Raw genomic sequence first — 56,858 nt, 5'->3', positions numbered from 1 at the left:
TGTTGCTGATGACGACGTTCAAAGCACCCTAAGCGCCATCGCTGCGGCTCCGCAAGCACCATCGCCTGTTACGGCGCTTACCCGCATCTTGACTCGCGAGGAAGCTACGCAACAGTTTGATGACGATTTACTGACCATTGACGAACGGGTTTTCCCTGCTCTGACAGCGCTCGCATTTGTCGAAGCGGTGCTTCATGGCGGCGGTCGCGTAGGGATCAGGCAGTTAACCCCGCTGATATGCAGACGTACCCTAGCTTTCGCGTGGGGTAGGACCCTTGCTTCGCGTGCCGGCGGAGAGGCATTCCTCGAGCTTCCGGCCCGCTGGCTTGATGTCTATTCATTGCTGAACTCGCCTTCAACCCATGACACAGCGCAGTATGCAATTGATCCCATAGTCAGCGTACTCGGTTTGTTAACACAGATTGCGCTCGGACGCCGTCCAGAAACGACTACAGGAGCTTTAGCCTACGAAATTCTCAATGGAACTCAAGCTAGTCAAGAGCTTGCTTGGGAGCAACTCGCTGCTCAGCTATCGCGCCAGATCAGAATCGATGCTCTACAGTCCCTGACTAGGGAGGAGCGAGGCAGCTATCTCCAGGAGGCTCTTCGGCAAATGTCCTCTTCCGGCAGTTACCGCGAGCAGGGAGATATGGCGGCGGCATGCGCGTTCCTTGCTACACGCCTTGCACCTGGCTCTCTTGAACACCTTGAGATCCTCAAGGGAGAAGGGCGACCGGATTTACTCGCGTGGTATGGGCTTTTTGCTGCACTTCAAAGTCCAAAGGAAATACTGTCCTTGTACGGCGGTCTTGGCTTCAGGTCATCGCGCGACATGCTTCGTGTCGAAGATAAACTGGCATCGCCTTCAGCCGATATTTCCTACTCTGAGCTGAAAATACTGGCGCGCGGAGGTCTAGAGCTATTGTCTAGTCGTATTGGGCATTCGAGTGAACTGCAAGTCGAGCTTGTTCCATACGTCTCGACCTCATTCACATTCCAGCTTAAAAATAGAGCCCGGCCAAAAGACGCACAACAGTTTTTTAATATGGAAGCGTCTGAGCCAGAATTATCCTCACGTGCGCGCTTGGCGAGAATTGCGGTAGAGCTTTCAAATCTCGCTCGAGAGCTCCCAGATTTTTCAGAAGAAAGCTACTCAGCTAAAAGATCGCGTAGAAAACTTTAATACTGATTAGTGCCGATTGGTTGACCGTACGATGGTGGATCGGTCGGCCTAAAGCGGTTATCTGTGGAGAATGCTTTCAAGGACTTTTTCTTGCCTATGCTGCGGGAAAAATCAGCAGCACTGGCGCAACCTATGAAAACAGGAAAACCGACCTTTCCGATAGATCTCGCATCGACAATCTCACAGGCGAGAAAGGGTAACCTGCAACCTAGCTCTTGAGCAACTGCAGCACGGCTTGCGGAATCTGGTTAGCTTGCGCCACCATGGTCACGCCTCCCTGCTGCAGGATTTGCGCACGACTGAGGTTGGCCGTTTCCACTGCATAGTTGGCATCCACAATACGGCCACGCGTGGCCGCAGTATTTTCCTCAACGATGCCGAGGTTAGTCACCACCGATTCAAAGCGCGACTGCATTGCACCGACATCAGCGCGTGCACGACTCACTTCCTTGATCGCCCAGCGCCCGACTCGCCGCAGCTGGCGTGGTGGGCTTGGCAACCGGCAGCCTGGCGGTGTGCCTTGAACTGCACCAGGACACGGCTCCACTTGGTTGTCGACCTGGTCATAGTAGCCCCATTCACACTGAATTCATCTTCCCGAAATGAGTGTGAGCGTTCCATTCGCCAGTACGTTATTTGGACCACGAAAGGCTCTGTTGTCATCGGTTCCTGCCGTATTCGCAAAGGCACTAAACGCTTTCGTTTTGCGCAACAGGTACTGCCATGCCACGCAAAACTAGGTCTCCTGCTGGAAGACCGTTATCGCCACGAGTAGTCTAAAGAAGACGATTGATCTTCTCAATGTGAGGGACACCGCGGAGTCATTTTGACTTTTCATGCAGGTTTTGCCGGAGAAGCTGATGACTCAAATCTGCGCCAACTGCGGACTACACTTTCAACCCCGTCCGCAAGTCCCCAATCAAGCCTATTGCTCAACCCCTGAATGTCAGCGGGCTCGCAAACTGCGCTGGCAGCAAGACAAGCTGCGCAACGATCCAGACTACCGAGAAAGCCAGCGCGATGCTCAGCGGGCCTGGTTTGACCGAAACCCCGGCTATTGGGCTAATTACCGCGCACGCCAATCCCTAGCGCAAAAATTCGGCAGAAATACAGTTGTGAAGGACACGTCCTGCGGCTCCGCAAAATTGGATGTGTCGCCACTGCCTGCCGGGTTGTACCGATTGCGACAAATCGCAGTTTCGCGCTCAGCAACACCTGGAGGATGGCTGGTTGAGCTCACGCCAGTCTGCCTTGACTGTCCATGCAAAAAGGATGCATGCAAAGAGAAGACTTGATCGACGGCCTTGTATTCGCTCCCTATCGTCATCTCTAAATGTTTTCTCGGCCAGCACGCATGGCAATGAATGCAGCGATCCACATGGCCTTTTGGAGGCTAAGCCTCGTCAGAAAAAGCAGGGCTGCACCGAGAAATCCAACTGTATTGACGAAGGCGACAACGCACCATGACAGCGAGCATTGTTTCAGCTGATCCAGATTCACCACCACTGCGCGCGGCACAGTACGTGCGCATGTCTACGGATCATCAGCAGTATTCGACAGAAAACCAGGCAGACAAGATTCGAGAATACGCCGCCAGGCGCAATATCGAGATCGTTAGAACCTATGCCGACGAAGGCAAGAGCGGCCTGCGCATTGATGGGCGCAAAGCGCTGCAAGCGTTGATCAAGGATGTTCAGTCCGGCAAAGCTGATTTTCAGATCATTCTGGTCTATGACGTGAGCCGCTGGGGCCGGTTTCAGGACCCCGATGAGGGAGCATATTACGAGTACATCTGCCGTGATGCAGGGATTCAGGTCGCTTACTGCGCAGAGCAATTCGAGAACGATGGATCGCCTATGGCGGCCCTTGTCAAGACAGTCAAGCGCAACATGGCTGGTGAACTCAGCCGGGAATTGTCGGTCAAGGTATTCGCGGGCCAGTGCCGCCTGATTGAGCTGGGCTTCCGCCAAGGCGGTCCTGCAGGATATGGCTTGCGCCGCGCGCTGATTGACCAAACGGGGGTACTCAAGAGCGAACTGGCACGTGGAGAGCACAAGAGCCTTCAAACGGATCGTGTCATTCTCCAACCGGGACCTGACACTGAAGTGGCCATCGTTAACCAAATCTACCACTGGTTTGTCAATGACAACCAGTCTGAATCTGAGATTGCCGAGCGGCTCAATACGCAGGGAACGCTCACCGATTTCGGGCGTGGCTGGACGCGCGCGTCCGTACGCGAGGTGCTGTCCAACGAGAAGTACATTGGCAACAACATCTTCAACCGCCGCTCCTTCAAACTTAAGCAACTTCGCATCATCAACCAGCCGGAGCAATGGGTGCGAAAAGACGGAGCTTTCGAGGGAATCGTGCCGCAGGCTCTGTTCTATACCGCGCAAGGTATCCTGCGTGCACGGGCGCACCGATACACCAACGAAGAGTTGATCGACAAGCTGCGTGGTCTTTATGAGCGGCACGGTTATCTGTCGGGGCTGATCATTGACGAAGCCGAAGGCGTGCCATCAGCAGCAGCCTACGCGCACCGCTTCGGTAACCTGATTCGTGCTTACCAAACAGTCGGTTTCACGCCGGATCGGGATTACCAGTACCTAGAGGTCAATCAGTTTCTGCGTCGGCTGCACCCGGAAGTTGTTGGTGAGACCGAACGGATGATTACCGAGATCGGTGGCACGGTTGAACGCGATCCCGCCTCCGACCTGTTGACGGTCAATCGTGAATTCACTGTCTCACTGGTGCTAGCCCGCTGCCAGCAGCTTGAAAGCGGACGACGACGGTGGAAAGTGCGCTTTGACACTACCCTCGCGCCGGACATCACTGTGGCAGTGCGCCTGAACGACAGCAACCAGGCTGCACTGGACTACTACCTGCTGCCGCGGCTGGATTTTGGCCAACCGCGAATCCACCTGGCAGAACACAACAGCATTGAATTCGAGTGCTATCGCTTCGACAGCTTGGACTATCTGTATGGGATGACCCGGCGTATGCGCATCAGGAGAGTTGCATGAACCAAGACAAAGAGTACCGCAAGGCGGAGCTTCAGATGATCCCTCTGGACCGGATCGAAGTGCTCAATCCCCGAGAGCGCAACAGCCGCGTTTTTGATCAGATCGTCGGCAACATTCAGAGTATCGGCTTGAAGAAGCCAATCATCGTGACACCTCGTCCCAGCAGCCATAGCGAGAACTACCTGCTCATTTGTGGCGAAGGGCGGTTCAAAGCCTTCAAGGCCCTAGGCCAGCAGGAAATCCCAGCCATGGTGATGCAGGTCGATGATGAATCAGCCTTCATCATGAGCCTGACGGAAAATATTGCTCGCCGTAAATTCAGCCCGCTAGAACTAATGGCGGGGATCGGGCAGTTGCGAGAGCAAGGCTACGACAGGCAAACCATCGCCAAGAAAACCGGCCTGAGTGCGGAATATGTCAAAGACATCTTGTATCTGCTCCAGCACGGTGAAGAGCGGCTTCTCATGGCCGTAGGCAGCGGGCGAATCCCACTTAATGCAGCCATGGCCATTGCCAGCGCAGGCGATGACAAAGCAGTTCAGACAGCTTTGCAGGAAGCCTATGAGTCGGGTCAACTACGTGGCAACCACTTGATCCAAGCACGGCGCGTGAACGAGCGCCGCCGAGTTCAAGGGAAAGCAGCCGTCGGCCCAGGTACCGGCTCTGCGCCACGCAAATCCATTGAAGGCGTTACCACGTCGAGTCTGGTACGCAACTACCAACGCGAAGTTGAACGCCAGAAACAAATGGTCAGAAAAGCGGAAGCCGCACAGCACAGCTTGCTGTTCATCGCAGGCGCCTTGCGACAGTTGCTGGGCGATGAAAATTTCGTGAATTTGCTGCGCGCCGAAGGCTTGAGCACCTTACCGCAATACCTGGCCGATCGCGTCTGGAAGAAAGGCAAGGGAGCATGAGCAAGAAACCTCCTTTAGGCTTCATTCCCGAGCCACTCCTTCTGCCGCTGTCCGCCATCCTGCCATTGCGCAAGAGTCCAGCAGGACTACAAACCTCTCGCAAATTCAAGCAGATCATCGCCTCCATTGAGACCGTTGGCCTGATTGAGCCGCTGTCTGTCGGCAAGCCCAACAGGGCAGGACAGTACATCCTTCTAGATGGACATACGCGGCTGGTGGCCCTGATGCAACTGGGCTTCGACAAAGCTCCATGCTTGGTAGCCATTGATGACGAGAGCTATACCTACAACAACCAACTCAATCGACTCTCCTCCATTCAGGAGCACGTCATGATCCGACGCGCTGTCGAGCGCGGCGTGTCACGTGAAAAACTGGCCAAGGCGTTAGACGTGGACATTAGCCACATCATCAAAAAGCTGAACTTGCTGGATGGTATCTGTCCCGAAGTGGTCGAGTTGCTACGCGATCAACATTTCTCGCCCAATTTGGGAGCGGTTCTCCGTAAGCTCAAACCCACTCGGCAAATCGAATGTGTGGAATTGATGATTAGCGCCAACAACATCACGGTCGCCTACGCCCAAGCCCTGGTAGCAGCAACCCCCAGCAACATGCTAGTCGGCGAAATAAAGACCAGAAAAGTGACCGGAGTCAGTTCCGAGCAGATGGCGAAAATGGAGTGGGAAATGGGCAATCTTCAAGAGCAATTCAAGCTCGCGGAGCAGTCATATAGTCAAGACGTCCTCAATCTGGTACTGGCCAAGGGCTACCTCGCCAAGCTCATGGGCAATGAGGCCGTCCTGCGGTATTTGACCAAAAACAACCGAGACATGTTCCACGAATTCGACCGCATCGTGCGCATGACGAATCTGGACAAGTGACCAGCCATACCTTCGGTGATCTGCGCCTGACTACATCTGAACATTGCCTTCCATTGCAGCTTGCCTGGGTAGCGTGGACCATCAATTCAGTGGCAGCGCCTTCGGCTCGCAGGCGGCAATACTGCGCTTGTTATTGTTGGCAATGATATTCATGGCTCCAGGCCAGCCGACGTTCTTACCTTTAAAGTCCATCCAACCTTGCTGCCACAGTGCTTGAAAAAGCTTGCTGGCCTCATCGTGCCGCGCCCCCGCCTTTGGGTTCATGATTGGGTGCATAAAAACCAACTGTAATTTGGACATGTCTAGTATCAGCCAAGCGATGTTGGCGTCGATGGGCGAGGCGTAGCGCTGCTCCAGCTCTTTATGTAGTTGCTGCAAGCTGTCGTGGGAAACGTTCGTAAACAGACGCTCCATCGTGCTGACTTTGAAGTCACCGTCGCTATCGGTCTGAACCGCGACCGTTGTTGAGTAGCCGGATTTACTCTTGTAATGGCCTTCGAGGCGGAATACGCCGCACAGGACGGGCTTGGTTTTAGCCATCAACTTGGGCAAGCCCTGGTCAAAGTACAGGCTTTTGCCTGTCGCGAACAACATGGGATAAGTCTTGATGTTCATTGTTTGATGGAGCCCGTTTTTACGATTCTCAGGCTGGGGTACAAAGTACATGGCAAGGTCTGCGGTATCTGTATTGCGCTTTCCTCCCAATGCTTGTTCCGCCAGTTCGTATGCCTGGACCAGATGGAAGAGGTTTCTACGCAATTGATCGCGCTCATAGCCAGGGCTAGACCAGGTTGCAGCCTCCTTCTCAAGACCGTCTTTGTCACCCTTGCGGTACAAAGCCTCCATGCGCTTGAAGCTATCTTCGGCATTGGGAGGCAGCTTGCTATTTGCAGTGAGGCCGGACCGCAATTGCTCACCTAAAGTCATCACCGGCACAAAAGGCGCGTTCAAGGTCTGGATGGATGCACCTAGACAGATGCCATCCATGCATGGAAGCTGCGCAGCAGCTGCTTTGATGCCGGTGTTTTTCACACCGGGCTGTTCAACGGATGTTTCCTCAGCCTTGGGGGGCGATGCCGAATATGATGGTTTAGGGGACCCTGCTTGCCCTGTCCGCGCTACGTTGCTAGATGCAGCTGGTTCGGATGATTTTTCGCCACGTGCTGTCGGTGCCGAACTGGACCGTAATGTATTGTTCACAACCGTTGTGGCCGGTGTGAGTAGGGTGGGTTGCTGCACTGCAGGAAGTTGCGTTGAAGTGGCGACTGGTGCTGACTTGCGTGCGGCACGGACCAAAGCAGCCTTGTCATAAATCAGCTTCAGATGAATTGCATGTACGTCTCCGACGTTGGACGCTACACGTAGCACCTTCACGGCGCTCTTGGCTGGTTGGAACTTGCGCAAATCCACCACCCAGTGTGCCCCTAGGTCATCAAAGGGAATGTCGGGCGTGAGCACCGTGTACATGTACAGCGACGGCTCAGGGCTTTTAACGGAGCACAATTCCGCGTCTGGGTTGTGGCATTCCGCATAGTAGTCATGCACCTCTGATGCCAGTTGAGTACCTTCACGAGCGCCGACAGACTGTGTCCAAGCGCTCACAGCAAGCCCCAACACGCCCAGCGCTGTATACCAGCGCATTCCCTCTCTTAACACCATGCTTAGTCCTTCTTATTGAACTGGGCAGCAGCTTCGTGCCCCAGCATAACTACGTAATTCGTAGTATCGAGAATAAAGCATAACTACGACTCTCGTAGCCTTTTGAAGGTGCGAGATGTCTGACGCGGATGAGCAATGGGGCGCGAGGCTCAAACAGGCCCGCTTGGCTGCGGGGCTGTCGCAAAAGATGCTGGGAATTGAGGCGGGAATTGATGCGTTCGTGGCGAGCACACGCATCAATCGCTATGAGCTTGGCATCCACAAGCCAGACTTGCTGACGGTGCGCAAGTTGGCCGAGGTGCTGAAGGTGCCTGTAGCGTTTTTCTACGCCGACACGGACGATGAAATTGCCGAACTGCTGTTCCAGTATGGCAAGGCTGGTGAAGAAGTTCGCCTGAGGATTCAAGCGCTTCTTGCTGAGCAGCCTACGCGAGACATGTAGTCGTTACGTTTGCGCCGAGCACGGGCTATATACGCCCTGCATGACTGCCTTGTACAAAATGATTTACTGAGTTGTAACCAGGCTGGCCGATTGAACGTCGCACACCACATCGGTTTCCCGAGGCTAGCAGGCGACTTATGCAGCAAAATCTGTCAGTGGTAAGCACTTGCGCCACTACCGCCCGAAGTCGTGAAGATATGCGTAAACACTGCATCCACCTTCATGCTGATTTCATCGTCGACGTATCCCTGATCGGGTAAGTGAGTCCACAGGTGTCTGATGATTTCGGCCCGTACTTGCGCTTGGGCTGCAGCCTTCTCGCGCCAATGGTCAATTTGCAGCTTGCCGTTATTCAGCAGGTCTAACAGGTCCTTGGCCACCTTCTTGATCTTTTCACGATCGCCTTTGGTAGGCTGGTCTTTTTGAAGCAAGTCGAACACGGCCAGCTGCGCATCGTTGTCCAGTCCTTCGCGCAGGTAACGCTTCTCTTCTTCGTTGAGCTTGTCATTTAGAGCGAAAAGATCATCCATGACCTTCTGAACCTCGATGGCGTCCTTGTCACGGTTGTATTCGGCAATGATTTTTTGATAGCGTTCGTACAGATCAACCCGCGTCGGGTTGGCGGCAAGCATCGCTGCCAGACGCTGTTCCAGTTGCTCCTGTAGGTTTAGCACCGCCACGGCCTTATGCCGTGTTTTCGCAAATTCGGCCTTCAGCCTATCGAAGTTGATCTTCGACAGGTCATAGTGTTTCGGTGGCTGATTCGCCATAAATGCAGGAGGCAGGCCATCGGTAGTCAATGTGGTGTCCACTACCTCGTACAGCGATTGCAGCAGAGCACCGATGTCGGGGGTGGTACGAGCGTCTTGCAGCTTGTTGTAGATCGCCGCCAAGGCACCTTCTTCTGCGTCGTACTCAAAAAGACCGGGGTTAGGGAACAAAGCCCGATACCGCGCTTGAATATCGTCGACGAAAACCTCGTAGGTCTTTCGTCGCTCAATGTTGGCGGCCAGCTTGTCAACGGCATCCAGCAGCAGCCCTTGTTTAGCAAAACCCTTGGCTTCGATCACAGCATCCAGATCCACGCCCAAGCCTTCTAGGTAGCGCCTTGCTTGTAGCAAGCTATTCGCGTACTCGGCCAACGCCACGCTGTCATCGCGCACCGTATCTTCTTCCTCATCACCTTTGCCTGTGCCCTTGCGATCGCCTTGAGCAAAGGTAGCCAGCGCCTTACGCAGGCTTTTGAGCATGCCGTTGTAGTCAATGACCAGACCATGCTTTTTGCCACCACCCACGCGATTCACGCGAGCAATAGCTTGCATAAGGGTATGGCCCTGCATGGGCTTGTCCAAATACATCGTAGCCAAGCATTTCACGTCGAAGCCGGTCAGCCACATGGCGCAAACAATGGCCACGCGAAAAGGGTTTTCGGGCTTCTTGAATTCTTCTTCCAAGTTGCGCTTGACCATCTTCTCGCGGTGAGAGGTGATATCCAAAGCTTCGTCCCGATGGTTCTTCCACTTTTTGAACTCCGCAACTTCGCCCTGTTCCTGCGACACCACCACACAAATTTCAGTCGCCCGCATCCAATCCACGTGTGCACGGCGCGTCTTTAGTGTTTCGTTCGGTGGTTTGCCCTTGGCTGCAAACAGCGCTTCTTCATAGGAGACTTTCGCATCCAGCTCATCCGCTTTAGCAGCCCACTTTTCCGCAATCAGGTCGTGCAGCTTCACGCAGGTGATTTTGTCTAGGCACACCACCAATGACTTGCTGGCACCCTTGGCCACCACCTGCCAGCGTTGGTGAAAATGCTCTACAAAATCCGCCGCTACCTTGTTCAATCGGGTGGGAGACGTCAGGATGGGGTATTCGCTGGCGAGGGCACGGTAAAGCTTGTCTTCTTTTTCTTCCGTCCACGGATCATCGACCGGTGCGCTGAGCTTGGCGGCTTCAATGTGCTCAACGATGCGCTCGCTCACTTTGGGGTCGATGATCTTCAGCTTCTCACCACGGTTCTCGTAAAACAGCGGCAGTGTGGCGCCATCAGCGACGGCACGCTTAAAGTCATAAATCGACACGTAGTCGCCGAATACCTGGCGGGTCAACTGCTTTTCAGCGTCATCAATCAATGGCGTGCCGGTGAAGCCCAGAAACTTCGCCTTCGGCAGCCCCTTGCGCATGTTCAGCGCCAAGCGTCCATACTGGCTGCGGTGTGCCTCGTCAGACAGCACGATGACGTCTTCGCGCTCGGAATAAGGCTCTGTCACTCGCTCGCGGTACTTTTGCACCAAGCCAAAGACATAACTTCGGTTTTGGTCACGCAGCATGCTTCGCAGCGCATTGCCACTCTTGGCTTGGTCAGCCTTGGCGCTGGCACGCCCTGTGGAGGTATAGATGCCAGCAATCTGGTCGTCCAACTCGGATCTATCGGTCACCACCACAAACGTGTAGCTGGCCGATATTTTGCGTCGTACCTTCTCGGTCAGGAACACCATCGAATACGACTTGCCCGACCCCTGCGTATGCCAAAACACGCCCAATTGGCCTGCAGCAACCTCGGCTTTCACCGTCGTGTCGTCGGACGTAAGGCGCTCAATCACCCGGTTTACGCCCAAATACTGGTGGTTGCGCGCTACGATCTTCTGCAGGCCGGCCTCCGAGGCATCGAACAGCACAAAGTTCTCCACAATGTCCAGCAGCCGTTGCTTGCCCAACATGCCTTGCAACAACAGGGGCAGCAGCGGCTGGGCTGTACCGGGCTCTGGGGCGTCCTCATCCAAACGCTTCCAGCGGTAGAAGTGGTCCTTGCTGGACGTGATGGAGCCGTATTGCGCATCATGTCCATTGCTGATCACCACCAACGCATTCCAGTGAAACAAGTGCGGGATGGTGTCCAGGTAATCGGCATAGTTCTTTTTGTAGGCGCTGTCTACGTGCACCTCAAAGCGTTTGAGCTCGATGAACACCAGAGGCAGGCCATTGACATAGCCAATCAGGTCTGGGCGACGCAGGTGCAGCGGGCCACGCACCCACAACTCACGCACAGCCAAAAAACGGTTCCGGTCAGGCTTGTCAAAGTCAATCAAGCGCAAGCGTTTTTCCACTAACTTTCCCGCAGCTTTGCCGGAGTTGTCGCGGAACTTCACCAACACACCATCGCGCAGCAGTTGGTATTTTTCTTGGTTCATCTGCACCAGCGACTTGGTGCTGTCGTTCTGCGTAACTGCTTCAAGGGCTTGGGCGTATGCGGTATCCGGCAGGCCGGGGTTCAGGCGCCGCAGTGCAGCCTCCACATCGCGCACCAGCACCACTTGGTTGTCTGCCGTGCGGCCCAGCAGGCCGTCTGCTACCAACGGCCCTTCATCCTGTGCCATCACGCTGTCCCAGCCCAGCTCCTCGCGCAGAAACTCAGCGGTGGGCGCTTGGATCAACACATCTTCCGAATACTCGCTCTTGCCCATAATCTCCCTCTATTCTTTGTCGTTTGGTGCTTTGGCTGTGCGCGCGTCAGGTGATCACTTCTTCGGCTTCGGGCAGCGGTATCTGGCTCACATCGAGTTGGCCGGACATGAGCTTGGGTAGCAGCAGGTCGCGGGCTCGGGCAGTGTGTTCGTTCTGCTTAAACAGCAAGTTGATTTCCTCGTACATAGGAGCCACTATCTGCTGGAATGAATCTCGAACCGCATCAGTCGGTAATAGCAGTGGCAGAGCATGTGCGTAATTCCGATTTAGCCCTGGCACTGCAGCGTCGCTGCTGATGAAGTTAAGTTGATGCAGAGCCAAGAATAGCCATAAAGACACCTGTTCAGGCGCTATATAGAAAACGGTATCAATGGGATAACAAGGTACCTGCGAGAGATACAAGCTACCGACGTTGCCTTTTCGCCCAACGACAATCGCTCCAGCTGGCACAAGCGCCTGATTGTGGGCTCCCACGATGCCACTTGATCCGTACACAGGAACATCGCCATCCTTGCGGTCTCCTGCCTTCAAGGCTTTGCCATAGTTCAGCGTAGCAATACTTCCTAGTGGGATAGGACTCCACCCTTCCGGCACTCCATCGCTCACTGTCACCGACTCATGTCCCGAAAACCGCAGGTGCGCAAACCACTCTCGGTACAGCAAGCGAGCTGTTTGTTCCAGCAGGGCAATGCGGCGCTGGTTAGTGGCGATTAGGTCGTCGTAGTTCTTGATAGCCGTAGCGACACGGCGCTGCACATTAATCGCAGGCATCTCGGGCATATCTAGCGCCCGAATGTCTTTCATATTTATATGGTGAACTGTCGCGCCGCCAGATTTCCCGAGCAACTGAGCTTGGAGGTTTGGTGTGAGAAGTAGGTAGCAAAGATAGTCCGAATCGACCACATTGGCTTTCGGGCGGATGAGGACGGTACGCTGACCCAAGCAAAACAACTCACCTTTTGGAATCACCGCCACATTACCGACAGGTGCCTCACGGGCCAAGATCAAGTCTCCGGCCGCAGGAATAGCCCGCTTCGTCCAAGCCTGATAAGTTGCTTCAGAGACACGATTTACGCCATCCAGCAAGAAGCGGCCTCGACCGATATTTGGCGTGCGAATGGAGGGGTAGCCCTCATCTTGGATTGGTGCTGTCTTGTGCTCGCAATCCGTGATTAACTCGCACAGTTCTGCCAACGTAGTCATGCCAGCAACTCCTTCAAGTTGCCAGCAATCTTCCCTGTCAGCTCCACGGCCTTGTCGTTCAACTCCAGTAGCTCTGTGTGAATTTCACGCAATTGCTCAGCAAACGCATCCTCGTCATCATCGTCCTGCACGGCCGCCATCCCCACATAGCGCCCCGGCGTCAGTGAGTAATCGTTGGCAGCAATTTCCTCACGCGTCACTGCCTTGCACAGGCCAGGTACATCGGCGTAGTAGCCTTCAGGAAAATAGCTGTGCAGTTTGTGCACTTGGTGTATGAAGTAGGCCGCTTGCTTGGGCGCCTCCAACACCACGTCGCGCACGGTGGGGGCTTCGTGCTTTTTGGCATCGGCTGCTTGCAGAGCACGGCGGGCTTCGCGGATGGCTTTCCCATGCCAAGCCTTGCTGTTACGCGCGCGCAAGGTTTTCTCTGCCGCATCGACCAAGCCCATGGCGCGCTTGTGCCGCGCTTCCAGCGTTTTGCTTGTCGCTTTCAAGATAGGAGTGAGGGCATCCAACGTGGCTTGCAGCGCCTTCTGGCCTGCGTGCGTGACCAAGTCAGCTTGCGCAATGGCTGTACGTGCATGTGCAGCCTGCTCCAGCATGGCTGCAAGCGCATTGGTCGCGGTGGTCTCGGCCAATGCTTGGGTCAGATCGGCATTCCAAACTTCTAGTGCAGCCTGCAACTCAACGCGCTGCTGGGTCAATTCAGCTTGCTGTTCTGCGGTTGGCTGTGGCTCGGCCTGTAATGGGGGGAGCAATTCCTCATTCACTTTGGCGTCGCGTGCAAAGCGCATGAGCTTGAGCGCCAACTTTCGCAGTGTGCGGGTGTCTGCGCGCAGGCGTTCAGGCAGCCCAGCCAGCCAATCGTCCACCTTGCGCTGGTAGCTTGCAACGAGCGCAACAAACTTCTCGTTCTCACCCCGGTACAACCAAGTGATGGCGGTCAGGTTCGCCAATTGCTCTTCCGTGAATACGTGCGAACGTGCCGACACCACGTGGTAAACGTTTCGGGCATCAATCATAAGCACTTGGTCTTGCAAGTCCTCGCCCTTGCCTTTGTCAAGGAACCACAAAGTGCATGGGAGGCTACGGGTGTAGAAGAACTTGGGGCCAATGGACATCATGACATCCACATGACCGGTCTTGACCAACTGCTCGCGGATGTCGCGGTCTTTGTTGCCCGCGTCCGATGCGCTGGAGGCCATGACAAAGCCAGCCCGGCCTGTGTCGTTGAGGTAGCTGTAGAAATACTGCACCCACAAGCTGTTGGCATTGCTGATGGCGCCGGTTTTAGCGTTGGTGCCGGGCAAGCCAAAGGGCAGCCGGTAAGGCCCCCCCTCAGCTTGCAATTTTTCTTCTTCAGTTTTTGGCGCAACCTGCTTGCTAACCTTTTTGATCTCCACACCGTCCACATTAAACGGTGGGTTGGCCATGACGAAGTCGCATTGGCCAATCAAGTGCTCGGCTTGGTCGTAGAAAGTATTGCCTTGCCGAATGTTGCTGGCATCTTGCCCGTGCACCACCAAGTTCATGCGTGCCAATTTGGTGTTGGTGTCGCTTTTTTCTTGGCCGTGGAAAGTCACGCTCTCTAACGCGCTGCTGCGGCGCACCTGTTCAATGAAGTGGCCGGTTTGCACAAACATACCGGCAGAGCCGCAGGCGGGGTCAAGCACGATGCCATGGTCTGGCTGAATCACATTGACGATCATGCGCACCAATGACGGGGGTGTGAAAAACTCACCGCCTTCTTGCGCACCAGTCATGGCGAATTTGTTGAGAAAGTATTCGTAGATGCGCCCGAACACGTCGCCGGTGGCCGTCTTCAGCGCCTCCCGGTCAAAAATCTTGACCAGGCGATCGAGTAGGTCAGGCTCGAAGGCGGAGTAGCCGCGTGGCAAGACTCCTTCCAAGACGGTGTATTCGGCTTCGATGGCGTCCATCGCAGCTTCAATGGCCTCGCCAACGTCAGCCCCTGTGGGCAAGCTGGCAATGGCATCGAATCGGGATGCTTCTGGCAAATAGATTGCCGACTTGCCTTGGAACTCCGTCTTGATCAGCTCTTCACGCTGAGCAGCAGGCATCGCGGCCGGAATGCTCGCCAAAATGTCTGGAAGGTAGGCTTTAAAGCGGTTGTCCGCATGGCGCAGAAAGATTAAACCTAGCACCGGCATCGCGTACTCAGCAGCAGTCAGCTTGGAATTGGCGCGCAACTGGTCAGCGGCTTCCCAGAGTTCGTTTTCTAGTTGTTGGACGTTCATATTTTTTGATTATCACTGAGCCCCACGAGCAGGGACCGTGCGGTGCAGAGCTATGGAATTCATATTTGAGATTGCTTCCATCCGATCAGTTCAAGCGGCCGCAGCCCAAACCGAACGGTGTTCCCTGCATGCAAGCCAGCTAGTTCCTTGAGCACGAGTTGTGTGAAGAGTTCGCGGTCTTCAGGCTGCACACTTCCAGGAAGGATGGCGTTGACGCTCGCCCCATTGATTGGCTGGCCGCTACGAACAACAGCTGCAATCACCTCACCGAGCACTTGCCGGTAGCGCAGACGCAAGATGTCAGGCGGCACCAAGCTTTGCTGCACAGCCACGTACTGCTGGCATGAACGCTCATAGGCCCACACGAAGACATCCCGCAGCAGGTCAACCTGGTTGAGCTCATACACACCGATCATCGCATCCACATAAGCTTGCTGCGGTACATCAATGAATGACAGCGGGCACAGATTGTGGCGTATGAAGGGGATGTTGGCGGCCAGGCGCGATACGCGCTTGTTTACATCCTCAAAGGGCTGCAAGTAAGGCAAGTGCACCATCAAGAAGAAGGCTTGCTCGAAAGGATCTTCGATCTCTGCGGACATGCCCACCACGATGCCGAACAGCTCTTCCAAGCGCTGAGGCAAAGCCACCGGCAGGTACACGCTACCACCAATTTCCACGGCACGACTGCGAATGCGGCCACACATGGCAGGGTCAGGCATCAAGCCATCAGAGAGCAAGGCATGCAAGGCCACGATAGTGTCTTGGGAGACCGCCGCCTGCTCAGGCGAGTGCACCAGAAATTCGATGGCCTGCTTGTGGTTCAGGATCATCTGCGTTTCAAACGCATCCTTACCCTCAGCCACCTGGCCAAACTCAATCAGCCGTGCTGTATCCAAACGGCTGTAGGTGTTGCCCTCCAGCTGGGAGGAAGCCCAGGAAAGGTCAATCAGCAAGCGGTTGAGAATGTCCCTGGCAAAGGTGCCAGCGGGTGTTTGCTCAGCAGGTGAACGCCCCAGGGCATGTAGCTGTTCACGCAGCTTCAAAGGCAGGTACGCGGAGTGGTTAGGGCGGTACTGCTCCAAAAACTCCGTGCGGTAGCCCACAGGCTTGCGCAGATGCCGGGGCTGGTGGACATACACTTTGATGGCTTCGCCTTCAGGGCTGACGGGAACATACGGCTCGATCTCAGCCTCTGTGCTTGAAGCATCCACCTCACTTGGGCTTTCATCTTGCAGAACTGGAAAGTAGCGCACGGCCCGCGCTTGCCCCTGCACGTGAATGCGCCCTTGTTCAACCAATACAGCCAATCTGCGCTGAAGGCTACGGCGTTGCAAGGCCAGCCCTGATTCCTGCAGCACTTCTTCAGCGTTCACCCCTTCTGGGTGACGCTCAATGATGTTGGCCAGCAAATCGAGTTCTTGCTGTGGTTTGACGCTATTCATGACGCGAATTATGACGCAATACTATAAATTGCGACATCTAAGTGTCGCGATAAGAAAGAATGACGACTCAGCATGAGGAAATCTACCCATGAAGGGGTGCTGCGATTAGGCCATCAACAACTTTAGGCAAACACAAAAACCAAAAGGGGCATTTAGCCCCTCTCTTAGATGCCGCCAATCAAGTCACCGCTCGGCCCGTCTTCATCTCGCCCAGGCTGGAAGCGTTCGCCATGTTCAGGAGTTTGCTTGTCGCGCTCCTGTTCAAGCTCCGACTTTGGCCCCTGCTGCTTGGCCAAGTTGAGCAACAGCACCTTCATAGCCTCCAGCTTTTGCCTAATGGTAGGACGAACAAACGAATAGGGTTCCAAGTGCTTCTGCGACTTCTTCAACTTGAACATGTCGGGGCAAAACAACCAATCAAGGGTAGGCATCGATTGCTGCTCCTCCCACGACATGTACAAGTCAACGTGGCAGTGCATTTGAATGGCACGCTTTACCTTGCTGCGGTACTTGGGATCCTCACTTTTGAAAGGCAAGTCATCAAAGGGTGTACCCCTATAGTGCTGTTCAAGAATTTCACGATGCTCATCGCTCAAGGACTGCATGAAATCCTGGCGATGACGGCGCTGGTTGAATTTTTCATTCAGGCGCAAAAGCTCGCGTGCTTCCTCAAAGACCTGCTCATACATTGCTTGTCCCGCCTTGCCCTTCCAACTGAATGGCGATGACCAAGAAGAAGACTTATCCGAGCCTTCGTCAGCACCCCAATTTGCATCAGCAGCCGTAAACCATGACTTTTTGAGCTGCACCTCAAAGCGTACATACTTTTTTGTGATTGTAAAAATCTGCTCAGCGACATCATTAGGCAAGCCACAAAAGCTATTTTTCGTCTTTCCAGACTTCACATAAGCAATCATCTCCGCCTTGTTGCCTTTGCGAATTTTGGTGTAGCTATTGCCATCTGACTCCCAATAATTCACGGCTGCTACGCGCTTGTTCTGCTTAATAACATTTCCATTAAACAAGGCCGAGCCACGTTGAGCAATCTGCTTGACGCACTCATTAGCGAAATCCCATTCTTTTTGTTTATTCAAATATGTGAGGTCAACGCTTTCAATTTTCACATGCTTCAAACCAATCTGCTTAACCACTTCAGCAGGAACACCGCGCTGCAGAAGCCAGTATTGAAGAAAAAATAAGGAAAAGAGGCATGAGTGATAAACATCATTCTCCATCAACCCATTGAAGCTTACGACGCTAGCTGGAACATTAAGACTAACTTTATAGGCTTTCACCTTATGGGTGCCATCTTCTTCTTTACACAAAGGTGTTATCTCAGAAATAGCACCCGTGAGTGGGGACTTGAATTTTGAGGTGATGCTGGCACGCTTGCCAATGACTCCATTCTCATCAGTACGCTGGTTGATATCCATTGGAAAGCTATCGTAATCAATATGCTCTACTGAGCAGGTTACAATGATTGAGTCTGCCATTTTGCTTCTCTAAAATTAGTGTTGATTTCTACTGGCTTGGCTACAGTGGTAAGTGACAATGAGGCAAGGGAAAAGAGCAAGTGATGGTTACGTTGTAGCGAGGGGCAGTGGTATTACTAGGAAAGTGAGCCTGATCACTCCCTCTCTTACAAGTGAAAAACAGCGTATTTGCCAAGCTAATAAGGTGTTTGCAGCTTCACCAACAGTGTTGCGGATTTCGTCTAAATCTTGCGGTTACAACAGTCGAAAATTAGCGATGAAAGTGCAGGTCGAAAGCATTTTCATCGCTATCGCCTGCCTCACATTCCTGCTTTAGGATTTGCTCTTCTCCAAGCACAGTGCGAAGTTACCAGTAATCAACATAGGTTGACCAGTTTCGGAACAAATCATCTTGTAAAGATCTTGATTGCCATTCAAATTGAAACCTGGGCTTACTTCCAGCAAGAACTTTTCCATTTTTTTCTTGCCTTGATAGTCAATCATCTCTTTCAAAACATAGATTGCACCATCAACCAAAAACTTTGTTTCAAAAGCCTTAACACGGAATTGTCCAGATCGATCGATGCCACAGAACTGAAAGCACTTTTTATCATCTCCCTTCACAGAACTTATGGCTTGCATAGAAAAAAATGTTTCTGTGTTGCTTGTCAGAGATTTGTTCTTCATGCTTTTTCTCCATTGCGTTGAGCAATGCATTTTTCGACATACGCGGAAATATCGCTAGCTGGCCAGCCTTTTAGGCGAGGGCCCATAGGAACACCGCCAGGAATTATTCCATCCTTTATGCGTTTGTAGAATGTGCTATTTGACAAACCAATAATACGAAGTACTTCATTTTTGCGCAGCAGGATTTCGCAGTTATTGCTTAATTGCATGTTCTCAGTACACTTTTTCATTCCGTTTTCCATCAAATGCAGTGTTAAAAGAATTTCGACGGAGGCGAGGCGTCCCTGCTTGAATCCATCTATATCGCGATGGATATAACTATGTCTGTGAATTGATTTTTTTAGAAAAACTTTCAAGCTTTTTAGAAAATTTCCAAAAAAAACATGAAAGTTTCCGAAAACAGGAGTCCACTTTCCAGCTCTCATTCAGAAACGGAGGCGCTCGCAAAAAAGTGGTGAAGCCATCTCGCCGACGCGAGATGGCTCAACAAGCAGTACAGCAGCGTGGCCTGTCTATCAAGATAGCTTGCCAAGTCTTCCAGGTCAGCCAAGCCTGCTACCGCTATGTGGTCCGCCGTGAGCGAAGATGATGAGATCGCCCAGTGGCTGCTGCGCTTGACCGATAACAACCGTAACTAGGGCTTTGGGCTTTGCTTTTTGTACATACGCAACGTGCGTGGCTTTACCTGGAACCACAAGCGCGTCTATCGCATCTACCGGGAATTGGAGCTGAACCTGCGCATCAAGCCCCGCAAGCGCTTGGTGCGCGAGAAGCCTGAGCCGCTCACGGTGCCAGAGCGCTGCAACGAAGTCTGGTCGATGGACTTCATGCATGACCAGTTGGAAGATGACCGCAGCATACGGCTGCTCAACGTGATCGATGACTTCAATCGTGAGGCACTGGGCATTGAGGTGGACTTCTCACTGCCTGCGCATCGTGTAATTCGAGTCCTGGGTCAGATCATGGCTTGGCGTGGAAAGCCACAGGCGATACGTTGCGACAACGGGCCGTAATACATCAGCGCTACGCTGCTGCACTGGGCCAGCGGGCAAGGAATTCGCATCGAACACATCCAGCCTGGCAAGCCCCAGCAGAATGCCTATGTGGAGCGTTTCAACAGAACGGTCCGCTACGAATGGCTGTCACAGTATTATTGGTCCGACCTTGACGAGGTTCGGGAGTACGCCACGCAGTGGATGTGGCGCTACAACCATGAACGCCCAAACATGGCATTGGGCGGCATCACCCCCAAACAGCGGCTGGCCATGGCCGCATAGCTCTACTTCTCAGAGCGGTGGTTTACGGGGGAATTACCAAATCTTCTATCAAATTCAATTGATGTAATTGACTGGATGAATATGGTTCTTTATCTTGGCTAGTTGGCAAAATATATGATAGCAAGAAAATTCCGCACTAGTCTCAAGAAATTTCTGATAATTTATTATTAAGAAAAGCAATTATTGTTTAATATTAAATAATAATTGCTTTTGTGGATATGGTTTTTAAATTATGCAGTGAAATATTTATAAGATAATTTTTCTCTTTAAATGATTTTTTGCTATTTTATCCATTTCGCCAATTTCTTTTGCATTTTTATCTTTGGAGAATCCATATATTATTTTTATATTGTTTTCGTTTGCCATACTAGCAATTATTTTCTCAACCGCATCACCTAGTTCTTGATTTGAAACACTAGATCTTTTAAATATATTTTTACGAAAATCAATAAACTCTTCTGGGCGGGAAATAAACATGCGAATTATTTCTACTAGTGCTGCATATCTTACCCTTGTATTCAAATCACCAGAACTTAAATCATCTTCATCATCAAAACTGTTAATATAATTTCCATCTATAGTTCTTATCAATCTGGGAGGTGATATTTTTTCCTGAAATTCTTTGCAATGCTCCCATTTGCACTCCACGGCAATTTTCGCAACACCAGGCAATGAGACAAGTTTATCTGAGGGATTCCCCAATAAATTCTTGATCGGTTTTATTATTGATCGTGTACTAGCCCGTCGCTTCAATACATTGAAACGTCTCAAGTATTCTTTGTGTAAATCTTGAAAACGCTGTAGTTTATATTTGTTTAAACGTGAAGGATGCAGCTTCAAGGACAACATTGCTGCTTGCCAATACTCAGCGTTACGCCCTTCGCGCCACATCTTCCATTGTGATTCAGTTAATCGCAAGCTCTCCAATTGAGTTGGCGTAGCTTTATCAGCATCAGCATCAGCATCAGCATCAGCATCAGCATCAGCATCAGCATTGAAATTATTTTCCATCATCTCACTATCAAGAGTGGAGGGGATGATTTTGATATAAGTTTCATTCATGAGGCAAAATTAATTGGCATTAATTAAAAACTTCAACAATGTTTAGCAGGGTTATTTTTGCATTTTTTACCACTTGCCCCACATCGCCTGAGTTAACACAGCAGTTCAATATGTCAGCCCATGCCTGTAGCATCACTTTTCTTTGAGAAGAGTACTCTGCTTTATTGTAAATACTGCGCACACTATTTTCTTCGTGAGCCAAACATTTTTCAATCCAGTCTCTATTGAAACCATATTCATTTAACAAAGATGATGCTGTCCTTCGTAAGTCATGAACGGTAAAATCATCTAATTCAAATCCATCGTCTTGTGCTTTTCTTACCGCCGCGTCAATAACTCTATTCAAAGTGGCATTGCTTAGCGGAAGGTTAGAGTCGTATCTGCCTGGGTGCAAGTATTTCGATGCAGAAAAGCATGCCTTAAAGCTAACTAATATATCCAAAGCTTGGCTGCTCAAATAAACTACATGCGGTCTTGAGGCTTTCATCCGCTCCTTTGGAATCGTCCAGGTTCCGTTTTCAAAGTCGACCTCATCCCAAGTCGCATTCAAAAACTCCCCCTTTCTCACCATTGTTAAAAGAAGAAACTTGATCGCTAATCGCAGGGTCGGTGTAGTCCCGATCTTTTCTAGACTTTCAAAAAATATCTTTATCTCACTTGGGCTGAGTGCACGATCCCGAGGTTTAAAGCTTGCGATATCACTTGGCCTGATATCAGCTGCAGGATTTTTGAGCTGAAGGTTTTTGTCTTTGGATAGTGCAAAGCGGTAGACAAGCAAAACAATTTCGCGAACTTGTACTGCGGGCGCTGGAGCACCATTCTTTTTAATTTTTTCACACAACTGCATCAGCAATGCAGGAGTGATTTCGTCCAGCTTCAGTTTCCCAAAAGCAGGGACCAGATGCCGCGTGTATACCGAGCGACGCATAGCCAGGGTGGAGTCCGCGAGCTTCGCCCCATTGTTTGGGTCTGCCTTGTCTTCAAAGTAGCGTTCAGCCCAAGAGCCAAAAGTCAAAGCATTTGCAGCTTCCAGCTTGATAACCGCCTTAGTTTTCGCAGGTGATTGCCCCCGTTCGACATACCGTCGCGCTACCGTCAGCAGCGACCTTGCTTCAGCTAACGATACCGTCATGCCAAATTCAAGCTGCTCTGGGCTTCTCGGGTGTTTAGCACCTGCAGCTCCGTCGTACTTACCAATGGTGAGGGTTTCGCGCCTACCGTTGAGGCGATAGTCATAGCGAAATGACTTGGTGCCAGCGGTTGTCACCATGACATACATGCCATCGCGATCCGTGACTTTGTAGGCTTTTTCTTGAGGGCGCAGTCTGCGCAGTTCGGTGTCAGTGATCATTTCAGGGTGGGCTTTCGTTGATACCGTCACTAGGGGTGTCGGTATGGGAAAGCAACGTTCCGAAATGTTACAGCTTTACCGTCAGGTATACCGCATGAATTTGCGGCTTGTGTGGCATGTTGTGGGTTGTCGCTGGACGGGCAACCCACGATTCTTTCAATAGAATCAATAGCTTCCAGAACGTTGCCATACGTTGCTGGAAACTTTAAATTATTCCCACTCGATGGTTGCTGGTGGCTTGGTGCTCACGTCATAGGTGACGCGGTTGATGCCGCGCACTTCGTTGATGATGCGGCCGGAGACGTTCTTGAGCAGGCCGTAGGGCAGCTCGGCCCAGTCGGCAGTCATGAAGTCGCTGGTGACCACGGCGCGCAGGGCCACGACATAGTCGTAGGTGCGGCCGTCGCCCATCACGCCCACGCTCTTGACGGGCAGGAATACGGTAAAGGCCTGGCTGGTCAGGTCGTACCAGCTCTTGCCGGTTTTTTCGTCGATCCAGTTGTTCAGCTCTTCGATGAAGATGGCATCTGCGCGGCGCAGCAGGTCGGCATATTCCTTCTTCACTTCGCCCAGAATGCGCACGCCCAGGCCGGGGCCGGGGAAGGGGTGGCGGTAGACCATGCCGCGGGGCAGGCCCAGGGCCACGCCCAGTTCGCGCACTTCGTCCTTGAACAGGTCGCGCAGGGGCTCCAGCAGCTTCAGGCCCAGTTGTTCGGGCAGGCCGCCGACGTTGTGGTGGCTCTTGATGGTGACGGCCTTCTTGCTCTTGGCGCCGCCGGACTCGATCACGTCGGGGTAGATGGTGCCCTGGGCCAGGAAGGTGGCGCCCTTGGAGCCGGCGTTGGCAGCCTTGAGCTTTTCGGCTTCGGCCTTGAAGACGTCCACGAACAGACGGCCGATGATCTTGCGCTTTTGCTCGGGCTCGGACACGCCGGCCAGCTCGCCCAGGAACAAGTCGGAAGCATCGACGCGCACGACCTTGGCGTGCAGCTTGCCTTCGAACATGTCCATGACCATATCGCCTTCGTTCAGGCGCAGCAGGCCGTGATCGACGAACACGCAGGTCAGCTGGTCGCCGATGGCGCGGTGGATCAGGGCTGCAGCCACGGAGGAGTCCACGCCGCCGGACAGGCCCAGGATCACTTCTTCGTCGCCCACCTGCTCGCGGATCTTGGCCACGGCTTCTTCGATGTAGTCGCCCATGATCCAGTCAGCTTGCGTGCCGCAGATGTCGAGCACAAAGCGGTTGAGCAGTGCCTGGCCCTGCACGGTGTGCGTGACTTCGGGGTGGAACTGCACGGCGTAGTAGCGACGTGCCTCGTCGGCCATGCCGGCGATGGGGCAGGAGGGTGTGGAGGCCATGACCTTGAAGCCCGCAGGCAGCTCGGTGACCTTGTCGCCGTGGCTCATCCAGACCTTGAGCATGCCGTGGCCTTCGGCCGTGGCGAAGTCTTCGATGCCTTCCAGCAGCTTTGTGTGGCCATGGGCGCGCACTTCGGCGTAACCGAATTCACGGGTGTTGGAGCCTTCGACCTTGCCGCCCAGTTGGGTGGCCATGGTCTGCATGCCGTAGCAAATGCCCAGCACGGGCAGGTTCAGCTCGAACACGGCGTCGGGAGCGCGGTCGTCCACTTCGTAGACGGAGGCATGGCTGCCCGACAGGATGATGCCCTTGAGCTTGCCGTCGGCGGCAAACTCGCGCACCCAGTCGCTGCTCACATCGCAGGGGTGGACTTCGCAGTAGACATTGGCTTCGCGCACGCGGCGAGCAATCAGCTGCGTGACCTGGGAGCCGAAGTCCAGAATAAGAATCTTGTCGTGTTGCATGGTGATCAAGGGCAAGAGGGTGGCAAAAAGGGATTAGAAATCTTCGGGAGCCCAGACGGTGACGCCGCTTTTGCGGGCGGCCGCAATCTGGGCTGCATCGAATGTGGCCAGCGGCAGGCGCAGCGATTGCGCCAGCCACAGGTATGCGGCATCGTAGGTGGGCAGGCCGGTGTCCAGCGCCACATCCAGCACCGCCTTGTGCTGTGCGGGAGCCAGGTCGTGCAGCTCCACCCGGTGACGAATGGCTTCCAGCACGCCCCACAGGCCTTCGACCGAGGTCTGCGGGATACGGCCATTATTCACGCCCGATGCAATCAGGTTGCCGCATTCCCACTGCCACAGGTTGGGGGCTTGCGGGTCCACTTCATCGCGGCGGATACGGGTGTAGAGGCGTCTGGTGTGCTCGCTGGCGTTGTCAGGCAGCAACCAGGCGGCGGTGACGGATGCATCGAGCACAAAAGCGGTGGCGCTCATGCCTGGCTCCGTCCTGTGTGGCGCAGGCCAGTGATGCTGTTCGCTGCGGTGTTGGTGGCTGCTTGAGCTTTCACTGTCTGCTGCAGGGCCGAAATCTGCTCCAGCTCACGGGCAATCTGTTCATCGGTGATCACGGGCTTGCGGCGCATGGGCAGCATGCGCACCACCTCTTTGCCATGACGCGTGATGCGAACTTCTTCGCCTTGTTCGACCATCTCGACCAGGGCGGAAAAGCGGGTTTTGGCTTCGTAGATACCGACGCAGTGCATGGAGGGTGAAAACAGAAAACGGATCTGATCAATGAATCAGACCCGATTTTAACATTCTGGTCAGAATGTGGTGAATTCTGACCAGAAACCAAAGGACATAGTGGCGAGAGAGGAGAGCGCTGCGTCAGTGCAAGGTAGTGCAGAGTACGTTCTCAAAAGTACGTAGTGACAGGTGATGGGCTTCGTTGTAAGTGTGTTGTGACACTGTGCGCTGCCCGCCGCGCTGCCAAGTAAGCCCCAGTATGTTTTCAACCCCCCGTTGCTCATTGGGGTCTTTGCACTCGCCCGCAGCGCTCAAAAAACTGCTTTAAATGTCGATTTGCCAGTTGGTCGCCTGAACCGCGACATTGACTTCACGAATCTTGCGCGAAAGATCATCGGCCTGTTTTTGCAGGCTGGCTACCTGAATCTGCGGCACCCATTTGATCTCACGCTGGCTGTAGCGATCCACATCCTTGTTGGTGGCGCTGATGGTGCTGATCAGCAGCGAATGCTGTGCAATCAGCGTGTCGCGCAGCGCCAGTACATCGGCAAGCAGGCGGCCATCGGGCAGCTTGGCGCTTTCGTTGGCGGCGTTGATGCGGCGCACCAACGATTGCTGCTCCTGCAGGGCAGAGCAGGCTTCGGCCAGCAGGTCTTCGACCTTTTCCTTGGGCGTTTCGCCTTCCTGCAGCAGGGCATTGCGGCCAATGCGTTCGCGCAGCGAGGCCAGCTTTTTCTTCAGATCGGCTCTGAGCAGCAGTGCTTCGGCAAGTTTCATGAAGACTCCTGAAATGAAAAAAGCAGGGCAGGCAATGCCCGTCCTGCTTTTGAGACTAGCGGGTCAATCAGTCAGCGCGGTAGTTGGGCGCTTCCTTGGTGATCTGCACGTCATGCACGTGAGATTCACGGATGCCGGCTGCGGTGATTTCCACAAACTCGGCCTTCTCGTTCATCTCGGAGATAGTGGCGCAACCGCAGTAGCCCATGGAGGCACGCACGCCGCCAGCCATCTGATAGACGATGGAGACCATGGAGCCCTTGTAGGGGACGCGGCCTTCGATGCCTTCGGGAACCAGCTTGTCGGCATTGGGGTTGCCGGTGGACGATTCCTGGAAGTAGCGGTCGGCCGAGCCTTGCTGCATGGCACCGATGGAGCCCATGCCGCGGTAGCTCTTGTACGAGCGGCCCTGGTACAGAATCACTTCGCCAGGAGCTTCTTCGGTGCCGGCAAACATGCCGCCCATCATGATGGTGGAGGCACCTGCGGCCAGAGCCTTGGAGATATCGCCGGAGAAGCGGATGCCGCCGTCGCCGATCAGGGGCACGCCCGTGCCCTTGAGGGCGTCGGCCACATTGGAGATGGCCATGATCTGGGGCACGCCAACACCAGCCACGATACGGGTGGTGCAGATGGAGCCGGGGCCGATACCGACCTTGACCGCGTCAGCGCCGGCTTCCACCAGAGCCAGGGCGGCAGCGCCGGTGGCAATATTGCCGCCGATGACGTCCACCTTGGGGTAGTTCTGCTTGACCCAGCGCACGCGATCGATCACGCCCTTGGAGTGGCCGTGAGCCGTGTCCACCACGATTGCGTCCACACCGGCCTTGACCAGCAGTTCCACGCGCTCTTCGGTGCCAGCGCCCACGCCGACAGCGGCAGCCACGCGAAGGCGGCCCGATGCGTCACGTGCGGCATTGGGGAAGGTGGTTTGCTTGGTGATGTCCTTGACGGTGATCAGGCCCTTGAGTTCAAAGGCGTCGTTGACCACCAGGATTCGTTCGAGCTTGTGCTTGTTCAGCAGTGCCTTGGCTTCGGCGGGGCTGGTGCCGTCTTTTTCATTGACGGTGATCAGCTTTTCGCGGGGCGTCATGATCTGGCTGACCTTGACGTCGTAGCGGGTCTCGAAGCGCAGATCGCGGCTGGTCACGATGCCGACCACCTTGCCGCCGTCGCACACGGGAAAGCCCGAAATGCCGCGTTCTTCCGACAACTGCAGCACTTGCAGCACGGTGTGTTCGGGGGTGATGACCACAGGGTCGTGGACCACACCGGATTCGTGGCGCTTGACCTTGGACACTTCAGCGGCTTGCTGCTCGGCTGTCATGTTCTTGTGGATCACGCCGATACCGCCTTCTTGCGCAATGGCGATGGCCAGACGCGCTTCTGTCACCGTGTCCATGGCGGCAGACACCAGGGGCAGGTTCAGGCGGATATTGCGAGTGAATTGGGTGGCGAGAGAAACGTCCTTGGGCAGGACTTCGGAGTAGGCGGGAACGAGCAGGACGTCGTCAAAGGTCAGTGCTTTTCCGAGAAGGCGCATGTGATGGCTCCAAAAGAAAGATTGTACCTGCGACTTGCCGCACAATGTGGGCTCGCGACCCAGAATCCCCAACGCCAGTCCAAGACTTATTGACTCCATGCACGCCATCAAGTTCGCTTTGTTTGCAGCCATTGCCTGCTGCACGGTCCCCGCAATTGCCCAGTGGCAATGGATTGACGGTCAGGGGCGCAAGGTGTTCAGCGACAGGGCTCCGCCGGCCGATATCCCCGCCAAGAATATTTTGAGCAGCCCCGGCGGTGCCAGGCCCGCAGCACCTTCGGCGGTGCCGGAGGTCAGCGCGGCCAAGCCCGTGGCGCAAGTTGGTGTGGACAAAGGCCTGGAAGAGCAAAAGCGCAAGCAGCAGGAGCAGGAAGCTGCCAAGGCCCAGGCCGACAGACTGCAAAAGGAAAAGCAGCGCCAGGACAACTGCAATCGTGCCAGGCAGGCCAAGGCAACCCTGGCGTCGGGCCGCTTGCTCTCTCATGTGGATGCCAAGGGCGAGCGTGGCTTCATGGATGAGGCCGCACGCGATGCCGAGATCAAGCGCGCCGATGGCGTGATCGCTTCCGATTGCGGACCTATGGCAGAGCCGGCGCAATAGGCGCGGGGGTCTTCGCAGGGATCTTCGCCGGAAACTTCGCCGAGCTCTTCGCCGGGATCTCGATAAAAAAAAGCGCCTGCTGAAGGCGCTTTTTTTGAGTCCTGTTGGGCTAATAACCCGCCTTGGCTCCGTCTCTTTGGCGTTTGAACAGTCCGGCGCTGCGCGCGCCCTGGCGGGCAAAGCGTTCGCGTCGGGCGACCTTGGGGTCTACGGTCAGCGGTCGATAGACCTCCAGGCGATCGCCATGCTTGAGCGCCTGGCCCGGATTCGCGACCTTGCCCCAGATTCCGACCATGCCGGCCGAGGCTTCGGGCAGTTGCACATCCGGCAAGGCTGTTGATGCGGTCACGGCGTGCAGCGCCTGCTGAACGGTGCTGCCTGCGGGAAGCTGCAGCAAGGCCTCCTGCACGGTGCCGGGGCAAGGCGAGATGCACACCGTGATGTCGATCAGCTGCGGCAGAGCATCAGCCATAGATCTGCTCGGCTCGCTTGATGAAGGCGTCGACCATGGAGCCAGCGATGCGGTCGAAGACCGGGCCGATGATGGCGGCGACGGCACCGTTGTCGAAGCCATAGTCCAGCTGCAGCTCGACCTTGCAGGCGCGCTGCGTGCCGTCGCCTACAGGATGAAAGCGCCAGTGGCCTTCAAGACGCGAGAAAGGTCCCTTGACCAGACGCATGCTGACCTGCTTGCCGCCGTTATCCATGCTACTGTTCGTGTTGCGCGTCACGAAAGACTTGCGCAGTCCGCTGAACGCAATACCCACCTCGGCTGTCATACCTGTGTCGTCCTGCTCCAGAATCTTGGCATGATCGCACCAGGGCAGAAAGTCGGCATAGTGGGCCACGTCCGTCACGAGGGCAAACATTTCTTCGGGGCTGTACCAGATGAGGACGGACTTGTTGACGTTTTTCATGAACAAAGAGCAATCAGCAGGGCGCAAGAGCAGGGAATTGGCCTAGGCCAATGCACCCAGAGGCGCGATGCGAAACTAAAATCATCGCTCAGAGGCGAGACGGCAATCCAGTATTGTAGGGAGAGCTTTCATCTCCGGTCCGCCTGCAACTAATATTCCATGGCCAAGAAACCAGAAACATCGTCGCGCATTGCCGACAATAAAAAAGCAGCTTTCAACTATTTCTTCGAGGAGCGCCACGAAGCCGGCATGGTGCTGCACGGCTGGGAGGTCAAGGCCCTGCGCAGCGGCAAGGTGCAGCTCACCGATGGCTATGTGCTGATCAAGGACGGCGAGCTGTTCCTGCTGGGCTGCCAGATCAACCCGCTCAAGACGGCTTCCACCCACGTCAATCCCGACTCGGCTCGTATCAAGAAGCTGCTCTTGAAAAAGGACGAGATCAAGCGCCTCGTCGGCAAGGTCGAGCAAAAGGGCTATACCCTGGTGCCCATCAATCTGCACTGGAAGAACGGTTACGTGAAATGCGAGATTGCCCTGGCCAAGGGCAAGGCCGAGCATGACAAGCGCGATGTGATCAAGGACCGCGAAGGCAAGCGCGAGGTGGAGCGCGCCATGAAAAATCGCAACCGTTGACCTGCCGCGCCTGGATCGACTGCCCGGACTGACACAGTTCTGACATCAAGGCCCGCTATGTTGGGCCTTGCTTTTCTGATTAACCGCAGCAAGGAGTTGGGTCATGGGCACTTGGTCGCACGGCAATTTCGATAACGACACCGCATTGGACTGGCTGGCCGATATCACGGGCCAGCTCATCGATGAAATTGCCGAGGCCCTGGACTCGCCCGAGGCCTTGCAGGCGGGGGAGACGGAGTCGGATCTGGTGCCTTGCCGCATTGAGCTGCTGTGCGCCATGGCCGAGGGCGGCATGCATCCGCTTTGGCCGGATCTGCAGACGGTGGAGCAATGGAAAGCCACTTATCTGCAGGCCTGGGACCAGAGCATCGACGAGCTGGAGCCCGAGGAGGGCTACAAGCAGGATCGCCGCATCGCGATCATCGAGACCTTCGATCGCATGATTGCGCTGGCTGCAGCAGACGAGGAAGAGGGCGCGGACGAAGACTGGGGCGAAGAATAAGTGCTGCAGTCATGCACGGCGCAGGCTTGTGGCTTGCGCCGCGGCAGCTGCCTTACGGGTTTTCGCCGTAGCGGGTCTTGAAATCGAACTCCAGGCGTTCGCAGTCCTGAGGGGTTTTGAACTCCTGGGTCTTGCGCTCGGCCTCGGGCTTGGCCGTCTGTTTCCAGCAGATCTTGATGGTTTCCGCTTCCGTCCAGCGCTGCTTGCTGAGCGGATCGTCCATGAACTGGCCGATGAGCATGAGCGCGCCAAAGATGATCACGGGCAGGGCGATGAGCCAGACCACCAGGCGGTTTTTGGCAGGGGCAGCGGGTTTGGAGGTCTCGGTTTGGGGTGTGTCGCTCATAGTGGTTGCCGATTATGCGCAAGCCGATGATCAAGACATTAATGCAACGCATGAAAATTCATGATCGCTGTTATCGGCACAAGGCCGCGCGGGTATGTAGCCGCAAACCTATAATGTTCGGCTGATTTGCCTGTCTGCGCAGCTCCTGAAAAAGCAGCGCCGGGCCGTACTGATCGCAGACGTCATGCAGGCGTCTTCATACCAAACACCATGAGTACACCCACTTTTTCCGTTGCGGACATCCGCAAGACGTTCCTGGATTTCTACGCTTCCAAGGGCCACACGGTTGTCGCGTCCAGCTCGCTGGTTCCCGGCAACGATCCGACGCTGATGTTCACCAACTCCGGCATGGTGCAGTTCAAGGACGTGTTCCTGGGCACGGACAAGCGCCCCTACAACCGCGCAACATCGGTGCAGGCCTGCCTGCGCGCCGGCGGCAAGCACAACGACCTGGAAAACGTGGGCTACACCGCGCGCCACCACACGTTCTTCGAAATGCTGGGCAACTGGTCCTTCGGCGACTACTTCAAGAAGGAGTCCATCGAGTGGGGCTGGGAGCTGCTGACCAAGGTCTTCGGCCTGCCCGCCGAGAAGCTGCTGGCCACGGTCTATCACGAAGACGACGAGGCCTATGACATCTGGAAGAACGTCATCGGCCTGCCTGCCGAGCGCATCATCCGCATCGGCGACAACAAGGGCGGCAAGTACAAGAGCGACAACTTCTGGATGATGGCCGACACTGGCCCCTGCGGCCCCTGCTCGGAAATCTTCTACGACCACGGCGAGCACATTGCCGGCGGCCCTCCCGGCAGCCCGGAAGAAGACGGCGACCGCTTCATCGAGATCTGGAACCACGTGTTCATGCAGTTCGACATGAAGGAAGACGGCTCCGTGGTCAAGCTGCCTGCACCTTGCGTGGATACCGGCATGGGTCTGGAGCGCCTGGCAGCCATCTTGCAGCATGTGCACAGCAACTACGAGATCGACCTGTTCCAGGCATTGATCAAGGCTGCCGGCCGCGAAACCCACATCGAAGATCTGAGCACTCCTTCGCTCAAGGTGATTGCCGACCATATCCGCGCGACTTCCTTCCTGGTGTCCGACGGCGTGATTCCTTCCAACGAAGGTCGTGGCTATGTGCAGCGCCGCATCATCCGCCGCGCCATCCGTCACGGCTACAAGCTGGGCCAGAAGACTCCCTTCTTCCACAAGCTGGTGGCCGATCTGGTGGTGCAGATGGGCGATGCCTACCCCAAGCTCAAGGAGCAGGAAGCGCATATCACCAGCGTGCTCAAGGCCGAGGAAGAGCGCTTCTTCGAGACCCTAGCCAACGGCATGGAAATTCTGGACAGCGCGCTGGCCGGTGACGTCAAGGTGCTGCCCGGCGATGTGGCCTTCAAGCTGCACGACACCTACGGCTTCCCGCTGGACCTGTCCAACGACGTGGCGCGCGAGCGCGGTGTGACGGTGGACGAGGCCGGCTTCAACGCCGCCATGCAGCACCAGAAGGAAACTGCCCGCGCAGCCGGCAAGTTCAAGATGGACCGTGCGCTGGAATACACGGGTGACGCCAATGTGTTCACCGGCTACGACAAGCTGGCCGAGGCTGCGAAGATCGTCGCGCTGTACGCCGATGGCGTGAGCGTGAACGAACTCCAGGCCGGCCAAAATGGTGTCGTGGTGCTGGATACGACCCCCTTCTACGCCGAATCCGGCGGCCAGGTCGGCGACCAGGGCGTGATTGTTGCGGGCGGCAACCGCTTTGCCGTGGAAGACACGCTCAAGATCAAGGCCGATGTATTCGGTCACCATGGCGTGCTGGAAGCCGGCAGCCTGAAGGTGGGCGATGCCGTTGAGGCGCAGGTGGATACCGCCGTGCGCGCCGCCACGATGCGCAACCACTCGGTCACCCACATCATGCACAAGGCCTTGCGCGAAGTGCTGGGCGGCCATGTGCAGCAAAAGGGCTCGCTGGTCAATGCCGAGCGCACCCGTTTCGACTTTGCGCACAACGCCCCCGTGACGGCCGAGCAGATCCGCGAGATCGAAGCCCGCGTCAATGCCGAGGTGCTGGCCAACACCGCCACCGATGCGCGCGTGATGGACATCGAGTCGGCCCAGAAGACCGGCGCCATGATGCTGTTCGGCGAGAAGTACGGTGAAACCGTGCGCGTGCTGGATATCGGCACAAGCCGCGAGCTCTGCGGTGGCACTCACGTCAGCCGTACCGGCGACATCGGCCTGTTCAAGGTGGTGGGCGAATCCGGCGTGGCCGCTGGCGTGCGCCGTATCGAAGGCATTACCGGCGAGAACGCGCTGGCCTATCTGCAGTCGCTGGAGTCCACCGTGGACCAGGCCGCAGCCGCTTTCAAGGCCCCTGCGGCCGAGCTGACCAACCGCATCGGCGGTGCGCTGGATCAGATCAAGGCACTGGAAAAGGAAATCGCTGCGCTCAAGGGCAAGCTGGCTTCCAGCCAGGGCGACGAGCTGGTCACGCAGGCTGCCGATGTCAATGGCGTGAAGGTGCTGGCCGCCAAGCTCGAAGGAGCGGACGCCAAGACCTTGCGCGACACCATGGACAAGCTCAAGGACAAGCTGGGTGCTGCCGTGATCGTGCTGGCCGCCGTGGACGGCGACAAGGTGCAGCTGGCTGCTGGCGTGACCAAGGCCGAGACCGCCAAGGTCAAGGCCGGCGAGCTGGTGAACTTTGTGGCCCAGCAAGTGGGCGGCAAGGGCGGTGGCAAGCCCGATATGGCCATGGCCGGCGGCACCGATGCCGCAGCCGTGCCCGCAGCGCTGGCCAGCGTGCAGGCCTGGGCGGCCGAGCGCCTCTGAGCCGAGCGCCTCTGAGCCGAGCGCCTGTAAGGCGAGCGTCAAAAGGCAGTCCAGGCTGCCTTGCCCCAAAACAAAACGCTCCTCAATGAGGAGCGTTTTTTATGGTTTGGAGCGAAACCCTTCCGACTGGCGCTGACCAAAATCCGAGATGCCGAGCAAGAGCCGCCTCGCGGCGAAGGCATCGTCCCCCTTCCATAGCGCGAAGCGCGTAGAGAAAGGGGGCGCCCGGCTAGGGGAAGGCGCAAAGCGCCTCAGGGGGTATTACTTTTTCCTGAACACCAGGTCCCAGACGCCATGACCGAGGCGAATGCCGCGGTTTTCGAATTTGGTCAGCGGGCGGTAGTCGGGCTTTTCGGCGTAGTTCTCGGCCGTGTTCTGCAGCATGGGTTCTGCATTCAGCACTTCCAGAATCTGCACCGCATAGGGTTCCCAGTCGGTGGCGCAGTGGATGTAGCCGCCGGGCTTGATGCGAGCGGCCAGCTTGGCGATCAGCGGGCTCTGGATCAGGCGGCGCTTGTTGTGCTTTTTCTTGTGCCAGGGGTCGGGAAAGAAGATGTGCACGCCGTCGATCGAGGCTTCGGGCAGCATGTTGTCGATGACTTCCACGGCATCGTGCTGCAGGATGCGAATGTTTTCGATCTCCTGCTCGCCAATGCGCTTGAGCAGCGCGCCCACGCCGGGCTCGTGCACTTCGCAGCACAGGAAATTATCGTCGGGGCGCACGCGGGCGATATGGGCGGTGGCTTCACCCATGCCGAAGCCGATCTCCAGAATCAGCTTGCCGTCGCGGCCGTAGGCGGCTGCGGCGTCCAAAGGAGCCTTCTGGTACTGCAGCAGGAAGCGCGGACCCAGTTCTTCAAAAGCCTTGGCCTGGCCCGTGGTGGTGCGGCCGGCGCGGCGCACATAGCTTTTGATGGTCTTGGGATAGGCCACGCCTTCGGGCGCCTGGCCTTGGGATGCTGCGGATGCGTCAGCGGCTGGCACGTTTTCGGCCATATCGGTGGTAGGTGTTGGATTAGAAGAAGTCACGGGGCGATATTGTAGGTTTGCTGCCAGCAGCGGACCCAGAAGTCCAGCGCCAAAGGCAAGGCGCTTGCGGGGCTTTCGTTGGCGCCGCATGGGGCGGCGGGCGCTTGTGGCAGGCCCAGCTGCTGCGCCGCGGCAGACAGCACGGCCAGCGGCTGGCTGACATCCACGGCGGGCGCGCCATGCTGCTTGGAGAGTTTTTCTCCGTTTTCCATGCAGACCAGCGGCGTGTGCAGATAGCGCGGCTGGGCCAGGTCCAGGGCGTGTTGCAGCAGGAGCTGGCGCGGGGTGTTGTCGGCCAGGTCTTCGCCGCGCACCACATCGGTGATGGCTTGCTCGGCATCGTCGACGACCACGGCCAGCTGGTAGGCCCAGAGCCCGTCCGCGCGGCGCAGCACAAAGTCGCCCACGCTGGTGATCAGGTTTTGCTGCTGCGCGCCCAGACGCCGGTCCTGCCAGTGCAGCACGGGGCGCTTGCTTTCGAGGCAAGAGTGCCCAATCGCTATGCTTTGCGTAGCTGCTGGCGCTTTTTGGTAGCGTGTTTCGGGTTGATTCTCTTGTAAGTCATGCACCTGCTGCTCAAGCGCAAAGCGCCAGGCTCTGGCAGGCTTGCCTTGCAGGCCATGACGGCAGGTGCCGGGGTAGGGCCGCTCCACATGGCGCTCGTGAGTCAGTCCCTGTGCCTGCCAGGCGGCTTCGATGTCTTTGCGCGTGCAGCCGCAGGGGTAGGCCATTTTTTGCGCCTGCAGCTGTTGCAGCGCCTTTTCATAGAGTGCATGGCGCTGCGACTGCCAGACCACGGGGGCATCGGAGTGCAGGCCGCAGGCGGCCAGCTGGCGCAGGATTTCCTGGTCGGCGCCAGCCTGGCAGCGTGGCGGATCGATGTCTTCGATGCGAATCAGCCAGCGTCCGTGGTGGGCGCGTGCATCCAGCCAGCTGGCCAGCGCCGCGACCAGAGAGCCGGCATGCAGCGCTCCGGTGGGAGAGGGCGCAAAGCGCCCGATATATGGCCCCGTGGCGGGAGCGCTGGAGGAGGGACGGGAGAGGGCCGCAGTCATGAGGGACGCCATCTTACGCCCCTTGACTGTGCGCAGTTGGCTCAGGCCAGGGCCAGGCCCATCTCCAGACCCGAGACAAAAGCGTCTTCCACCCGCATGCCTATGCACCAGTCTCCGCACAGGCCCAGGCCTGCCGAGGGGTCGTGGCTGAACGGTCTGCCCAGCGGCGCAAGTGTCTGGGCATGCTGCCAGAGGTAGACACTGGCATGGCGCGGCGCAACGCGGATGCCCGTAATCTCGCCGAAGGCCTTTTGCAGCTTGGCAAGCACGCGTGTGGCGTCGTCGTGACGGTGCTCGTTGGACCACAGCGGGTTGGCATGAATCGTCCAGCGCTCGGTCTGGGCGCGGCCGGGCTTGGAGGACTCACGGGCCACCCAGGCAACGCGCTCATGCGTGCTGCGTGCGGCATTCCACTGCGGGCCCAGTGTGGTCAGGCCGGCCTGCGCGGCCATGGGGTAGGACAGCGTCATGGCCCAGCAGGGGGCCATTTCCACGGGGGCCAGGGTCCTGGCCAGGGTTGCCCCCTGCGGCGCTGTCTGCAGCAGTTGCGCGGCCACGGGCGCCGGCACGGCCAGCACCACAGCATCGAAGTCGGCTGCAATTTGCGGGCCGTGGTCCTCGGTATCCAGCATCAGGGACCATTGGTGGCGGCTGTGGTGGCTGCCGCTGGCAATGTGGTGGCTCATGGCGCGCAGCGACTGGCCCAGATGCAGGCGTCCGGCATCCCATAGCGGCGCGGCCCAGGCCAGTGGCAGCGATTGCATGTCGGGCATGCCGACCCAGTGGGTCTCGCGCACCGGCGTGTGCTTGTCGACTCTGCGGCCCTGGGCGTTGCGGGTCTGCACGCTGTTCAGGCTCCAGGCGCGCAGATTGCCGGGCGTGGTGTCCAGCACCTGCTGAAAGCGCGGATCGCGTACGGTAAAGAACTGGGCGCCGATGTCAAAGCTGCCGTAGGGGCCGCTGACCGAGCGCATGCGTCCGCCGGCCTGGGTCAGGCGCTCATAGACATGAACGTCATGCCCGGCCTGCATCAGCGTGCGGGCACAGGCCAGACCTGCAATACCCGCGCCAATGACGGCAATGCGCTTGGCGCCGGTATGCGGGGAAGGGGAGGAAGCGGAGGCAGTTGCGGACGCGCGAGTGCGGGAAGCATTCATGAAAAAGCCTTTTCGACACCGTTTGAGTTCTAGCGTAGCCAGCTATCCAAAAGATAGCAAGTGCTGCTTGTGCTGAATTGTTGCAGCGCAACTCACTCTACACCTCCCGCGTGATGGCCGCGACGCGCAGCAGCTTATTGACGGTGATGGTTTTCCATAAGCGCCTTGCGCGTGGCAGGGCTTTCCAGTTGCGTCAGCCACCATTGAAGGGCGCGCCCAGGCGTGCGGTGGGCGGGGCCCGGCCATGCATAGTGCAGGCGCAGATTGCGACTTGCGCGCTGCACCTGTCTTGTGACCAGCAGGCCGGCATCCAGGTAAGCCTGCACCATGCCGCGAGGCAGAAAGCCGGCGCCAATGCCGCGTATCTGGGCCTCCAGCTTGGCCTGCATGCTGTCCACGGTGAGCACGTCCTGGCCGTTGACCAGGCCAAAGCTGGTGTTGCTGCGCACGCCAGAGTCGGCCACTGCCACCATGCGGTGCTGCAGCAGCAACTCGTCGGACAGCGGCTCATCGAGCCTGGCCAGCGGGTGGTGCGGCGCGACGGCGAAGACGAAATCCATCTCCCCGATTTCGCGCGTCTGCAGCTCGGAGACATTGCTGGTGTTGACCGCCACGCCAATGGCCAGATCGGCATGGCCGCTGGTCAGCACTTCCAGCGTGCCATTGAGAATGCCGTCACGCAGCTTGAGTGTGGTGGGCGGGGTCAGCGCATAAAAGGCTTCGACCAGCTCGAAGATGGGTGTGCGGGCCACGGCCCCGTCGATGACGATGGTCAGCTGCGGCTCCCAGCCCGTGGCCACGCGCTTGACGCGGTGCGCCACGGCGTCGATCTCCTGCAGCAGGCGGGCGCCTTCGCGCAGCAAGGCCTGGCCGGCCTCGGTGGCCTGGGCATGGCGCGAGCTGCGGTCAAACAGCAGCACATCGAGCGCATCTTCGATCTGGCGCACGCGGTAGGTCAGCGCACTGGGCACCAGGCCCAGGGAGCGCGCAGCGGCAGCAAAGCTGCCGGTTTCGGCAATGGCCTGAAGCATGGCCAGGCTGTCGGGGGTGAGCACATCGCGGGAGCTGGGCATGGTGGGATTGATGATTCAAACAGTTTGAATGATGCCATCAACGCCGTTCAGCCACAGCCTGGCAGGCGACTTCTACAGTAGAGCCCATAGAGACAGTCACTTGAACGAAAGGAAGCACACCATGATGACTCTGCGCAAATCCCAGGAACGCGGCTACGCCGACCACGGCTGGCTCAAGTCTTATCACAGCTTTTCGTTTGCCGGTTACTACGACCCGCGCCATATGGGTTTCGGCAATCTGCGCGTGATCAACGAAGACCGGATTGCCCCCGGCACGGGCTTTGGCTCGCACGGCCACCGCGATATGGAAATCATCAGCTATGTGCTCGAGGGTGCTCTCTCGCACAAGGACAGCATGGGCAATGAAACCCCCATCCTGCCTGGAGAGGTGCAGCGCATGAGCGCGGGCTCGGGGGTGGTGCACAGCGAGCAGAACTACGCCAAGGAGCAGACCACGCACTTTCTGCAGATCTGGCTGCTGCCCGCACGCACCGGTATCGAGCCAGGCTATGCCCAAAAGACATTCAGCGAGGCACAAAAGCGTGGACGTCTGTGTCTGGTGGCTTCACCCGACGGTGCCGAGGGCTCGGTTCCCATGAACGCCGATGCACGCTTGTATGCCGGTCTGTTCGACGCCGCAGAGGCTGCCGATGTGGCCCTGCCGGCCGGGCGCAAGACCTATGTGCACCTGGTGCGTGGCGAGCTGGACGTGAATGGACAAAAGCTGACAAGCGGCGACGCCGCACTTATTGAAAATGAGGAGCGCCTGCGCCTTGCCAATGGCCGGGCTGCGGAAGTTCTGGTGTTTGACCTGGAGCCTTGAGCCTGACTGTTTCAAGGCTTGTGCTGATATGAACCAAGGCGGCCCTGGGTCGCAATGAATGGAGTTGAAATGTTGAATCAATTGCGAAATCCTCTGGACCTGTTGGGCCGTGTGCTGATTGCCCTGTTGTTCCTGCCTGCGGGCATTCAGAAAATCAGCGGCTTCGCGGGCACCGTGGGCTATGCAGCGTCGGTGGGCATGCCCATGCCCCAGGTCGCAGTGGCGGTGGGCCTGGTGATCGAGATCGTGGGCGGTCTGGCCATATTGCTGGGCTGGCATACGCGCTGCGCGGCCTTGATCCTGGGATTTTTCACGCTGATTGCCAGCTTCTTCTTCCATAACTTCTGGGGCGTGCCCGCAGAAGCGGCCATGATGCAGCAGCTGCTGTTCTGGAAGAACATCGCTGTGGTCGGCGGTCTGCTTGGCTACGCCGCCCATGGGGCAGGCGCCTGGAGCATGGACGGCCGCAAAGGCTAAGGCAAAGCTTGGGCAGCACAGGCTGAAAGTGCGCAAGCGGTCATGGCTTTGATAAGCTAGTGCGCTTTCGCAAGACAAGGCTCGCCGGGTGTCAATCCGGCGGGCCTTTATTTGGCACAGATGCAGGATGGCGCGGCGGATGGCTGCGCCGATGCAAGCAGGAAAAGCAGAAAAAGCAGGAAAGAAGAAATCATGAGCAATATCGTTGTGGTCTACCACTCCGGCTACGGCCATACCCAGCGCGTGGCGCAATCCGTGGCCCAGGGCGCGGGCGCACAGTTGCTGGCCATCGACGCCGATGGCAATTTGCCCGAAGGTGGCTGGGAGCAACTGGCTGCGGCCGATGCCATCGTCTTCGGCGCACCGACCTATATGGCCGCTCCGAGCTGGCAATTCAAGAAATTTGCCGATACCTCGTCCAAGGCCTGGTTTGCCCAGGCCTGGAAGGACAAGCTGTTTGCCGGCTTTACCAACAGCGCGAGCGTGCAGGGCGACAAGCAGGTCACGCTCGATTATTTCTACCACCTGGCCATGCAGCATGGCGGCGTGTGGGTGGGACTGGGCCTGCTGCCTTCGAACACCAAGGCCGCCCAGCGCAACGATGTGAACTGGATGGGCAGTTTCTGCGGTGCCATGGCACAGTCACCCTCTGACTCATCGGCCGGCGAGATGGCCGCTGGCGATCTGGAAACCGCACGCCAGTTTGGCGAGCGCGTGGCCAGCGCTGCAGCGCGCTGGGCAAGATAAGCAGCATCAATCTGCTATCGAATAAGAAGCGGCTAGCGCTTTTGTATCATGGATTTCAGATGTATTTGTATCTGAAATCGTTTGATGGCAAGCGCTAGCCGCTCCTTTTTTGAGAGTCGCCCAGACAGGACAGCCTAGTCCATTAGATCCATCAGATTAAGCAGCATCAATCTGCTATTGAATAAGAAGCGGCTAGCGCTTTTGTATCATGAATTTCAGATAGATTTGTATCTGAAATCTTTTGATGACAAGCGCTGGCCGCTCCTTTTTTTTTGAGAGTCACCCAGACAGGGCGGCTTAGTCCATCAGATGCTTTTTGATGGGGCGGGGGTGAACCAGCTCGGTGCGCGACAGATCGGTGCCCAGCGAGTCGCGGCCGTCAAAGACAAAGCAGCCGCCGTCGTAGAACTTGCCGTCGGTTTCCTCGAAATATTTGAGGATGCCGCCTTCGAGCTGGTAGACGTTTTCGATGCCTTCATCCTGCATGAGGATGGCGGCCTTTTCGCAGCGGATGCCGCCCGTGCAGTAGCTGACCACGGTCTTGCCGGCAAGTTCATCCTTGTGCTGGCGCAGTGTAGGCGGGAATTCGGTGAACTTGCCCAGGCGCCAGTCGATCGTGCCGGCAAATGCGCCTTCGTCCACTTCGTAGTCGTTGCGCGTGTCCAGCGTCACCACCTCGCGGCCCTCGTCGTCATGGCCTTGCTCCAGCCAGCGGCGCAGCGTGACCGGGCTGACCGATGGCGCACGGCCATGGGCGGGTCGAATGGCGGGATGATCCATGCGGATGATCTCGTTCTTGACCTTGACCAGCATTTTGCGAAAGGGGACGGTTTCGGACCAGCTTTCCTTGGGAGCCAGGTCGGCAAAACGCGGGTCTTGCTTGAGCTGGTCCACAAAGCTGCGAACGGCCTGGGCAGGGCCGGCCAGGAAAAAGTTGATGCCTTCTTCGGCCAGCAGCACCGTGCCCTTGAGGCTCAGGTCATGTGCACGCGCCAGCAGCGTCTGGCGCAACTGGTCGGCGTCGGGCAGGGGCGTGAATTTGTAGCAGGAGATGTTGAGTATGTCGGCCACGTCGATATCCGGGGGGCGGCCGCGCGGCTGCTGCATCGACGGTGATGCAGCTCAGACCGGGGCCGTCAGCTCTGCCTTGATTTTATTGGACAGCTGTGCCACTGCGAGGGATGCGGGTGCTCCGGGCATGGCCTGCAGCAGCAACTGGCGGCGCATCACGGCCTCGCGCACGGCAGAGTCGACCGGAATATCGCCCCAGTGGGTCAGCTGCAGCGGCTGGCCGGACTCGGTGGTCACGAAGCGGTTGAGCACCTGCTGCAGCTGGCCCGTGATGGCGCGGCCATCGCCGGGGCGTTGCGCCTGGTTGATGACCAGGCGGATCTGCTGGCGCTTTTGCTGCAGGGCCAGCACCTTGATGGCGGCGTAGGCATCGGTCAGCGAAGTGGGCTCGGGCGTGGCCACGACCAGCACTTCGGTTGCCAGAGAGACGGAGAACAGCACCACATCCGAGATGCCGGCACCGGTGTCGAGCAGGATGATGTCGTAGCGAGGGCGCAGCAGCTCCACCGTGCGCATGAACTGGGAACGAATCTCGGGGGTGAGGCGCGAGTACTCGATCATGCCCGAGCCTGCCAGCAGCACCGAATAGCCGCCAGGCGTGGTCAGAATGGCATCATCCAGCGTGGAGCGACCTGTGAACACATCGTGCAGCGTGACCTTGGGGTAGAGGTTGAGCACTACATCCAGATTGGCCAGGCCCAGGTCTGCGTCCAATACCAGCACGTTGAAGCCATGACGCGTCAGAGCTGCAGCCAGATTGGCAGAGACGAAAGTCTTGCCGACACCGCCTTTGCCGCTGGTGACGGCAATGATGTGGGCCTGCTTGTTGCGGCCAGGCGCCCGCAGGGCATCTTCCATGGATATATGAGCGGGCAAAGTAGGGTGAGGGGCCAAGGTGTCCATCGTCTCAAGGCGTTATGACCTGGCTTGCGGCGTCGGTGTTTACGTCTGGTGCTGTATTGTCAGAGACATTTTCCTCTAACGAGGAGGCGGGCAAAGGGCTGAAAAGAAGGCTTTTTTCCTCAGCACTCACCGTACTGTCGGGCGGATCTTCCACGCAGACGCGGTTGCGTCCCGCCGATTTGGCCAGGTAGAGCTGGCGATCGGCTCGCTCGGTCCACAGCTGCGCCGTGCTGCGAATCCATTGCTGGGCGTAGACCCCGCCAATACTCACAGTGACCTTGAGCGACTGGCCGGAGGACACTGCGATGGAGTTGCTTTCGATGGCCTGGCGCAGGCGCTCGGCGACCGCACGGCCTTGATGCGCAGGGCACACCGGCAGCACTATGGCGAATTCTTCACCACCGAAGCGCGCCAGGGTGTCCATGGGGCGAATGATTTCGGACAGGGTCTGTGCAACGGACTGCAGCACCATATCGCCAGCAATATGGCCGTGCTCGTCGTTGATCTGCTTGAAGTGGTCGATGTCCAGCATCAGCAGCAGTGCGGTTTCTCCGGAGCGGGCCACGCGGTCGATCTCGCGCTCGATCACGGAGCGAAAATGGCGCCGGTTGGCCAGCCCAGTGAGAGGGTCTCGCAAAGACAGTGCGCACAAGCCATCAATCAGCGCTTGCAGGTAATGGGTGGGCGTGTCAGTGGGCAGACGGTTATCGCTACCGCCCGCGCGAGTCACCAGGTTGTGTGCGGTGGCAAGGCGCAGATCGCGCAAAAACACGGATTGGTGGGGGGCGGATGAGGTCACGACAAACTATCAATGATGACCGTCAGTGTAGCAGCGCCCCCTATCTTTTTGTGGATGTAGGCTTTTCGTCAGCGTTGATCCGAGTCAGTTCTGTGGGGAAATTGCCAAGCGTTCGAAGAAAGTCGGCATCCGTGCGATAGAGCCTGATGGGGCTGCCTTCCTTGTGCAGCAGGCCGGCGCGCTGCAGCCTTTGCTCGGCCGGCAACTTCAACCCCACCACGTGCAGCAGACCGCCCCGCAATGCGACCAGGCGTTCCAGGCGGGCAAAGGTTTCGACTCCGGTGATGTCTATGCTGTTGATGGATTGCATCAGCAGTGCCAGATCCCTGGCCTGGGGCGCTTGCTGCAGGGCATCGGCCGCGTAGCGCTCAAGTGCCGTGGCCGTGGCAAAGTCCAGGTCTGCGTCCATGCGCAGAGCCACGACTTCAGGTGCCAGGGGGGGCAATTGCCAAAGCTGGCGGCTGCGCAGGCTGCCGTCGGGATGCTCGCCGACCTCGATGATGCGCGGGTGCAGGTGGTGATAGAGGTAGTAGGCTTGGCTGAGCATGATGCCCGCGAACACTCCCCAGTACATGCGCGGGGCGGTGACGATGGTCAGCACCAGCGTGGCGACGCTGATGCATGCTTCGACCTTGGAGATCTTGAAAAGCTTGAGAATCGCGCTGGGCTTGACCAGGTTGAGCACGGCGGTGATCACGATGGCAGCCAGCGTTGCCTGGGGCACATGGTAGAGCCAGGGAATGAACCAGAGCACGACCACAACCACCAGCAAAATGGAAAAGACGTTGGCATAGCCGGTCCTGGCACCTGCGAGCAAGTTGACGGCAGAGCGTGAGAAAGAAGCGCTGGTGGCAAAGCTGCCGAACAGTCCGGCGCTGATCTTGGACAGGCCCTGGGCGATCAAATCCTGGTTCTCGTTCCAGCGCGTGCCGGCCTGCTGATGCTCGACCTGGGCGCTGGAGGCTGTCTCCAGAAAGCTGACCAGGGAGATGACCAGCACCGGCATGACCAGGGCGCCGAACTGCTCCCAGTCGAGCATGCCTGGCCATTGGAAGCTGGGCAGCCCCGCAGGCAGGTGGCCGATCACGGAGCCGCCCGCATCGGCAAAACCCGTGATCCAGCTGATGAAGCCGCTCAGGCCGATGATGAAAATGGCCGATGGAAAAGCAGGACGCCATTTCTTGGCCAGCATCAGCAAGGCCATGCTGACCAGGCCGTAGGCGATGGACTGGATGCTGAACAGATAGATGGACGGCGAATGCCAGACGGTGGACCAGTCAGCGCGCATGCCCAGCAGGGTGGGCAGCTGCGAAGCCAGAATCAACAGCGCAGCAGCCTGGGTGAAGCCTGCCAGTACGGGGGAGGTGACCAGATTGAGCAGCCAGCCCGCGCGCACCACACCCAGACTCCACTGCACCAGGCCCGACAGAATCGCCATCCATGCCGCAAGGGCCACCCACTGGGCCGAGCCCGGCTCGGCCATGCCGGTCAAAGAGGCGCCGATCAGCAAGGCGCTCAGCGCCGTCGGCCCCACGCCCAGCCGGGGTGAGGGGCTGAAGAGAATGGCCACTGCGGCCGGAATGATGGAGGCGTAGATGCCGGTGATCAGCGGCATGCCCGCCAGCGCGGCGTAAGCCACGCCCTGGGGCAGCAACATCAGGCCCACGGTCAGGCCGGCCCAGAACTCGCCGCGCAGCAGGCCGAAAGTCGGTTTGGGCCAATTGAGAAAGGGCAGCCATCGGGCCAGGGATTGCATGGAAGTCATGATTGCGGCGAACTAAATCCTCTGCAAGCTTAGTCGGGCTTTGTTGTGCAGGGATTAAAAACAGGACGAGGCTGCGACATTGGCCGAGGGGACGCCTTGTTCCAAAGTGACTCGAGGCGTTGTCCGAACCAGGCCCGCATGGCATCGATGGCGGCAAGGGGGTCGGCGGATGGCCGATGAGTCCGGGAGGCGGCGCCCGCCAGATCCGCGCCCTGCCATGCGACCGGGTGGGTCGTTGGCTGCTTGTGAATGATGCTCACGTTGAAATCGACTCGAAGACAGAGAAAAACGGCACCAACTGCTATGTATTTTCAATGCTGGCGCCGTGTTTCATCCTAGCACGCTGCCCGCGCATATGCTGGGGCGCGCTGCGGTTTCGGCGCGGGAGCGGCCATAAAAAAGAGAGGCTCATGGCCTCTCTTTAACCTTTCGGTGCGGTGCGCGCGGTGGCTGAACCACCTGTTGTCTATCAGTTGCCCAGGTTGCGAATCGCCTCGGGGGTGTACTGGCTCGGCTTGAGGTCGTCCTTGCCCAGAATCGGTGCCTTGGGGCGCTCCTGGACCAGATTCATGCTCACATAGGAGCCGGCATTGAGGTCATAGTAGAACGATGTGCCCGCGTGCCATTTCTTGATGTCGTAGGCGTAGTAGTAATTGATTTCACCGTGCTGCCACAACTGGCCGCGTGCGTCGTAGAAATCACCCGAGACGGCGTGGCCGGTGTCCTCGTCGATGAACATCACACGCTTGGAGTACAGGTGACGGAAGCCGGGCTTGAGCTTGCCCTCCAGCACCCAGACGCGGCGCAGTTCATAGCGGGTGTAGGCCGGGTTGGGGTGACCTGGCTTGAGCAGATCGGCGTATTTCATCTGCTGGTTGATGCGGAAGGTGTTGGCCGGAATGAACATCTCGCGCTTGCCGTGCAGGGTCCACTCATAGCGCTCGGAGCCACCGTTGAACAGGCGCTCGGAGTCGATGGTCGCCTTGCCGCTGGTTCCCGGGGCGGGCTGGTCATAGCCGAACTCGGGCAGCTGGCGTACGCGGCGGGTGCCGGGATCGTAGTTCCAGGCCAGGCGCTTGTCCGTGCCGAAGTTCATGGGCTCTATGGACAGGATCACGCTGCCTTTTTCGCGCTCGGGCAGGATGGAGAAGTTGGTCACATAGGCGTACTTGCCTTCGTTGGGCTTGCCCAGGTTCTCCTTGGAGTCATAGCGGCTGAGCTGTATGTAGCTGGTGCGGCCCCAGGCGATATCGCCGCCTGCGCCCACCAGTGCCATGTCGCGTTCCACCTCTTCGGTGCTGGCGCGGCTGGGCATGAGGTTGTTCCAGAGCAGTTCCAGGCCGGTCTTGGGAATGGGGAAGGGCAGAGCGCCCATGAAGCCCTTGACTCCATTGCCGTCGTTGACTACCTCGGCTTCCAGCGCATTGCGCTTGATGACGGCGCAGATATCGTCGTCATAACGGAAGTCGCGGTGGCCCGGATAGACGGGAATGCGCATGGTGGTGGGGAACTTGCTGAGCAGCGCCTTCTGACCGGCGCTGAGCTTGTCGCCATATTGCGCCATATTGGCGGCCGTGATCTCGAACAGCGGCTTTTCATTGGCGTAGATATCGGGCTGGAACTGTCCCACGGACTTGGTGAACTTCACGCCGGGCGGAACGCCCAGGATCTTGCCCGTGAATGGCGGGATGCTGCCGTCGGCATTGCCGGCTTTGATGGCACCGGTGCAGGTCAGCTCCTTGCCCAGCTTGTCGGCTTCCGTGGCGGGAACCTTGGCACAGGCGGCTCCTGCGCTCAGCAAGCCTATGCACAGCATCAACGCTGTGCTTATCGTCTTTTGTTGCATTGCTCTTGTTTTCCTAGTGAAAAAACGGTGCAGGCCACCGCCTGCGAGCATTTATTTTTCAGATATTTGTCATGACATGAATCGTCTGTTGGGACTATTCGACAGCATTTTTGGGGCCAGCACAGGACGCAAAAAAGGCAGCGCCGTTGCCGGGGCTGCCTTGGGCGGAAGTCAAAAATGACTAGGTATTAACGCGAGCCGTTCAGATCCATCTCCGCGTATTTGACGATCTTGGTGCCCTTGACCCATTTGTAGCCAAACCAGATGACCAGGAACAGAGGCAGGCCGATATAGGTGGCAATGGCGCCGACCCAGTCGATCTGGTCCTTGATCAGGTTCTCATAGTTCTGGCCCAAGGTGATGATCAGGCACAGCACAAAGGCGAAGATGGGGCCGAAGGGGAAGGCCGCTGCCTTGTAAGGCAGCTGGTTCATATCGTAGTTCTGCACTTCGCAGCCCTTGCGGAAACGGTAGTGGCTGATGGCAATGCCAAGCCAGGCGACGAAGCCGCACATGCCGGACAGATTCAGCAGCCAGATGTAGACGACTTCAGGGCTGAAGATATTGGTCAGAAAGCACAGAGCGGCAATCACGGTGGTGGCGATCAGTGCCAGCACGGGCACGCCGCGCGTGTTGACCTGGGCGAACACCTTGGGCGCCATGCCCTGCTTGGCCAGCGCATACAGCATGCGGGTGGAGGCATACATGCCGGAGTTGCCGGCCGACAGCACCGAGGTCAGTACCACGGCATTCATCACGGCGGCAGCGCCCAGCAGGCCGGCACGTTCGAACACCAGTGTGAAGGGGCTGACGGCGATATCACCCAGGTCGTTGCGCAGCAACTTGGGGTCGGTATAGGGAATCAGCAGACCGATGATGAGGATGGCGAAGACGTAGAACAGCAAAATGCGCCAGAACACCTTGCGAACGGCCTTGGGCACATTCTTGGCGGGATCTTCGGATTCGCCGGCGGCGATGCCGATCAGCTCCGTGCCCTGGAAGGAAAAGCCCACCACCATGGCCACGCCGATCAAGGCCGCAAAGCCGCCTGCAAACGGTGCGTCGCCCGTGCTCAGGTTGGCGATATTGCCCCAGATCCCGTCGGGCGCGCCGCCTTGCAAAATGCCGAAGATCATCAGCACGCCGATGGCGATGAAGACCAGCACCGTTGTGACCTTGATGGCGGCAAACCAGAATTCGGATTCGCCAAAGCCCTTGGCAGAAAGTGCATTCAGGCCAAACATCAGTGCCAGAAACAGAGCACTCCACAGCACGCCGTTGGTGCCGGGGAACCAGTAGGCCATCACCAACTGCGCTGCAACCAGGTCCACGGCAATGGTCACGGCCCAGTTGTACCAGTAGTTCCAGCCCAGGGCGAAGCCAAAGCCTTCATCCACGTACTTGGCGCCATAGGTGGCAAAGGAGCCGGAGACGGGCATGTGCGCGGCCATCTCGCCCAGACTGGTCATCAGGAAATAAACCATCAGGCCCACGATCATGTAGGCCAGCAATGCGCCGCCGGGGCCTGCTTGCGAGATGGTTGCGCCAGAGGCGACAAAAAGACCGGTGCCGATGGAGCCGCCGATGGCGATCATCGACATATGTCGGGCCTTGAGGGAACGGTGCAAGCCACCGTTGTCAGTTTTTGCTTGGCTATCGCTCATGAGAGATATTGGTTTTTTGCGGATCATGAAGCCTTGGCGGTCCTGCTGGTGAAAGCCTCGGCCTCATGCCCGTTTGTTGCGCTCTGATGTCTGGAGTCCCCGGATATCAACGCGGTCAGCGTGAACGGCGATGACATGCATCGTGCTCAGTGGCTTCCGATAGGGTGCAGATTGTGAGGGATTTGCGCAGGAGCCGTACAGCGTGAGCTGCGGATCAGGGCCGCCATGGCTTGAATCGATATCTAAGTGTTTGATATTTCAGAATTAATGACTGGATCAGAAATTCAGAAAAATATCCTTAAATCTTCGTCAAATCGTCGGCGAGAGTGGCTTCCTATTCGGCCTGCATTCGGTGGAACTTTGTCTATTTGATTGTTTGTTTTTTTCATTTAGTCAAAAATTATGGTCGAAATGTCAATGTTTGCTGTCAATATCTTCTGTCTTGAAATAAAAAAAGCCGCCAGCCAATAGTTATCAAGGACTGGCAGCTTCTTTTTTGATAGTGAACTGTGTGCGCTCAGGCTGTCCGGCTCGAATCAGCTGAGCAACAAGGCGTCATCCGCGAGCCACGGTGTATCGGCACATGCAGCAATGTGAGATCTTCAGCCCCGGCCGTCTGGGGGCTTGAGCAAGCTCTTGCATCGGTGCCAGTTCTGGCTCCTAGGCTTGTACCTAGATCAATCGGACTAAGGTTTACAGCCAGTAAGTAACGTCAAGCATCGCTGATAGCCTGCGCCTGTCAATGATCCACGGTGGGTGGATACATGGCCTTTACCCATAAAGGAGCAGGCATGAAGGGGGTGACAGGAGTGGTTTCATTCGCGAAGATCGATCGCAGCATGGACAGGCGCAGGGTCTTGCACCTGGGGCTGCTGGGACTGGTGTCCACGGGTGCTGGCGGGCTGTTGGCCGCCTGCGGCGGCGGTGATGGCATGGAGCCGAAAGCGGCCACGCCAAGGCTGTCGTCCATGCTCAACTTCCGAGACGTGGCCGGGGCGGACGACGCATCGGTCTACCGCAACGCTGCCGGGCAGCCACTGAGGCGCGGCGTGTTCTACCGCTCCAATGCGGTATTGCCCAACGCGGCCGATGCAGTGACGCTGGGCAACCTGGGCATTAGTACGGCCTACGATTTGCGCACCACGAACGAGGCGGCCAAGGACGCGGACCGTCTGCCGCCGGGGATCCGCTATGTGTATATGAACATCTTCGGCACGGCCGACCCGGTGTTCTCGCCCTTTCATACGCCCAAGGAGGCTGAGGCCGCGATGGAGGAGATGGGCCGCGTGATGGTGCGCGACGCCGGCATGCGCGCTCGCATGGGGCAGCTGCTCAGGACCATGGCGTCCACCGCCGATGCGCAACTGTTTCACTGCACCGCCGGCAAGGACCGCACGGGTTGGGTGGCGGCACTGCTGCACACCATTGCAGGCGTACCGCGCGAAACCATCCTGAAGGACTACCTGCTCACCAATACCTACACCGAGGCCTGGATGAACGCCACCTATCAGCAGATGCTGGCGCACAACGGCAAGGATGCAGCCGATCTCTACTGGCCTCTGCTGGGCGTGCAGCGCAGCTACCTGGAGGCGGAGTTCGACGAGGCCCAGCGCAGCTTCGGCTCGATGGACCGCTACCTGAGCGAAGGGTTGGGCCTGGGCGCGGACGAGCTCGCGCAGCTACGCGCCAAGCTGCTGGGCTGAGGCGGCTGCTATCTTTAGAGGAGCTGCAAGCGCTTGAAATGTCTGGATTTCAGATATGAATCCATCAAATACATAGAGCTTTCAAGCGCTGGCAGCTATCAAAAAAAAGTCCGCCAGCGGCGGACTTCTTGTAGGGATCGGGCCGGGTTTCAGCTCAGCAGCAGTGCATCGTCGGCCAGCTTCTCGCCACGCACCTTCTCGAACATGTGCAGCAGGTCGGGCACATCCATCTTGGAGCGCTCTTCGCCGCTGACGTCCAGCACCACATTGCCCTGGTGAAGCATGACGGTACGCGTGCCCACATCCAGCGCCTGGCGCATGCTGTGCGTGACCATCATGGTGGTGAGATTGGCTTCCTGCACGATGCGTGCCGTCAGTTGCAGCACAAAGTCCGCGGTGCGCGGGTCAAGAGCGGCCGTGTGTTCGTCCAGCAGCAGAATGCGCGAAGGCTGCAGCGCCGCCATCAGCAGGCTCACGGCCTGGCGCTGTCCACCCGAGAGCAGGCCGATGCGGTCGGTCAGGCGATTTTCCAGACCCAGGCCCAGCGTGGCCAGGCGGTCGCGATACAGCTCGCGATTGCTGGCCTTGACTGCCTTGGACAGGCCGCGGAGGTTGCCGCGCTCGTGTGCCAGCGCCATGTTCTCTTCGATGGAAAGGTCTTCACAGGTGCCGGCCATGGGATCCTGAAACACGCGGGCCACCTGCTTGGAGCGGGACCATACCGGCATGCGCGTCATGTCGATGCCGGCAATTTCGATCTTGCCCTTGTCCACGCTCTGGTCGCCCGAGACGCAGTTCAGAAATGTGGACTTGCCTGCTCCGTTGGAGCCGATGACGGTCACGAACTGACCGTCGGGGATGGACAGCGACAGGCCGCGCAGGGCGCGGGTTTCGATCGGCGTGCCGGGATTGAAGGTGAGTTCGAGGTTTTGTGCGTTCAGCATGGTGTTCTCCGCCGTCCTTCTTCTTACTTGCGCTTGCTCAGCTTTTTCTTGATTTGCGGAATCACCAGTGCGATGGTCACCAGCACTGCCGTCACCAGATTCAAGTCCTGTGCCTTCAGGCCGATGGCATCGATATTGAGGGCCGCTGCGATGAAGAAGCGGTAGACCACGGCGCCAAGCACCACGGCCAGCGTGGCCCAGATGATCTTGCGCGAGGGCAGGATGGTCTCGCCCACGATCACGGCCGCCAGACCGATGACGATGGTGCCGATGCCCATGGAGATGTCGGAGCCGCCCTGTGTCTGCACGAACAGTGCTCCGGCCAGACCGACCAGGCCATTGGAAATTGCCATGCCCAGCAAAATCATGGCTCCGGTGTTGACGCCCTGAGCGCGGGCCATGCGGGCATTGGAGCCCGTGGAACGGATGGCCAGGCCGCGTTCGGTGGCAAAGAACCAGTCCAGAGCCAGCTTGGCCACGATGACGAAGCCCAGCATGATCAGGGGGCGCATCACATAGTCTTCAATGTTCGCCGGCTGCAGCATGGTGAACAGCGTGGGCTCGTTGATCAGCGGCACATTGGGGCCGCCCATGATGCGCAGATTGACCGAGTACAGGCCGATCATCATCAGGATGGAGGCCAGCAGGTCCATGATCTTGAGCTTGACGTTGAGCCAGCCGGTGATGAAGCCGGCCACGGCTCCGGCTGCCGTGCCGGCCAGCGTGGCCAGCCAGGGATTGGTGCCCGTGGAAATCAGAATGGCACACACCGCGCCGCCAAGGGGGAAGCTGCCGTCGACCGTCAGATCGGGGAAACGCAGCAAGCGAAAGGAGATGAAGACGCCCAGCGCCACCAGGCTGAAGATCAGGCCAATTTCAATGGCACCGAGGATGGAAAATAGAGACATAGAGAGAGCGACAGGCGCGGCAAACGTCTAAAAAAATCGGCAGGGCCATGTTGCCACGGCACCTGCCGCTGCGCTGGCACTGCCTGGTGGCAGTGCTGGCGACAGGGAGTGGATTACTTGACCACGGTCGCGGCCGACTTGATCAGCGCGTCGGACAGCTTCACGCCTTGCTTTTCGGCTGCACCGGGGTTCACGAACAGTTCCATCTTGGTCGAGACTTCGGGCTTGATGTCGCCGGGCTTCTCGCCCTTGAGAATGCGCACCACCATGCGGCCGGTCTGCTCGCCCAGATCGCGGTAGTTGATGCCGTAGGCAGCCACAGCACCGCGCTTGACGGAGTCGGTGTCAGAGGCGACCAGAGGAATCTTGGCGTCCTGGCCAACCTTGACCAGCGATTCGTAGGCCGACACCACGTTGTTGTCGGTGTTGGTGTAGATCACGTCCACCTTGCCTACCAGCGAGCGAGCGGCGCTGGAGACGTCCACCGAGCGGGGAGCCGCAGCAGTCACCAGGGTCCAGCCCATCTTGGGCAGCAGGGCCTGCAGTTCCTTCACGACCACGGCGGAGTTGGCTTCACCGGGGTTGTAGACCATGCCGATGCGCTTGGCATTGGGCACGACCTGCTTGACCAGATCCATCTGCTTGTCCAGGGCCAGCAGGTCGGAAACGCCGGTCACATTGTTCTTGGAGGGCTCCCAGCTGGGCACCAGCTTCGCGGCCACGGGGTCGGTCACGGCGGAGAACACGACGGGCACGGTCTTGGTCGACGCGATCACGGCCTGGGCCGAAGGCGTGGCGATGGCGACGATGGCATCAGGCTTGTCACCCACGAACTTGCGGGCGATCTGGGCAGCCGTGCCGGTATTGCCCTGTGCACTCTGGTATTGCCACTTCAGGGACTTGCCTTCTTCGTAGCCGGCTGCCTTCAGGGCGTCCTTGACGCCGTCGCGCACCGCATCCAGGGCGGGGTGTTCAACAATGGCGGTCACGGCCACGGACTTGGTATCGGCGGCATAGGCACCCGACATGGCGGAAATTGCCAGGGCCAGTGCGCCCATGCGGGCCAAGGACAGCTGCTTCATGTGTATCTCCAGCGTTTGTTGTGTGTTGCAGGTGAATTAAGACGGCAGTGCGTGATGCGCGTCGCCTCGCGGCAAAGTCTACTGCACCGATCCGGCTGTCTTCGTGATTGAGATAACCTTGTTTATCCCTATACGATGATCGCGAAAAAATGGCATGAAAGCTGCGCAAAGCGCTAATTGGCAGAAGTTTGTGTGTGTGGATGCAGGGCAATGGCGCGCAATATTGCGTTGAGTGGGTCCTGATTTTGGTTTTGCACCGCATTTTTCCTGCGCCTGATGCGATATGGGCAAGCATATTGATGCATCTGCCTGTTTTTTGAACATTGCTCTTTCTGTGCTGGAGAGCGATCTTCATTGGGAGTTTCACGGCGATTGCGGTGGCATGCGTTTTTTCTGTGATGCTGCAAATTTGTGGGCATTTGGCAGCCTGCGTTGCTAAAAACATCCAGCCCATGAAAAAAGCCTGCGCAGCAATGACTGGCGCAGGCTTTGTGATGCAGCATCCGGAGCAGTTGCTGCCGCCGGATGCAATCGCAGGCGGATTACATACCCGAGTAGTTGGGGCCGCCGCCGCCTTCGGGTGTCACCCAGACGATGTTCTGTGTCGGGTCCTTGATGTCGCAGGTCTTGCAGTGCACACAGTTCTGTGCATTGATCTGCAGGCGCTGCTTGCCGGCATTGGCTTCGTCTTCCACGAACTCATACACGCCTGCAGGGCAGTAGCGCTGCTCGGGGCCGGCGAACTTGGTCAGGTTGACGGCGACAGGAACGCTGGCGTCCTTGAGCGTCAGGTGAGCCGGCTGGTTCTCCGCATGATTGGTGCTGCTGATGAAGACGCTGGAGAGGCGGTCGAAGGTCAGCTTGCCGTCGGGCTTGGGGTACTCGATGGGTGTGCACTCGTCGGCGGGCTTCAGATAGGCGTGGTCGGGCTTGTTGCGATGCAGCGTCCAGGGGATGTTGCCGCGCAGCACGAACTGCTCCAGGCCGTTCATCACGGTGGCTGTGGTCAGTCCCTTCTTGAACCAGGCCTTGAAGTTGCGCGCCTTCCACAGCTCTTCATAGAGCCAGCTGTTCTCGAACGCATAGGTATAGGCTGTCAGCTCATCGCTCTGGCGACCGGCGACGATGGCGGCGTAGGCAGCTTCGGCTGCCAGCATGCCGGTCTTGATCGCGGCATGGCTGCCCTTGATTCGGCTGACGTTGAGGAAGCCGGCTTCGCAGCCAACCAGCGCGCCGCCGGGAAAGACAAAGCGGGGCAGGCTGGAGATGCCTCCGGCCGTGATGGCGCGCGCACCGTAGCTGATGCGCTTGGCGGGCTTGATGCCGTTGGCTTCGTCACCTTCCAGGTAGTAGCGGATATTGGGATGGGTCTTCCAGCGCTGCATCTCCTCGAATGGAGACAGATAAGGGTTGGAGTAATCCAGACCCGTGATGAAGCCCAGCGTGACCAGATTGTCTTCCAGGTGGTAGAGGAAGGCACCGCCGTAGGTGTCGCTCTTCATGGGCCAGCCTGCGGTGTGCAGCACCATGCCAGGCTTGTGACGCTTGGGGTCGATTTCCCAGAGTTCCTTGACACCCAGACCGTAAGTCTGCGGGTCGCGGTTGGCGTCCAGGGAGTACTTGGCGATGATCTGCTTGCCCAGGTGGCCGCGCGCGCCTTCGGCAAAGATGGTGTACTTGCCGTGCAGCTCCATGCCCAGCTGGAAGTCGCCCGTGGGCTCGCCTTCCTTGCTGATGCCCATATTGCCGGTGGCCACGCCCTTGACGGAGCCGTCTTCGTTGTAGAGCACTTCGGCTGCGGTGAAGCCGGGGAAGATTTCCACGCCCAGGGCTTCGGCCTGTTCTGCCAGCCACTTGGTGACAAAGCCCAGGCGAACGATGTAGTTGCCTTCGTTATGGAAGCACTTGGGCAGCAGCCAGTTGGGCGTGCGCAAGGAGCTCTTTTCGCCGAGGAAGACCATGGCGTCTTCGGTCACCGGCTGGTTCAGGGGGGCACCCTTTTCCTTCCAGTCGGGGATCAGCTCGGTCAGCGCGCGAGGATCCATGATTGCGCCAGACAGCGTGTGTGCGCCGGGCTCGGAGCCTTTTTCCAGCACGACTACGGAGACATCCTGACCTTTTTCGGCCGACAGCTGCTTGAGGCGAATGGCAGTGGCCAGGCCACCGGGGCCACCGCCCACCACGACCACGTCATATTCCATGGCCTCTCGCGGGCCGTACTGGGCCAGGATCTCTTCGTTTGTCATCGGGAAAGTCTCGCTTGATATTGGATTGGGAAAACTGGCGTGCGCGGCCTTGGCAGGTGCGTCTGCAAAAACCGCGATGCGGGCGATTCTATGCTGACAGCCCGGCACGACCGTGCAGATTTGGCGACAGCGCATCAATCGGTGTTGCGACAAAGTCCATAGGCTAGTGATCGCCCCAGGGCATGCCATCCTTCAAAGAAACTAGAACAAGGTGATGATGCAGTTGCAAACCTCGTTCAATCAGGAGACATACCGGCATGAAAATCGAGCTGCCCGAGCTGAAGAAGCAGGTCTATGAAACGCGCTTTCCCGTACGCTGGGGCGATATGGACGCCATGGGGCATGTCAACAACGCCCAGTACTTTCGCTACCTGGAAACTGCCCGTATCGACTGGATGCATGGCATGGGTCTGAATCCGGACCCCGCGGGGCAAGGGCCGGTCATCGTCAACGCCTTCTGCAATTTCTATCAGCAGCTTGCGTATCCGGACGAGGTGCTGCTCAAGATGTTTGTCAGCGATCCGGCACGTACGACCTTTGAAACCTGGGCCACCATGGAGCGTGTGGCACAGCCGGGAGTCATTTGTGCCGCCGGTGGAGGCACGGTGATCTGGGTGGATTTTCCACGGCAGAAAGCCGCTGCGCTGCCGGACTGGATACGTTCAGCAGTAACGGCCTGAGTCCTGTTCGGAATTCCGTACATCAACCAGGATTCCGTCCGGAAATCCGATTGTGGTTATGCAAAAAAGTATTTTGAATATAAGCAAATCAAAGACTTGGACGTGATTTTTTGGCTGGCACGGTATGTGCTTGAAGGACGGCACGCCGCTTCACTGCGGCTGACCAAGTGAGACTGGGGCTGGACCCGGCTGACGAAACCTCGGTTGCGTCAGCGGTCCGTCTCGGTTTGTTGTCGCTGCCAGAACCCGGTGCCTGCATGGCCTGGATTCAGGCAGCGGCTCAAACAACGCATACCAAGATTCCAAGAAATGAAATCCAACCGCCTGACCATCATGGTTCTGCTGGCCATGGTTCTGGGTGTGGTTGTGGGCTATCTAGTCCACGCCAACGCCGCGACCCCGGAGACAGCCAAAGACATTGCCGGCTATTTCGGCATTCTCACCGACGTATTTCTGCGCATGATCAAGATGATCATCGCGCCCCTGGTGTTTGCCACGCTGGTGGCGGGGCTGGCCAATATGGGCGATGCCGGCTCTGTGGGCCGCGTGGGTGGTCGTGCGCTGGGCTGGTTTATCGCGGCATCGTTCTGCTCGCTGTTTCTGGGTCTGGTTTTTGCCAATGTGCTGCAGCCCGGTCATGGCCTGACGGTGGAGCTTCCCACGAATGCCGAGAGCCTGGGTCTGAAGACCGGTGCGCTGAATTTCAAGGATTTCATCACCCATGTCTTCCCCAAGAACATCTTCGAGGCCATGGCCACCAATGAGGTGTTGCAGATCCTTGTGTTTGCGCTGTTCTTCGGTATCGCTCTGGGCTATCTGAACCACCAGAAAAAGCACATGCTGGTCGATCTGATGGAAGAGACCTCGCATGTCATGCTGCGCGTGACCGAGTATGTGATGCGCTTTGCGCCCGTGGGCGTGTTCGGCTCTGTCGCCGGCACCATTGCCACCCACGGACTGGGCATGCTGCTGGTGTTCGGCAAATTCCTGCTGGGCTTTTATATTGCGCTGGCCGCGCTGTGGGTGCTGCTCATCGGTGCCGGCTATCTGGTGCTGGGCAAGGATGTCTTCCGTCTGCTGTCGCTGATTCGCGGCCCGGTGCTGGTGGGCTTTTTCACGGCCAGCAGCGAATCCACGCTGCCCAAGCTCATGGAACAGCTGGAAAAATTCGGGATCAAGCCGCGTATCACGGGCTTTGTGCTGCCGCTGGGTTACTCGTTCAACCTTGATGGCTCCATGATCTACACCACCTTCCTGGCCATCTTCATCTCTCAGGCCTATGGCATCGAGATGACACTGACCGCGCAGCTGACCATGCTGCTGGTGCTGATGATTTCCAGCAAGGGCATTGCCGGCGTGCCTCGTGCCTCGCTCGTGGTGGTTGCCGCCGTGCTGCCCATGTTCGGTTTGCCGGAAGCGGGCATTCTGCTGATTCTGGGCATCGACCACTTCCTGGACATGGGCCGTACATTGACCAATGTGCTGGGTAATGCCATTGCCACGGCCGTGGTTGCCAAATGGGAAGGCGAGGAAGAGCAGGAGTCCTGCGCAGATCTGGCTGTCGAGCCACAGATGATGCCCGAGCCCATTCGCGTGCGAGCCTGATCTTCGCGTTGCCCGGATTCCTGTCTCCTGCGGTGCCGGGCGCTGCTACCATGGTTCGCACCATGTTAGCTTTCCTGCCCCCGCGCCTGCGTGCTGCTTTGCTGATCCTGCTCTGGCTGGCTGCAAGCAGCCTGGGCGGCTGGCTGGGCTATCAGGGCTTTGTCAAGATCGGTCTCGAGACCGTGGTGGCTGCCGGCAACAACCGCCTCGATCTCTATGCCGCCAGCCTGCGGCGCGAGATCGAAAAATTTGCCTTTC

Annotated in this window: 51 protein-coding genes and 1 pseudogene (2 of these 52 cut by a window edge); 18 read left to right on the top strand and 34 right to left on the bottom strand. The window is 57.6% G+C overall.

What is annotated here, in order from left to right; genetic code table 11:
• A protein-coding gene (locus P353_RS06585) for a hypothetical protein (protein WP_034366984.1) crosses the window boundary here: on the top strand, positions 1-1,183 show its 3' portion. 176 nt of this gene lie to the left of the window's left edge; 1,183 of the gene's 1,359 nt are visible here — the last part of the coding sequence; the start codon falls outside the window, past its left edge; the stop codon is at positions 1,181-1,183.
• Between the two features lie 208 nt (positions 1,184-1,391).
• Here the strand turns inward: P353_RS06585 and P353_RS06580 are convergent, their stop codons facing one another.
• Positions 1,392-1,628 (bottom strand): flagellin, encoded by a 237-nt coding sequence (locus P353_RS06580; protein WP_232776301.1) that lies wholly within the window; start codon positions 1,626-1,628, stop codon positions 1,392-1,394.
• A 1,018-nt stretch (positions 1,629-2,646) separates the two neighbouring features.
• On the opposite strand from P353_RS06580, the gene P353_RS06575 reads away from it, so the two are divergent.
• The 3 genes from P353_RS06575 to P353_RS06565 are packed head-to-tail and all read left to right on the top strand — an operon-like array spanning position 2,647 to position 5,998.
• A complete protein-coding gene (locus P353_RS06575) occupies positions 2,647-4,206 on the top strand; it encodes a recombinase family protein (RefSeq protein WP_052084753.1) in 1,560 nt (519 codons plus the stop codon).
• Complete coding sequence (locus P353_RS06570; protein ID WP_034366976.1) at positions 4,203-5,120, top strand: ParB/RepB/Spo0J family partition protein; 918 nt, start codon at positions 4,203-4,205, stop codon at positions 5,118-5,120. The genes P353_RS06575 and P353_RS06570 overlap by 4 nt, the downstream gene beginning before the upstream one ends.
• Complete coding sequence (locus P353_RS06565; protein ID WP_034366973.1) at positions 5,117-5,998, top strand: plasmid partitioning protein RepB C-terminal domain-containing protein; 882 nt, start codon at positions 5,117-5,119, stop codon at positions 5,996-5,998. Before P353_RS06570 ends, P353_RS06565 begins: the two co-directional genes overlap by 4 nt.
• An 81-nt stretch (positions 5,999-6,079) precedes the next feature.
• Here the strand turns inward: P353_RS06565 and P353_RS29040 are convergent, their stop codons facing one another.
• Positions 6,080-7,639, bottom strand: coding sequence for a hypothetical protein (locus P353_RS29040; protein ID WP_157839525.1), 1,560 nt, complete (start codon positions 7,637-7,639; stop codon positions 6,080-6,082).
• A gap of 133 nt (positions 7,640-7,772) precedes the next feature.
• Here P353_RS29040 and P353_RS06555 point away from each other — a divergent pair, with 133 nt between their 5' ends.
• Complete coding sequence (locus tag P353_RS06555; RefSeq protein WP_034366967.1) at positions 7,773-8,099, top strand: helix-turn-helix domain-containing protein; 327 nt, start codon at positions 7,773-7,775, stop codon at positions 8,097-8,099.
• Between the two features lie 152 nt (positions 8,100-8,251).
• Here the strand turns inward: P353_RS06555 and P353_RS06550 are convergent, their stop codons facing one another.
• The 7 genes from P353_RS06550 to P353_RS29820 all read right to left on the bottom strand — a co-directional run bounded on the left by P353_RS06550 (position 8,252) and on the right by P353_RS29820 (position 19,051).
• Positions 8,252-11,560, bottom strand: coding sequence for a type I restriction endonuclease subunit R (locus P353_RS06550; protein ID WP_034366964.1), 3,309 nt, complete (start codon positions 11,558-11,560; stop codon positions 8,252-8,254).
• A gap of 46 nt (positions 11,561-11,606) precedes the next feature.
• Complete coding sequence (locus P353_RS06545) at positions 11,607-12,764, bottom strand: restriction endonuclease subunit S (protein ID WP_034366962.1); 1,158 nt, start codon at positions 12,762-12,764, stop codon at positions 11,607-11,609.
• Positions 12,761-15,022: a type I restriction-modification system subunit M gene (locus P353_RS06540; RefSeq protein WP_034366959.1), complete on the bottom strand. Its 2,262-nt coding sequence runs from the start codon at positions 15,020-15,022 to the stop codon at positions 12,761-12,763. The genes P353_RS06545 and P353_RS06540 overlap by 4 nt, the downstream gene beginning before the upstream one ends.
• A 59-nt stretch (positions 15,023-15,081) precedes the next feature.
• The gene (locus tag P353_RS06535; RefSeq protein ID WP_034366956.1) at positions 15,082-16,467 is read right to left on the bottom strand and encodes a Fic family protein; all 1,386 of its coding nucleotides are present in this window, start codon (positions 16,465-16,467) and stop codon (positions 15,082-15,084) included.
• 164 nt (positions 16,468-16,631) lie between these two features.
• Entirely contained in the window at positions 16,632-17,960 is a 1,329-nt protein-coding gene (locus P353_RS06530; RefSeq protein ID WP_157839524.1) for a hypothetical protein, read from the bottom strand.
• Between the two features lie 312 nt (positions 17,961-18,272).
• Positions 18,273-18,626 carry a hypothetical protein gene (locus P353_RS06525; RefSeq protein ID WP_034366949.1) on the bottom strand — a complete coding sequence of 118 codons (354 nt, stop codon included), beginning with the start codon at positions 18,624-18,626 and terminating at the stop codon, positions 18,273-18,275.
• Positions 18,623-19,051, bottom strand: coding sequence for a helix-turn-helix transcriptional regulator (locus P353_RS29820; protein WP_080750453.1), 429 nt, complete (start codon positions 19,049-19,051; stop codon positions 18,623-18,625). Before P353_RS29820 ends, P353_RS06525 begins: the two co-directional genes overlap by 4 nt.
• A gap of 20 nt (positions 19,052-19,071) precedes the next feature.
• Between P353_RS29820 and P353_RS06520 the strand changes: the two are divergent.
• Positions 19,072-19,903, top strand: a pseudogene (locus tag P353_RS06520) (IS3 family transposase); the annotation flags it as partial.
• A 246-nt stretch (positions 19,904-20,149) separates the two neighbouring features.
• Here the strand turns inward: P353_RS06520 and P353_RS29030 are convergent.
• The 7 genes from P353_RS29030 to guaB form a co-directional block, all read right to left on the bottom strand.
• Positions 20,150-20,965, bottom strand: a complete 816-nt coding sequence (locus tag P353_RS29030; RefSeq protein ID WP_157839522.1) for a hypothetical protein — start codon at positions 20,963-20,965, stop codon at positions 20,150-20,152.
• 19 nt (positions 20,966-20,984) lie between these two features.
• On the bottom strand, positions 20,985-22,316 hold the full coding sequence (locus P353_RS06515) for a tyrosine-type recombinase/integrase (protein WP_034366947.1): 1,332 nt from the start codon (positions 22,314-22,316) through the stop codon (positions 20,985-20,987).
• Positions 22,317-22,526: 210 nt separating this feature from the next.
• Positions 22,527-24,143: a glutamine-hydrolyzing GMP synthase gene (guaA, locus tag P353_RS06510; RefSeq protein WP_034367068.1), complete on the bottom strand. Its 1,617-nt coding sequence runs from the start codon at positions 24,141-24,143 to the stop codon at positions 22,527-22,529.
• A gap of 33 nt (positions 24,144-24,176) precedes the next feature.
• Positions 24,177-24,617 (bottom strand): type II toxin-antitoxin system VapC family toxin, encoded by a 441-nt coding sequence (locus P353_RS06505; protein WP_034366944.1) that lies wholly within the window; start codon positions 24,615-24,617, stop codon positions 24,177-24,179.
• Entirely contained in the window at positions 24,614-24,886 is a 273-nt protein-coding gene (locus P353_RS06500) for a type II toxin-antitoxin system Phd/YefM family antitoxin (protein ID WP_034366942.1), read from the bottom strand. The genes P353_RS06505 and P353_RS06500 overlap by 4 nt, the downstream gene beginning before the upstream one ends.
• A gap of 307 nt (positions 24,887-25,193) precedes the next feature.
• A complete protein-coding gene (locus tag P353_RS06495; protein ID WP_034366940.1) occupies positions 25,194-25,646 on the bottom strand; it encodes a DIP1984 family protein in 453 nt (150 codons plus the stop codon).
• Between the two features lie 67 nt (positions 25,647-25,713).
• Positions 25,714-27,189, bottom strand: coding sequence for an IMP dehydrogenase (gene guaB, locus P353_RS06490; RefSeq protein ID WP_034367065.1), 1,476 nt, complete (start codon positions 27,187-27,189; stop codon positions 25,714-25,716).
• A 97-nt stretch (positions 27,190-27,286) separates the two neighbouring features.
• On the opposite strand from guaB, the gene P353_RS06485 reads away from it, so the two are divergent.
• Complete coding sequence (locus tag P353_RS06485) at positions 27,287-27,790, top strand: DUF4124 domain-containing protein (RefSeq protein WP_034366938.1); 504 nt, start codon at positions 27,287-27,289, stop codon at positions 27,788-27,790.
• 109 nt (positions 27,791-27,899) lie between these two features.
• Here P353_RS06485 and P353_RS06480 read toward each other — a convergent pair whose 3' ends face one another.
• Positions 27,900-28,262, bottom strand: a complete 363-nt coding sequence (locus P353_RS06480; RefSeq protein WP_034366935.1) for an RnfH family protein — start codon at positions 28,260-28,262, stop codon at positions 27,900-27,902.
• Positions 28,255-28,707, bottom strand: coding sequence for a type II toxin-antitoxin system RatA family toxin (locus tag P353_RS06475; protein WP_034366931.1), 453 nt, complete (start codon positions 28,705-28,707; stop codon positions 28,255-28,257). The genes P353_RS06480 and P353_RS06475 overlap by 8 nt, the downstream gene beginning before the upstream one ends.
• Before the next feature lie 159 nt (positions 28,708-28,866).
• On the opposite strand from P353_RS06475, the gene smpB reads away from it, so the two are divergent.
• Both smpB and P353_RS06465 read left to right on the top strand, forming a co-directional pair.
• The gene (gene smpB, locus P353_RS06470; protein ID WP_003054725.1) at positions 28,867-29,340 is read left to right on the top strand and encodes an SsrA-binding protein SmpB; all 474 of its coding nucleotides are present in this window, start codon (positions 28,867-28,869) and stop codon (positions 29,338-29,340) included.
• Positions 29,341-29,443: 103 nt separating this feature from the next.
• Positions 29,444-29,842 (top strand): DUF4259 domain-containing protein, encoded by a 399-nt coding sequence (locus tag P353_RS06465; RefSeq protein ID WP_034366928.1) that lies wholly within the window; start codon positions 29,444-29,446, stop codon positions 29,840-29,842.
• A gap of 52 nt (positions 29,843-29,894) precedes the next feature.
• Here P353_RS06465 and P353_RS06460 read toward each other — a convergent pair whose 3' ends face one another.
• Positions 29,895-30,188 carry a hypothetical protein gene (locus tag P353_RS06460; RefSeq protein ID WP_003064870.1) on the bottom strand — a complete coding sequence of 98 codons (294 nt, stop codon included), beginning with the start codon at positions 30,186-30,188 and terminating at the stop codon, positions 29,895-29,897.
• 210 nt (positions 30,189-30,398) lie between these two features.
• On the opposite strand from P353_RS06460, the gene alaS reads away from it, so the two are divergent.
• A complete protein-coding gene (gene alaS / locus P353_RS06455) occupies positions 30,399-33,023 on the top strand; it encodes an alanine--tRNA ligase (protein WP_034366926.1) in 2,625 nt (874 codons plus the stop codon).
• A gap of 261 nt (positions 33,024-33,284) precedes the next feature.
• Here the strand turns inward: alaS and trmB are convergent, their stop codons facing one another.
• From trmB to P353_RS06435, 4 genes are all read right to left on the bottom strand, one after another.
• Complete coding sequence (gene trmB / locus P353_RS06450) at positions 33,285-34,019, bottom strand: tRNA (guanosine(46)-N7)-methyltransferase TrmB (RefSeq protein WP_003074922.1); 735 nt, start codon at positions 34,017-34,019, stop codon at positions 33,285-33,287.
• A gap of 29 nt (positions 34,020-34,048) precedes the next feature.
• Positions 34,049-35,107 (bottom strand): tRNA glutamyl-Q(34) synthetase GluQRS, encoded by a 1,059-nt coding sequence (gene gluQRS, locus P353_RS06445; RefSeq protein ID WP_034366923.1) that lies wholly within the window; start codon positions 35,105-35,107, stop codon positions 34,049-34,051.
• A 41-nt stretch (positions 35,108-35,148) separates the two neighbouring features.
• Positions 35,149-36,264 carry an NAD(P)/FAD-dependent oxidoreductase gene (locus P353_RS06440; protein WP_034366920.1) on the bottom strand — a complete coding sequence of 372 codons (1,116 nt, stop codon included), beginning with the start codon at positions 36,262-36,264 and terminating at the stop codon, positions 35,149-35,151.
• A 134-nt stretch (positions 36,265-36,398) separates the two neighbouring features.
• Positions 36,399-37,337 carry a LysR family transcriptional regulator gene (locus P353_RS06435; RefSeq protein ID WP_034366916.1) on the bottom strand — a complete coding sequence of 313 codons (939 nt, stop codon included), beginning with the start codon at positions 37,335-37,337 and terminating at the stop codon, positions 36,399-36,401.
• A gap of 121 nt (positions 37,338-37,458) precedes the next feature.
• On the opposite strand from P353_RS06435, the gene P353_RS06430 reads away from it, so the two are divergent.
• The 3 genes from P353_RS06430 (at position 37,459) to P353_RS06420 (ending at position 39,384) form a co-directional block, all read left to right on the top strand.
• Positions 37,459-38,160: a pirin family protein gene (locus tag P353_RS06430; protein ID WP_034366913.1), complete on the top strand. Its 702-nt coding sequence runs from the start codon at positions 37,459-37,461 to the stop codon at positions 38,158-38,160.
• 69 nt (positions 38,161-38,229) lie between these two features.
• Positions 38,230-38,637, top strand: coding sequence for a DoxX family protein (locus P353_RS06425; protein ID WP_034366911.1), 408 nt, complete (start codon positions 38,230-38,232; stop codon positions 38,635-38,637).
• A 192-nt stretch (positions 38,638-38,829) separates the two neighbouring features.
• Positions 38,830-39,384 carry a flavodoxin family protein gene (locus P353_RS06420; protein ID WP_034366907.1) on the top strand — a complete coding sequence of 185 codons (555 nt, stop codon included), beginning with the start codon at positions 38,830-38,832 and terminating at the stop codon, positions 39,382-39,384.
• Positions 39,385-39,681: 297 nt separating this feature from the next.
• Here P353_RS06420 and P353_RS06415 read toward each other — a convergent pair whose 3' ends face one another.
• The 7 genes from P353_RS06415 to P353_RS29025 all read right to left on the bottom strand — a co-directional run bounded on the left by P353_RS06415 (position 39,682) and on the right by P353_RS29025 (position 48,402).
• Positions 39,682-40,455, bottom strand: coding sequence for a sulfurtransferase (locus tag P353_RS06415; protein WP_034367062.1), 774 nt, complete (start codon positions 40,453-40,455; stop codon positions 39,682-39,684).
• 51 nt (positions 40,456-40,506) lie between these two features.
• Positions 40,507-41,358 carry a MinD/ParA family protein gene (locus P353_RS06410; RefSeq protein WP_052084752.1) on the bottom strand — a complete coding sequence of 284 codons (852 nt, stop codon included), beginning with the start codon at positions 41,356-41,358 and terminating at the stop codon, positions 40,507-40,509.
• A gap of 4 nt (positions 41,359-41,362) precedes the next feature.
• Complete coding sequence (locus P353_RS06405) at positions 41,363-42,157, bottom strand: GGDEF domain-containing protein (protein WP_052084751.1); 795 nt, start codon at positions 42,155-42,157, stop codon at positions 41,363-41,365.
• Positions 42,158-42,197: 40 nt separating this feature from the next.
• Positions 42,198-43,913: a SulP family inorganic anion transporter gene (locus P353_RS06400; RefSeq protein WP_034367059.1), complete on the bottom strand. Its 1,716-nt coding sequence runs from the start codon at positions 43,911-43,913 to the stop codon at positions 42,198-42,200.
• A 478-nt stretch (positions 43,914-44,391) separates the two neighbouring features.
• Positions 44,392-45,768: a DUF1329 domain-containing protein gene (locus tag P353_RS06395; RefSeq protein WP_034366899.1), complete on the bottom strand. Its 1,377-nt coding sequence runs from the start codon at positions 45,766-45,768 to the stop codon at positions 44,392-44,394.
• Positions 45,769-45,956: 188 nt separating this feature from the next.
• Positions 45,957-47,432 (bottom strand): amino acid permease, encoded by a 1,476-nt coding sequence (locus tag P353_RS06390; RefSeq protein ID WP_034366896.1) that lies wholly within the window; start codon positions 47,430-47,432, stop codon positions 45,957-45,959.
• A 739-nt stretch (positions 47,433-48,171) separates the two neighbouring features.
• Positions 48,172-48,402, bottom strand: coding sequence for a hypothetical protein (locus P353_RS29025; protein WP_157839521.1), 231 nt, complete (start codon positions 48,400-48,402; stop codon positions 48,172-48,174).
• On the opposite strand from P353_RS29025, the gene P353_RS06385 reads away from it, so the two are divergent.
• Positions 48,401-49,135: a tyrosine-protein phosphatase gene (locus tag P353_RS06385; RefSeq protein WP_157839520.1), complete on the top strand. Its 735-nt coding sequence runs from the start codon at positions 48,401-48,403 to the stop codon at positions 49,133-49,135. The genes P353_RS29025 and P353_RS06385 overlap by 2 nt on opposite strands.
• Positions 49,136-49,284: 149 nt before the next feature.
• Here the strand turns inward: P353_RS06385 and P353_RS06380 are convergent, their stop codons facing one another.
• The 3 genes from P353_RS06380 to P353_RS06370 form a co-directional block, all read right to left on the bottom strand.
• The gene (locus P353_RS06380) at positions 49,285-50,079 is read right to left on the bottom strand and encodes an ABC transporter ATP-binding protein (protein ID WP_003064901.1); all 795 of its coding nucleotides are present in this window, start codon (positions 50,077-50,079) and stop codon (positions 49,285-49,287) included.
• A gap of 23 nt (positions 50,080-50,102) precedes the next feature.
• Positions 50,103-50,987 carry an ABC transporter permease gene (locus P353_RS06375; RefSeq protein WP_034366890.1) on the bottom strand — a complete coding sequence of 295 codons (885 nt, stop codon included), beginning with the start codon at positions 50,985-50,987 and terminating at the stop codon, positions 50,103-50,105.
• A 113-nt stretch (positions 50,988-51,100) separates the two neighbouring features.
• Entirely contained in the window at positions 51,101-52,069 is a 969-nt protein-coding gene (locus tag P353_RS06370; RefSeq protein WP_003054768.1) for an ABC transporter substrate-binding protein, read from the bottom strand.
• A gap of 283 nt (positions 52,070-52,352) precedes the next feature.
• Between P353_RS06370 and P353_RS29020 the strand changes: the two genes are divergently transcribed.
• Complete coding sequence (locus P353_RS29020) at positions 52,353-52,508, top strand: hypothetical protein (protein ID WP_157839519.1); 156 nt, start codon at positions 52,353-52,355, stop codon at positions 52,506-52,508.
• Positions 52,509-52,611: 103 nt separating this feature from the next.
• Here the strand turns inward: P353_RS29020 and P353_RS06365 are convergent, their stop codons facing one another.
• Entirely contained in the window at positions 52,612-54,315 is a 1,704-nt protein-coding gene (locus P353_RS06365; RefSeq protein ID WP_034366887.1) for an electron transfer flavoprotein-ubiquinone oxidoreductase, read from the bottom strand.
• Positions 54,316-54,572: 257 nt separating this feature from the next.
• On the opposite strand from P353_RS06365, the gene P353_RS06360 reads away from it, so the two are divergent.
• The 3 genes from P353_RS06360 to P353_RS06350 all read left to right on the top strand — a co-directional run.
• Complete coding sequence (locus P353_RS06360; protein WP_034366884.1) at positions 54,573-54,995, top strand: acyl-CoA thioesterase; 423 nt, start codon at positions 54,573-54,575, stop codon at positions 54,993-54,995.
• A 309-nt stretch (positions 54,996-55,304) separates the two neighbouring features.
• Positions 55,305-56,600: a dicarboxylate/amino acid:cation symporter gene (locus P353_RS06355; RefSeq protein WP_034366882.1), complete on the top strand. Its 1,296-nt coding sequence runs from the start codon at positions 55,305-55,307 to the stop codon at positions 56,598-56,600.
• A 62-nt stretch (positions 56,601-56,662) separates the two neighbouring features.
• Positions 56,663-56,858, top strand: the 5' end (the start) of a protein-coding gene (locus P353_RS06350) for a sensor histidine kinase (RefSeq protein ID WP_232776299.1). 1,667 nt of this gene lie beyond the right edge of the window; only the first 196 of its 1,863 coding nucleotides appear in the window; its start codon is at positions 56,663-56,665; the stop codon falls past the right edge of the window.

The organism is Comamonas testosteroni (assembly GCF_000761245.1).
Lineage (GTDB): Bacteria > Pseudomonadota > Gammaproteobacteria > Burkholderiales > Burkholderiaceae_C > Comamonas > Comamonas testosteroni_C.
This window is presented reverse-complemented; position numbering and strand designations above follow the sequence as displayed.

Bases quoted from the DNA above. Each gene is read 5' to 3' on its own strand.
- P353_RS06575 (WP_052084753.1), top strand. From the start codon at position 2,647: ATGACAGCGAGCATTGTTTCAGCTGATCCAGATTCACCACCACTGCGC.
- P353_RS06570 (WP_034366976.1), top strand. From the start codon at position 4,203: ATGAACCAAGACAAAGAGTACCGCAAGGCGGAGCTTCAGATGATCCCT.
- P353_RS06565 (WP_034366973.1), top strand. From the start codon at position 5,117: ATGAGCAAGAAACCTCCTTTAGGCTTCATTCCCGAGCCACTCCTTCTG.
- P353_RS29040 (WP_157839525.1), bottom strand. From the start codon at position 7,639: ATGCGCTGGTATACAGCGCTGGGCGTGTTGGGGCTTGCTGTGAGCGCT.
- P353_RS06555 (WP_034366967.1), top strand. From the start codon at position 7,773: ATGTCTGACGCGGATGAGCAATGGGGCGCGAGGCTCAAACAGGCCCGC.
- P353_RS06550 (WP_034366964.1), bottom strand. From the start codon at position 11,560: ATGGGCAAGAGCGAGTATTCGGAAGATGTGTTGATCCAAGCGCCCACC.
- P353_RS06545 (WP_034366962.1), bottom strand. From the start codon at position 12,764: ATGACTACGTTGGCAGAACTGTGCGAGTTAATCACGGATTGCGAGCAC.
- P353_RS06540 (WP_034366959.1), bottom strand. From the start codon at position 15,022: ATGAACGTCCAACAACTAGAAAACGAACTCTGGGAAGCCGCTGACCAG.
- P353_RS06535 (WP_034366956.1), bottom strand. From the start codon at position 16,467: ATGAATAGCGTCAAACCACAGCAAGAACTCGATTTGCTGGCCAACATC.
- P353_RS06530 (WP_157839524.1), bottom strand. From the start codon at position 17,960: ATGGCAGACTCAATCATTGTAACCTGCTCAGTAGAGCATATTGATTAC.
- P353_RS06525 (WP_034366949.1), bottom strand. From the start codon at position 18,626: ATGAAGAACAAATCTCTGACAAGCAACACAGAAACATTTTTTTCTATG.
- P353_RS29820 (WP_080750453.1), bottom strand. From the start codon at position 19,051: ATGAGAGCTGGAAAGTGGACTCCTGTTTTCGGAAACTTTCATGTTTTT.
- P353_RS29030 (WP_157839522.1), bottom strand. From the start codon at position 20,965: ATGAATGAAACTTATATCAAAATCATCCCCTCCACTCTTGATAGTGAG.
- P353_RS06515 (WP_034366947.1), bottom strand. From the start codon at position 22,316: ATGATCACTGACACCGAACTGCGCAGACTGCGCCCTCAAGAAAAAGCC.
- guaA (WP_034367068.1), bottom strand. From the start codon at position 24,143: ATGCAACACGACAAGATTCTTATTCTGGACTTCGGCTCCCAGGTCACG.
- P353_RS06505 (WP_034366944.1), bottom strand. From the start codon at position 24,617: ATGAGCGCCACCGCTTTTGTGCTCGATGCATCCGTCACCGCCGCCTGG.
- P353_RS06500 (WP_034366942.1), bottom strand. From the start codon at position 24,886: ATGCACTGCGTCGGTATCTACGAAGCCAAAACCCGCTTTTCCGCCCTG.
- P353_RS06495 (WP_034366940.1), bottom strand. From the start codon at position 25,646: ATGAAACTTGCCGAAGCACTGCTGCTCAGAGCCGATCTGAAGAAAAAG.
- guaB (WP_034367065.1), bottom strand. From the start codon at position 27,189: ATGCGCCTTCTCGGAAAAGCACTGACCTTTGACGACGTCCTGCTCGTT.
- P353_RS06485 (WP_034366938.1), top strand. From the start codon at position 27,287: ATGCACGCCATCAAGTTCGCTTTGTTTGCAGCCATTGCCTGCTGCACG.
- P353_RS06480 (WP_034366935.1), bottom strand. From the start codon at position 28,262: ATGGCTGATGCTCTGCCGCAGCTGATCGACATCACGGTGTGCATCTCG.
- P353_RS06475 (WP_034366931.1), bottom strand. From the start codon at position 28,707: ATGAAAAACGTCAACAAGTCCGTCCTCATCTGGTACAGCCCCGAAGAA.
- smpB (WP_003054725.1), top strand. From the start codon at position 28,867: ATGGCCAAGAAACCAGAAACATCGTCGCGCATTGCCGACAATAAAAAA.
- P353_RS06465 (WP_034366928.1), top strand. From the start codon at position 29,444: ATGGGCACTTGGTCGCACGGCAATTTCGATAACGACACCGCATTGGAC.
- P353_RS06460 (WP_003064870.1), bottom strand. From the start codon at position 30,188: ATGAGCGACACACCCCAAACCGAGACCTCCAAACCCGCTGCCCCTGCC.
- alaS (WP_034366926.1), top strand. From the start codon at position 30,399: ATGAGTACACCCACTTTTTCCGTTGCGGACATCCGCAAGACGTTCCTG.
- trmB (WP_003074922.1), bottom strand. From the start codon at position 34,019: ATGGCCGAAAACGTGCCAGCCGCTGACGCATCCGCAGCATCCCAAGGC.
- gluQRS (WP_034366923.1), bottom strand. From the start codon at position 35,107: ATGACTGCGGCCCTCTCCCGTCCCTCCTCCAGCGCTCCCGCCACGGGG.
- P353_RS06440 (WP_034366920.1), bottom strand. From the start codon at position 36,264: ATGAATGCTTCCCGCACTCGCGCGTCCGCAACTGCCTCCGCTTCCTCC.
- P353_RS06435 (WP_034366916.1), bottom strand. From the start codon at position 37,337: ATGCCCAGCTCCCGCGATGTGCTCACCCCCGACAGCCTGGCCATGCTT.
- P353_RS06430 (WP_034366913.1), top strand. From the start codon at position 37,459: ATGATGACTCTGCGCAAATCCCAGGAACGCGGCTACGCCGACCACGGC.
- P353_RS06425 (WP_034366911.1), top strand. From the start codon at position 38,230: ATGTTGAATCAATTGCGAAATCCTCTGGACCTGTTGGGCCGTGTGCTG.
- P353_RS06420 (WP_034366907.1), top strand. From the start codon at position 38,830: ATGAGCAATATCGTTGTGGTCTACCACTCCGGCTACGGCCATACCCAG.
- P353_RS06410 (WP_052084752.1), bottom strand. From the start codon at position 41,358: ATGGACACCTTGGCCCCTCACCCTACTTTGCCCGCTCATATATCCATG.
- P353_RS06400 (WP_034367059.1), bottom strand. From the start codon at position 43,913: ATGCAATCCCTGGCCCGATGGCTGCCCTTTCTCAATTGGCCCAAACCG.
- P353_RS06395 (WP_034366899.1), bottom strand. From the start codon at position 45,768: ATGCAACAAAAGACGATAAGCACAGCGTTGATGCTGTGCATAGGCTTG.
- P353_RS06390 (WP_034366896.1), bottom strand. From the start codon at position 47,432: ATGAGCGATAGCCAAGCAAAAACTGACAACGGTGGCTTGCACCGTTCC.
- P353_RS06385 (WP_157839520.1), top strand. From the start codon at position 48,401: ATGCTCAACTTCCGAGACGTGGCCGGGGCGGACGACGCATCGGTCTAC.
- P353_RS29025 (WP_157839521.1), bottom strand. From the start codon at position 48,402: ATGGACGACAGCCTTGGCGTGGCCGCTTTCGGCTCCATGCCATCACCG.
- P353_RS06380 (WP_003064901.1), bottom strand. From the start codon at position 50,079: ATGCTGAACGCACAAAACCTCGAACTCACCTTCAATCCCGGCACGCCG.
- P353_RS06375 (WP_034366890.1), bottom strand. From the start codon at position 50,987: ATGTCTCTATTTTCCATCCTCGGTGCCATTGAAATTGGCCTGATCTTC.
- P353_RS06370 (WP_003054768.1), bottom strand. From the start codon at position 52,069: ATGAAGCAGCTGTCCTTGGCCCGCATGGGCGCACTGGCCCTGGCAATT.
- P353_RS29020 (WP_157839519.1), top strand. From the start codon at position 52,353: ATGGGCAAGCATATTGATGCATCTGCCTGTTTTTTGAACATTGCTCTT.
- P353_RS06365 (WP_034366887.1), bottom strand. From the start codon at position 54,315: ATGACAAACGAAGAGATCCTGGCCCAGTACGGCCCGCGAGAGGCCATG.
- P353_RS06360 (WP_034366884.1), top strand. From the start codon at position 54,573: ATGAAAATCGAGCTGCCCGAGCTGAAGAAGCAGGTCTATGAAACGCGC.
- P353_RS06355 (WP_034366882.1), top strand. From the start codon at position 55,305: ATGAAATCCAACCGCCTGACCATCATGGTTCTGCTGGCCATGGTTCTG.